The sequence below is a fragment of the Pseudomonas sp. LAM2023 genome (assembly GCF_016620375.1).
GTDB lineage: Bacteria > Pseudomonadota > Gammaproteobacteria > Pseudomonadales > Pseudomonadaceae > Aquipseudomonas > Aquipseudomonas anuradhapurensis.
Genome location: NZ_JAENHV010000036.1, coordinates 1 through 57,671, shown reverse-complemented (window position 1 = coordinate 57,671; position 57,671 = coordinate 1). Strand labels below are relative to the sequence as shown.

Here is a 57,671-nt window from a genome sequence, read left to right as displayed (position 1 = left end):
CGTTGCAAGCAACGAGCAAGGGCAATAGCAAACCACCGAGCCAGGTACGCTTTCGGCGCAAACTCATCCCGATCCCCTCGTTACATCAGAGACAGGTGTCATTTAGAGGTTTTAGCCGCGCGACGGTTGAATTTACGGATGTCCCGATACTCCACCAGGCGCACGCGCATCTCCCGGTAACGCTGGCTGTTGATGATCAGCAGAGCCAGCAAACCGAACACCAGGACGGAAATATACCCCCCCATGTGCGGGCGATAACCGTAGCTGGGCAATGCGGCGAGCAAGGCAACCACGAGGATGCCGATCACACCGCGCACGCCCCAGGCAAAGCCACGCACCATGGCGATATGCGAGGCGGCGCTCACTACACCGGCTGCCGCCAGCACCATCACCGAGTGTTCAGGGTCTGAACTGCGCATATAGGTGGAGAACACCAGCGAGACGGTGCCGCCCAGCGCCATGCAGGAAAAGAAAAACTCGGCAATGAACACGCCGAAATAACGGGAAAGGAATGCTTGCAGTTCCTGGCCATGGGTCATTCGTCAATTTCCTCGTAAAGCCCCACGGCAACCGACTGCACGAAGCTACTGCTAGCAAAACCCGACAAGCCGCCAATCGAGTCCTTGATCAAGGTACGCGTGGCGTGCTGGATTTGGGTAGGGGTGAAACGTTTGATCGCGGTACCCGCCGCCTGCTTCAGCTTCAGCTGCTTGGCGGTGAGCGACGGGTGCTTGATCTGCAGAAGTTCCTCGGCCAGGGCCTTGCGCTGCTGCCGCGACAGGCTTTGGAACAGCTCTCTCCAGCCCTTGCCGGTCGCCGCTTTGCGTGCCTGCAGGAAACGCACGGTGTTCAGGCTCGATGCGCCCACACCGGCCAGCGCTACGCCGTCGAGTATGCTCATTACCGTCTGGACCGTGTCATTACTGTCGAGCCAGTCGTTCTGCCCAGGGTCGAACACTTCGTTGAACACCCGGTACCCGCCCATCATGCACTGCCCGGTCCCTGCCGCTGCGGCGGCATAACCGACCGCCGTCAACACCATGCTGGCGCCGCCAGTGAAAGGTACGGCAATGGTGCCGCTGAACATGACGACCCAACCCAGATAGGCCGACAGGCAACTCAAACTGGCGTTCACGGCCTCTGCCATCACCTTGCGCTCACGAGCGCCGGTCTGCAGCTGGGTCATGAACTGTTCAGGTGACTTGTAAGGTGGCGCCTCCTGCAAAATCACGCGCTTGGGCGCGATGCTGCAGATCGGCTTGAATTCGCGCAGGACGATCACGTTGTACTGGGCATCGATGTAGACAACACCCGCGCCAACGATACCCGGGTCGGAATCGATGGCCCTGAACAACTTCTGCTGGTCGACGGTCAACAGCAGCCGCTGGCGGGCCATTTGCTGCTGGTAGCCGCCGAGCACGCCGGACATCAGGTCGGTCACGACAACTCTCCTTGATTCGAAAAGCCGCTGCGCCGGCCCACGCACGCCCCGTGCAGGTCAGGCGACCTGCCTGGGGCGGCACGTGCACCGGCGCAAGCGCAACGGAGCGTGGGTTACACGTTCGGGCAAGGCACCGGCGCCCAGTCACCCATGTCGGGGCTGCGGCACATCTTGTTGACCTGGTCGACGCCAGCATTGGCCACCTGCTGGGCCTCGGCTTTCTTGGTCGTGGCCTTCTGCAGGGTCTTCTCGGTGGCGACCGCCTCTTGCGGCACGTTCTTGTTCACCTTCACGGCCTGGGTCTTCTTCTTGCCAGTGGTGGTCTTCGGCGGTTCAGCCACGGTCGCTACGTCGGTACGGGCCACACCCACCTGCTTGAGGTCCTGCTCGTAGGCCTGGGTATAGTTGTCGAGGTTTTCCGCGACGCGGCCGTTGACGGTGGCCAGCAGCTTGTTCGACTCCTGCAGGCCGGAGACGATCTCGGCCAGGCGCTTGCGCCCTTCGGTGTCGTTGATGCGGTTGGCCTTGCGGCCTTCGATCAGGCTGGTGAATTCACGCTGGTAGCAGCTCTGCGAAGCCTTGGCATAGGCCGTGGTGCGGTCCAGGTCGGCAGCGCTCTTGTCGATGTCGGTGGCGTACGAGGCAATGCGCTGCTTGTCGTCGCTGATCTGCTTCTGGCGCTCGGTGTAGTAACCGGCCGCGCCGCCCACCAGGGCACCGCCCGCCGCACCGATGGCAGCGTTGCGGCCGCGGTTGTCGCCGTCGACCAAGGCACCGGTCAGGGCACCGCCGAGGGCACCGATGACCGCGCCGGTCGCTACCGAGCGGGTCATGTCGCCGTCGGTGGCGCGCAGGTGCTGCACCGGCTCGTAGCAGCTCGGGTAGTACTCGACCTTGGTCGTGGCACCCACCTTGGACACGGGTGAGCTGGAGCAGCCCGCCATCAGGACAGTGCTGAAACCTGCGGCGAGCAGCAGGGCGGAACGGGCATGGGAAGCCGTGAAGATGGTCTTGAACATGTCACTCTCTCACGTGGGTGGTTAAAACGGGGGGCCTCATGCCACCCCGCGCTTGCGTCAGGCAGAAGCCACTACGAAGGCCGCGCGGCGGCCGATGCCAGGAGCTCCTTGAGGATCGTCGCCGGGTCGGCCCGCCGGTTCTGGCGGTACTCCCCAACGTGGCGAACGAACAGGGTCGCGCGGCTCACCAGGCTCTGGCCCAGGACCGGCTTGCGATTGAGTTCTTCCTTGACCCGCTGGAACTGCGCCTGGATCACCGCATCGGTGTAGCGCGTGCCGCTGGCCAGGTTGTCGATGTAGATCGCCACCGCGCCATCGAGCGCAGCGCGGCCGTTGCTGATGGCCGCGGCATACATGCGCACGCTGGTCTGGTCGCCACGCGCCTGGGCCTCGGCCTGGGTGTTGCGCAGGTTGGTCAGGCGGATGTTGTAGTTGTTGATGGTCTCGGCCACCAGGGCGGCGGACTGGATCAGGTTGCCGGCCGCCTCTTCGCGCTGGCGGCCGATCAGCGACACGCTGCGCTTGAGCTCTTCGTTGACCAGCCCCAGCTCGGCCTGCTGGCGCGGGTCGGTGGTGGCGGCGATGAGGCTGTCCAGGCGCTTGGTCGGGTCCTCGGCGGCATCGATGTCGTCGGTCAGGCTGGCCAGGCGCCCTTGCTTCTGCCACTGCTCGAACAGTTCCTGGTAACGCGAACGGGGCGCCGACAGGGCCCCGATGGCCACCCGGAAGCCGGTGGTCTCGTTGCGCTGCTCGGTACCGTCAGCACCAAACAGCGGGTACTCGCGGCGCATGCCGGTGAACAGCGTGCCCTCGCCTTCCAGGTAGTTGCCGCCCTTGACCACGAAGCCGCCATAGGCGCCCTGCAGGCGCCCAGCGTGCACCAGCTGGAACGACTCCTGGACCATTTCCGCAGCATTGCCGATCACATCGAACAGCCCCAGCGGGTTCGGCAGCCGGGTGCCGATGGGCATCAGCCGTGCCGCCTGGCCGCTGCCGCCAGCCACCTGGTTGTACACCGCCCAGTCGCTGAGCGGCCCGTCGCTGTCACTGCCCTGGACCTTGCGCGGGAACAGCCGCCCTTCGAGTTCCTGGCGGCTTACCGCAGAACCGCCACGGGCAGCGAACTCCCACTCCACTTCAGTGGGCAGGCGCACGAAACCGATCCCGCCGTCCTCGGCCTTGCTGCCCCGGCCACTGACCGGCAGCAGGTCGCGGTGATACTTGAGCAGCCAGGCACTGTAGACCGCGACAAAGCGTTCGGCCTCGAAGCGCGACAGCTTGACCTTGGGCAGGCGCCCGGCCGCCGAGGTCTCGGGCTGGCAGGCCGGCGCCGCCTCGCCGCTGGCCAGCGACTGGGCCTGGGCCATTACCTGGGCATACTGGCGGGCGCTGACCTCGTACTTGCCAATGAAATACATCATTGGCTTGAGCGGGCCGGCCTGGTCGAGCTTGGGCAGGCTGGGGGCGACCGCCTTCTGCCACTCGGGCGACAGGTCCTGGAGGCTGAACTGGCCATTGATGAAGTCACGCCGGTAACCGGAAATGAACGACTGCTGGTAGCCGGCCTCGCCTTCGCTGAACGGGTAGCCAAGGTTGACCTCGCGGTCGTCCAGGCTGCCCTGGGCCAGTACGTAGACGCTGCGCAGCACCAGCTCGCCGCCGCACGGCAGCGGCAGGCTGACGTCACCGGGCAAGGGCTTGGGGTTGTCCAGCTTGCTGGTATCCACCGCCGCTGCCGGGGCGCTGGCCGCAGCGCTGTCGACTGGCTTGGCCGGCTTGGCCGGCAGCTCCTCGGCGCCCGGCGAACAAGCCGCCAGGCCCAGCGTGGTCAGAAGCAGGGCCGCAGCCCCGAGGCGAAGTTCAGACATCACGGATTCCTTGGCTGGCATCGATGCGTGTCACCCGCCAGCCGCCCACGGCAGCAGCGGCGGCGCTGGCCAGCAGCACCGCAGACAACGCAACGAAGTAATGCATCGGCAACAGGTGGCTGGCGTACTCGCCGGGCACCTGGGTGAAGATCCGGTTGAGGCCCTGCTCGGCCAGCAGGTACAGGCCGCCGGCAACGGCCGCCGCCAGCACGCCGCTGTACAGCGCCTGTAGCACCACGAACAGCAGCAGCGCGGCCGTACCGAACCCCAGCAGGCGCAGCACCGCCAGCTCGCGCTGCTTGCGCTGCACTGCCGCCACTGCGCCAGCGGCGATGGCAGCCACGGCGCCGGCCACGGCCAGGCTGGTGATGACCCAGAACACCAGGTCGAGGTTGCGGCTCAGGGCCTGCACCTGGGCGATCTGCGCCGCCTGGGTCGATACCAGCCATTTGCGTTCGGCAAAATAGGCGCGCAGCGGCTCGACATCGGCCAGCCCCCGGGCATACAGACGAAACGCCGGGTAGATCCGCCCGGCATCGCTGCCTGCGGCCTCGCCCGGCCAGCCCAGCGCCGGCACAGCGCGCCCGTCGCGGTAATCCTCGACCGCTTCGAGCAGGGCCAGCGAAGCGAACAGGCCATCGCGTTCGAACGCCGCCAGCGGCAGCACCGCGGCCACCTGCAAGCGCGTCTGGCGCCACTGCAGCTGGCCGGCCTGCTGGCGGCTGAAGCTGGCCTGCAACTCATCACCGGCAGCGGCACCGAGCTTCTCGGCAGCGGTAAAGCTCAATACCACCTGTTGCAGGCCCTGCGGTGGCGGCACCTGTTGCAACAACGGGTCACCGGCAGCGGTCGGCAGCATCTCGACGGTCACCGCGCGCCCTTGGGCCGGCAGCAACAGCTCGGCGGTGGCAGCGATCTGCCGGGTGCGCGCAATGGCGAAGGCAACGTCCGGTCGCTGGGCCAGGGCCTGGATGAAATCGGCATGGAAACGGCCACCGCCCAGGGGAATGATTTCGCGCACGCTCGGGTCGCGTTGCAGCCGCTCGGTCAGGCTGCCGACCAGGCCGAACTTGAGCCCGAACAGCACCAGCAAGGGTGCGATCACCGCAACCAGCGCCAGCACGCTGCACGCCGACAGCCGCGCATCGTTGCGGTAGTCCTGCCAGGCCAGGCCGGCGATCAGCCACGGGCGCATCAGACGGCCTGCACCAGGCTGGCGGTGACGCCGCCGTCGGCATCGCGCCGGCAGGCCATGCGCAGCACGTCCAGCCCGGCCCGGCGCGCCAGCGCTTCGTCATGGGTGGCGAGCACGCAGGTTACCTGGCGCGCCTGGGCCTCGCGCAGCAGCAACTGCATGACCCGCTCGGCGTTCACCGGGTCCAGCGCCGCGGTAGGCTCGTCGGCCAGCAGCAACGCCGGCGCATGCGCCAAGGCCCGGGCGCAGCTGACCCGCTGGCGTTGCCCCAGCGACAACGCGGCAGGCTTCTTGGCCAGCTGGTCATGCACATCCAGCGCCTCGGCCAGGCGTTCGACGCTGCCGTCCTCGCCCAGCCCCAACAGCTGCCGCGGCAGGCGGATATTGCCCCGCACATCGAGGAAGCCGAGCAAGCCGCCGGCCTGCAGCACATAGCCCAGCTGGCGGCTGCGCAGCGCCGCCAGCTGGTCGAGACGGCGCTGGCGCCACAGGCCAGCCACATCGGCGCCAGCAAAGACGAAACCCTCGGCGGCATCCGGCGCCAGCACCAGCGCCAGCAGGTCGAGCAAGGTACTCTTGCCACAGCCGCTGGGGCCGACCAGCGCCACCCGTGCCCCAGCCGCCAGCTGCAGCCGGTCGATCTGCAGGCTGTAGCGCTGGGCACCCTGCCCGCGCGTCTTGCGCACCCCGTGCAGGCTGATCATCACGGCAGCGTCGACAGTGGTACACGGTACAGGGCGTCGCCCGGCTCGGCCTTGCCGAAGCGCACCCAGTTGGCCATGTCGTTGTGGAAGGTTTCGTACAGGCGGATCTTCGAGTCCAGTTCGTCGATGAAGTCCTCTTGTTCGGCCACCGACAGCGACAACCACAGGTCCTCGGTCATGCTCAGCGACTTGCTGCGGTATGGCAGGCCTTCGAGGTATTCGCCCAGCACCCCGCCCTGGGCCAGGTTGGCGCCTTTGCGCAAGGCCCCCGGATCGCGGCTCATGTAGGCACTGGCGCTGGCGATCTCGTTGAAGAAATCACCGGGCGAACTGCGGGTCTTGCGTGCGGCGTCGACGATCAGCTTCAGCGACTGCTGCAGGTCATTGAGCTGCAACTTGGTCAGCATCACGCACACCTGCAGGCTCGGCAGTGCCGGGTTGGTCAGGTCGCGGTCGGCGGCCCAGGCGCTGACCAGCTGCGGCGCCTGGCTGGCAGCGTGCCGGCCGAGGAAGTCCATGTGCATGGCGTAACCGATCGCCTGCGACTTGGCCGCCAGGCTCGCGCCCGTGGCCAACTGCGGTACTGGCTGTGGCTGTTGTTCACGCACCTGGTGCGCCAGCTCGGCGAAGGTCGAGCCGATCTCGCGCACGCGCTCGCCAAAGGCGCCCACATCGCCGCCCGGCACGCCCACGTACAGGTCGCCGATCTGCGGGTTGCTGTCGGCGGTGAGCACGCGGTACTGGCTTTCGGCCGAGCCATGGTTGTTCACCCCGGCGGGGGTGCGCAGGTGCAGGGCGTAGATCTTGATCTGCTTGCTCAGCGCGGCCTGGCGAACCTCGGCCTCGTTCATCTGGGTGCTGCTGTACGGGTCGTTCTTGCGCAGGGCGCCAGCATCGCTGACCAGCAGGACGATGCGCCCGCCATAGCCCGACCAGTCCATGCCTTCCACGGCCTGCATCACCCCGGCAAAGGCATCCTCATTGAACGAGTGGCTGGAAACGCTGGTGGCCTTGACCTGCGCCGCGGCCTTGAGGAAGCGCGCCGGGTCGCGGCCCTCCTCCAGGCTGACCAGGGTCTTGCTCAGGTAGTCCAGGCCCGGTGTGCGCTTGACGCTGTTGCGAAAGCCCACCAAGCCGAAGCTGACGTTGTCCAGTTCGCCGCGTGCGGCCAGTTGCGCCTGCAGTTCGCTGACCACCTGGCGCACGCGGTCGATGTAGGGTTGCATCGATACCGAAGTGTCGACCACCAGGACGATGCCGGTACGGAAGCGGTTGTCCGTCGCCACCGCCGCGCCGGCAGCCGTGGCCGCCTGGCTGCGGGAGCTGCTGCCGGGGTCGATGGAGGCGACGTTGAGCAACTGCACCGGCTGGCCGTCGGCGCCGAAGCTTTCACGGTAGTCGAAGATCGGCATCAGGTAGAACTGGTTCTGCGGCACCGCGCTGGCGGCCGGCTCCAGGGCCAGCACCTGGGGTACCTGGTCGGGCTGGTTCTGCGCCTTGAGCAAGTCGGCGCGGGCCTTGCCGGTGTCGTCGAGCAGTTGCTGCAGGTCTTCGGCCTGGCGCATGAACATCACTGGCGAACGGCCGGAACGCTCGGTGAATTTCAGCACCAGGCTTTGCTTCCAGTCGCTGGTTTGTGCCGCCGGCAACCAGCCGTCGCGCTGGCCGCTGCTGGAGGCACCCACTTCCAGCCAGGGCTGGCCGTCGATGTCCTTGCGCTGGTACACGTACAGCACCGAGAACGCCGGCAGCGGCTCACCCGCGCCGTCGCCGGGCTGGGCCAGCAATTGCGCTTCGGGCTTGCTCAGCACGCGTTGGAACAGGGTTTTCTTGCCTGGCATCAACAACGGCCGGCCGTCTTCGCTGGCAGCTGGTGGCGGCGCGGTCGGCGCCAGCGGGTCACTCGCGGTTTGTGCCAGCGGTGGTTGCGCAACCGGCTGCTCATTGCCAGAGCGCAACCAGAAGAAGGTCGCGCCCAGGCCCAGCGCTGCGGCAATGGCCACGGCCAGTATGGCCTTGGCCGGCTTGCCCGAGGCGGGTTGCGGCGGCGCAGCGGGCCGGGTCGGCTGCGGCTTTGGCGCAGGTGCAGGTGCGGCGACCGGCTTGGCCGTGGCCTGCGGGATATCGATGGACACCGGTGTCAGCCCACCCAGCTCGGCCTTGCCCGGCAGCGCGACCGGCAATGGGCGGATCACCGTGCTGTCCGCGCTGTCGGCTGGCAGGCGGTCGAGTGCAGCCAGCAACGCCGCGGCATCGGCGAAGCGTTGCTCAGGGTCCTTGGCCAGCAGCCCGCGCAGGATATCCTGATAGCGCCCATGCTCGATGGGCAGTTCCGGCAGCGGCTCGGTCAGGTGGGCCAGCGCAGTCGACAAGGCATCGGTGCCCCGGTAGGGCAGCTCGCCGACGAGGATCTCGTACAGCACCACCCCGAGCGCATAGAGGTCGGCGCGGCCATCGATGTCCATGCCCCGCGCCTGCTCCGGGCTCATGTAGCTGGGGGTGCCGACGGCGAAGCCGGCCTGGGTGAACTGGGTGCGGTCATCCAGCGACTTGGCGATGCCGAAGTCGGAGAGCACCGCCGTGCCGTCGGCACGGAACAGGATGTTGGCCGGTTTCACGTCGCGGTGCACCAGCCCCTGGGCGTGGGCATAGCCCAGCGCCTGGGCGATCTGCCGCACGTACAGCAAGCCCTGCTCAGGGGTAAGCCCGGCAGCGATGCGCTCCTTGAGGGTCCCGCTGGGCAGGTACTCCATGGCCATGTAGTACAGCTCGCCGACATTACCGATGTCGTGGATGGTGGCAATGTGCGGATGCGCCAACCGCGCCAGGGTGCGCCCTTCGCGCAGGAAGCGCTCGCAGAAGGTAGGGTCGGCGGCAAGGCTCGCGGCCATCACCTTCAGCGCCACCTTGCGCTGCAGCGAGCGCTGGGTCGCCAGGTAGACACTGGCCATGGCGCCTTGGCCAATCTCGCTGTCGATGTCGAATCCGGGGATCTGCATGTTCAGGGTGCTCTTCAATTCGCCTTCACCACCACGGCGGTAATGTTGTCGGGGGCGCCACGGGTCAGCCCCAGGTGCACCAGGCTGCGGACCACCTGGTAGGGGTCGGCGTGGCCGAGCACGTCGGCGATCTCGTGGTCTTCGGCAGTCTTGTTCAAGCCGTCGCTGCACAGCAGGTAGGTATCGCCGGGCTGTACCTGCACGTTCACCGCCTGCAGTTCGAGCTGGTCCTCCACGCCGATGGCGCGGGTGACGATGTTGCCGCGCGGGTGCACCCGCGCTTCGGCCTCGTTGAGCAGGCCGCTGTCCTGCAGTTCCTGGACATAGCTGTGGTCATGCGACAGGCGTTCGATGCGGCCATCGCGCAGGCGATACAGGCGGCTGTCACCGGCCCACAAGCCCACGGCCCGGTCGCCGCGTGCGGCCAGCAGCACCACCGTGCTGCCCATCATCGCCACGCCCCGGCGCAGGGTTTCCTCACGCACCACGCGGTTGACCCGGGCCAGGGTGTCGCGCAAGGCCTGGGCGAAATCCTCCAGCCCATCGATGAGCGGCAACTGGCGCAGGCTGTCCACCGCCAGGCTGCTCACGTAGTCACCGGCGGCGTGCCCGCCCATGCCATCGGCAACGGCCCACAGGCCATCCCAGGTCAACTCCAGGCAGGCGTCTTCGTTGATCTTGCGGACCATGCCCACATGGCTGTAGCTGGCCGCGCTGTAGTGCACACGGTTCATGCGGGTTGCGCCTCGCTGCCGAGCAGGAACGCGGCGAACTGGTCGCTGCGCGGCAGGCCCTGGCTACGCAGCAGGCCAGGGGCGATTCGCTCGCTGCCCTGCCCCCACCACAGGCTCATGCCTTGGCAGGCGCATTCGGCCAGGGCCAGTGCCCGGCCCTGCGGGGTAACGCCGTCCAGCCGCTGCAACCCGCCCACGGTCACCCGGGGCCCCTGCAACAGCGGCCTGGCCTGGCTGAACGGCTGCAAGGCCGCCTCGAAACGCTCGAACGACGCATCCGCGTCAAGCGTGCCCAGCAACGCCGCCTCGACCGCTTCGAACCAGTCATCGGCACCGCCGACGATGCCTGCGAGCGCCACGCCGGGTTCCAGTACCTGCGCCACACTCAGCGGAAAATACCGCCCGACCCGGTCGATGCTCGGCATCAGTACGCCGACCACCGCCTCCGGGCCACACACCCCGGGTGCCAGGGCAAAGCGCCACAACGGGCTGACCAGGTAGGCCTGTAGCCAACCCTCGCCAAGCGCCTGCTGGCTGGCCTGGATACCGGCGGCCAGCCACTGGTCCCAGGGCTGGATGAAGGTCTGCGGCAAGCCGCGGCTGACGAAGTCGCCGCGGCAGGCCAGTTTTCCGTAGAAACCGACGTCGTTCACAGATGCTCCGGCAGGCTGAAACCGCTGACCACTCGGCTGCGGAACGGGTTGAAGGCACTGCTGGCGCGCAGCTCGTAGGACACGCTGGCGCCATCCACGCGCAAGCGCAGGTTGAAGCGCTCTGGCGAGCTGCCGGCCACCAGGTCGGACTGGTCGAGCAGGCGGAACCACGCCCATGGGCCTTCCACCGTCAGCCCCGAACGGCCGCTGGCCGCGGGCGGCGCGATCGACAGGCGGACCACGCCGATGCTGTTGGGGTTGGGCCACTGCAGCGCCACCGGGCGGCTCGGGCCGTGGTCGTAACTGACTTGCTGGCCGTCGAGGTCGAGCAGGAACTGGGTGATGCTCGCGTCCATCGCCACCGGCTTGAGTTCGAACCGCACGCTTGGCTGCAGGCCGTTGCCACTGCGGAAGAACGCATCGCGGATGGTCGCCGCGCGCTGGAAGGTGTACAGCACGTTGCTGCCGATGCCCAGCTTCTGCGCCGCGCCCGGCTGCCAGCTCCACGGTGTGCTGGAGGTATTGACGTAGGGTTGCAGGTACTTGCGGAAGTAGTTGTCCATCACCCCGCCGACGCCGAAGAACTGGCCGAAGTCTTCCAGCGTGGCGTCACGCGCACTGCCGGCCACCATCGGGTAGCGGCCACTGAGCGACTGGCGGTAGACATTCAGCACTTCGCTGGCCCAGGCGGCATTGAGCTGGTTGCGCACCCCGCCCATGACGATACCGTGGGTCGAGCCAAGTACCGAGCTGACCAGGTTCTGTACCACCTTGGGCTGGCGTGCCGCGCCCAGGGCCACCCGTTGCGCCGCGGCCTGGGCCTGGTTCTTGGCCTCGCCGAGCAAGGCGTCGCCACTGGCCCCGACCATGGCGCTAACCTGCACGTAGAGCGCATTGAGGTCGGTGAGCAAGCCGTCGATGGCGGCGGGCTGGCCTTCGCCGCTGCCGACCAGCGTGGCCAGCTCGGCGAAGTGCGCGGTCACCGGGTCCTGCGTGCGTGCAGCGGGGCTGTCGACCGGCAGCGGCGCGTCGCCGAGCAGCCCGCCAAGGCGCTGGCGCAGCTGGTCGACACCGGCCTGCTGGGCCTTGTCCTGGGCCTTGTCGAGGGTGGTCGGCTGCGCCAGGTTGGTTTCACGGGCGGCCGCCTGCAGCAACTGCTTCATCGGCGAGGTCGGCCCGGACAACACGCGCAACACGTCAGCGGCCTGGCCGACACTGGTGATCGGCACGAAGTCCAGGTCGTCGAGCAGGGCATCCCAATGACGGATGTAATCCTGGTAGTAGAGCTGCTGCACATCGTCGGCCAGGCGCCGGGCATCGCCCGCATCGCCCGGCGCGCGGCCCAGTACCCAGCGTTCCTCGGCCAGGGTGGTGCTCTGCGCCAGGCTGGCGGCGAGGAATACCTGGCGGTAGCCCTGCACGGTGAACAGCCCCGGCAGCGGCTCGCTCAGCGGCTTGCCGCTCTTGAAGCGAAACACCAGGGCGGCATCGCGCCCGGCAGCGTCGCTGACGCGGAAGTCGTCGACCCCGCTGGGCAGCTTCTGGCGCTTGACCCGGTCGTACACCCGCTGGGCTACCGGCAGTTGCTGCAACTGGCGACGGGTATCGTCGATCAGGCGCTGGTCCAGGCGTGCATTCGGCGGGCGTTTCTCGAACAGCGCCGCCAGGTGCTGCTCCAGGGCCTGACGCAGGTCAGGCGCCAGGTCGCGAGGCAACTGGCGCTCCCAGTCGAGGGTGATCCAGGCCTTGATGAAGTCCGGGTCGTAGTGCTCGGCATCGGCCAGCATCAGGTAGGCCTTGAGGCCTTCGTAAAGGTAATCGGATGGCCCGCCGGCATACAGCTGCTCCTCGATGCGGGTGACCAGGCGCGGGGCGAAGATGGCGATCAGCAGCTTGCGGTACAGGCTCTGCGATTCGCTATCGAGCATGTCGCCCTGGTACAGGCCCAGGCCCTCGGCCCAGCTGGGTGGGTCGTCGGCCAGGTGGCGCACGGCGTTGAGCAGCGGCAGCACGTCGACCACGTTGCGCTGCGCGGGGCTCAGGCCTTGCACGCTTTTGCCCAGCGGCTGCAGGCGGCTGTCGACCTCGGCGATGTATTGCTGGTTGGCGCGGTAACTGAGGGTCCACAAGGTGCCGACCAACAGCACCAGAGCCACGCTCAGGGCCAGCGCGCCCCGGGCGATCCAGCGGCGCCGCTGCTCCACCTTGGGGTTGCTGCCAACCAGGCCGCGCTCGGCGAAGGCCACCGCGGTGAACAGCCGCTCGATGAAATAGCTGCGCCCGCTACCGCTCTGGCGTGCCAGGTGCGCACGGTCCAGGCCCATGCTCTGGGCCATGCTGCCGATCAGCCGGTCGATCGGGCTGCCTTCCTGGGTGCCGCTGGTGAAGTACACACCGCGCAGCAACGCCCGCGCCTCGAAGGCGTTGGGCTTGAAGATGCCGTCGAGGAACAGCTTGAGGTTGCCACGCAGGGCGGCGAACTGCTGCACGAAGCCGTAGATCAGGTCGCGCCGGGCCGGGTCGCGTTCCTGTTGCAGGCGCTCGACCAGGCGCTCGCCGAGGCGCTGTTCGAGCAACCCGAACTCGTTGTCGAACTGTGCCAACGGGCCGTCACCGCCCTGTTCGAGGGTATCCAGCGGGAACGTCATGCCCCACACCTGGGCACGCTCGTCCTTGCCCAGGTTGTCGAAGAACTCCATGAAGCCCGGCACCAGGTCGAGCTTGGTCAGCATCAGGTACACGGGGAAGCGCACACCCAGCTGGCTGTACAGTTCCTGGATGCGCGCACGGATCGCCGCGGCATGCGCGGCGCGCTCGGCATCGCTGCCCAGCAGCAGGTCGGACAGGCTGATGGCGATGAACGCGCCGTCGATCGGGCGGCGCGAGCGCTGGGTCTTGAGCAGGTCGAGAAAGCCCAGCCAGGCCGCCTTGTCGACCTGGGCGTGGCTATCCTGGGTGGTGTAGCGGCCGGCGGTGTCGAGCAGCACGGCCTGGTCGGTGAACCACCAGTCGCAGTTGCGCGTGCCGCCGACACCACGGATGGCACCCTCGCCCAGTTGCGCGGCCAGCGGGAAGTGCAGGCCCGAATTGACCAGCGCGGTGGTCTTGCCCGAGCCGGGCGGGCCGATTATCACGTACCACGGCAGCTCGTACAGGTTGCGCCGTTCGTCACCGCCCAGGCGGGCTTTCTTCAGCAGGGCCAGGGCTTCGTCCATGCGCTGGCGCAGCGCCGCCAGCTCTTCGCTGGTGGCCACGCTGGCAGGGTCCGGGGCGGTCTCTGCGGCCAGGCTCTGCATGACCTTGGCCGCCTGTCGGCGTGCCTGCACGATGCGCCAGGCGCGGTAGCCGCCCCACAGGGCGAACAGCAGGATGATCAGCAACCAGCGTGGCGTCGGCGGCGCCAGCATTTCCAGCAACGGCCCGACGAACCAGATGATCAGGCTGAGGGCGATCAGGCCCAGCAGCGGGATTACCCAGCGAATGACAAAACTGAAAAACGCCTTCACTCGACGCCCTCCGCCAGAACGGTGATTTCAACCCGGCGATTCTTCGCCCGGCCCTGCGCGGTGTCGTTCGACGCCAGCGGCTCGGTGTCGCTCAACCCTTGGGCACTGAAGCGCTCGGGTTGCCCGGTGCGCGCGGCGAGGATGCCCTTGACCTCTTCGGCGCGCGCCTGCGACAACGCCCAGTTGGACGGGAAGCGCAGCGTGGCGATGCGCTGGTTGTCGCTGTGCCCGGTGACCCGGACGTTGCCCTTGACCTTGGCCAGCGCCTCGGCAACGCGCAGCATCAGCGGCTGGAAATCGCCCTTGATGCTGGCGCTGGCGCTGGCGAACAGTTCGTCGCCGCGAATGGTCACCACCGAGCGGTCGACCGCGTCTTCGACGGCGACCCGGCCGGCCTTGATGTCCTCGGCGAGGAACCCGGCCAGGCGCGGGCGCTCCACCGGCTTGGGCTGCAGCACCGGGCGGTCCATGGCCTGCACCGGGATTTCACCCAGCGCGTGGATACCGCGGAACACCGGCTCGGCATCGGCGGCCAGCTTCAGGCGCAGGCCGAACAACAACAGCAACAGCAGCGCCACGGCCACCGCCAGGCCCACCCAGGGCGGCACGAACTGGGCCAGGCGGTCACGGCTGACCGCCACCCCGCGCCAGTGTGGCGAGAGTTCACGCTCACGCTCGCCACGGGCGCTGCGGATCGCCGCCGCGGTGCGCTCGCGCAGCGCTTCGAGCTGGGCACGGCCATCTTTCATGACCCGGTAGCGGCCCTCGAAGCCGAGGCTGGTGCACAGGTACAACAGCTCCAGCAGGTTGAGGCGTTCGCGCGGGCTTTGCAGGCAGTGCTCCATCAGCTGGAACACCTTCTCACCGCCCCAGGCCTCGTTGTGCACGGTGATCAGCAAGCTCTGCCGACTCCAGTCGCTGGCACTGCCCCACGGTGTGCTGAGCACCGCCTCGTCCAGCGCGGTACACAGCGCATAGCGCGCCAGCAGCACCTCGTTGCGCACCACCCCGGCAGCTTCGGCGCGGGTTTCGAACTGGCGCAGATAGGCCAGCAACTGCGCGCGCAGGCTGGCCGGCGCCGAGTGGGCGATGGTGTTGCGCAGGCGGGTAAGCAAGGCCAGCAACGGCCCGGCCGCCTGCTCCAGCGGGTTGAGGCCGACGCCCTGGCCTGGCGCCAGGGGCTCGGCCGGCACCTGCAAGGGCGGCTGCTGCGGGGCCGCCGCGGCAGGCTGCGGGGCCGCGCGGCCACCGGGGCGCGGCATGAACTGGGTACGGTCGTTGGCCTGCGGATCGTCCGGGTGCATCGCGGGTTATCCTCGAATGGCCCAGAAGGCCAGGCTCAGGCCGGGGAACTCACCGGCGACGTAAAAGGCAAAGCCACCCGAGTGCTGCAACTGCTTCCAGTGCTCGCTGCCCCGGTCGAGCTCGAAGTAGGTGGAACCGGCATGGAACGGAATCTGCCGTGGCGCCACCGGCAACGGCAGCAGGCCGATGCCCGGCAGCTGCAGGTTGACCAGGTCGCGGATGTGCTCCACCGAACCGATCTTGCTCTGTTGGCCGAAGCGGCTGCGCAGGGTCTCGCTGGGGACGTCGGCGCGCACCACCAGGATGAAGCTGGCGCTATCGAGCAGGCTGCGGTCGGCGAGCATGCCGACGTGGATGCCGTAGGCCTTCTCGACGATGGGAATAGCCACCGCCTTGCTGTCGATCAGGGTCGACAAGGCTTCGCGCAAGGCGGCCATCACCGGCGCGAAGGTCGCCGCCAGGTCGTCGTGCTGATAGACCGGAAAGCTGTGCGGGCGCCGGCCATCGCGGGTGAAGGTGGCGAACTCGCCGGCCAGCGCCACCAGCTCGCTGTACAGCCGCTCGGGGTGCAACGGGCTCAGCTGGTTGAGGTGCTCGACCAGCGGCTGGGCGCGGTTGACCAGTTGCAGCAGCATGAAGTCGGCAATCTCCGACGCGCCGCCATTGGCCGAGGCAACCACCCTGCCAGCCAGTGCTTCGCCACGCTGGTGCAACAGGCCCAGCAACTCGCCGCAGAAACCGGACAGCTGCTGGCTGGCCGCCACGTCGAGTACCGGCGGGATGTAGCTGTCATCCACCACCAGCGCGCGGTCGGCGCGTTTTTCGCGGATGCGCAGCATGCCGAGGGCGGCGTAGTCGCTCAGGCCGTCCTCGCTGCGCAACAGGCGCAGGGCGCGGCTGCCGAGCGCCAGCGGGGCACGGTTCTCGAACGGCGCGTTGTCGTCACGCACTTCGCTGACCCGGCTGATGTAGCGGGCGCCAGCCACGGCCTCGCCTTCGTCGACGGTGTCGCGGGCCCCGGCCCGCTTGAGCGGCAGCCCCAGGTAAAGCACGCCGTCGCGCAGCTCGTCGGGCACTTCCAGCGGTGCCGGCGGCAGGTCGTCACGGGGGATGTCGAACGGCGTGCCGTCGGGCAGCAAACCGCGGGCGCTGAGAATCGCCACCTTGCCCTGGGCCAGCAGGCCCTGGTCGAGCAGCAGCTCGGAAAAGCCCCAGGCGGCTACGTTCAACGGGCGGCTGCGGGTATCGACCAAGTGTTCGAGGTAGCGATCATGCTGTTGGAAGTGCTGGGTCGTGATGAACATGCCTTCCGACCAGACCACGCGATTGTTCCAGGACATGGGGACTCCGATTGCCTAGCGGGCAGGTTCAGGTTGGGGGGTGGCCACGGCGCTGCGCACGGCGCGCACATCGAGGCTGATCTGATAGTCGCGCGGCGGCACTGGCAGCACGCTGCGCCACTGGGCCTGGTCGATCTCGCGATAGCCGACCACCAGGCCGACCTGGCGAGTGGCGGGATCGAGCGGGCGTTCGAGGCGCAATTGCCCGCCCGGCTGCAACAGCACTTCGTCCTGGTCGATCAGGTCGGCGCCGAGGGTGGCCTGGGCGCGCTCGGCCAATGCGAAGTAATCGGCACGGGCGAAGGCCGCGCTGTTCTTCAGCTCGTACAGGCGCACCCGTACCGGCGCAGGCGCGCCGCCAGGGCCCGGGTTGAGCCCGGCGGCGGCACTGAAATACAGGGTCACGGCCGGGCTGGCCGGGGCCTTGTCGGCGACGGGGGCAACGGCCTCGTCCTTGCTGCAGGCACCGAGCAGCACCAGGCTCAGGGCCGCGACCAGTCGTATTGCTTTCATCCTTGTCCTCATGACGTACCGTGGTCTTCCCGGGCGTGCTCAGCTACGTTGCGAACGGCTGCTGTGGGCCTCGTAGGCGCGGGCGAATTCGCGGCCGAACAGCTCCTGGAAATCATCTTCGGCTTCGCGGGAGATTTGCCCGTAAAGCTCGGTGAACTGCTGCCAGCAGTGCGCCTGGCGCGAACCGCCGAACAGCTTGGCCAGCCCGGCCGCAGGTGCCAGGCGCTGCTCCAGGCGCGCCGGCTGGAAACAGCCGAGCAGGTGCTTGATCGCCGCCTGCACGCCCGCCATCACCGCCAGCTGGTGGGCGCGCAGGTCATCGAAGCTCTCGCGCACGGCCTGGTCCGGCGCCAGGAACGCTTGGTTGCCGTGACGCAGCAACAGCAGCAAGGCCTCGTCGGCATTGGGGGCGAATTTCAACGGGTTGTTCTGCACCGGGGCGATGGTCGTCTGCTGCATGCGAAACTCGCCCTTCAGGCTGCTGCGCGCACGCAGTACGTCGATCAGGCCTTCGACCATCAAGCGGTAGCTGCGGCCGATGGCCTCCATTTGGGCGGCGGCATCGGCGGCGTCGATACGCAGGTGCTCGATACCAGCGCCACGCAGGAATGCCTGCAGCAATGCGTCGCTGGTCGCGGCCGCTACAGGTGCAACAGGCGCTGGCGCGACTGCTGCGCTCGCCGCCGGCTGTGCAGGAACTGCCGGAGCAGCTGGTACAGGTGGCGCTGTCGGTATCGGTGGCAGTGTCGGCGCTGGCGTTGGCACTGGCTCAGGTGCCACGGCTGGCGCGGGTGCCGGGGTCGAGCCAAGCAGGTCCCAGTCTTCCGGGATCATCCCTGGCGCTGCGGCGGCGGCCGGCGCAGCCGGGATCACCGGGGTTGGCGGGATCACCGGGGTTGGCGGGATCACCGGGGTTGGCGGGATCACCGGGGTTGGCGGACGAAAGTCGTGCTGCTGGGCCGGTACATGGTCGGGCTGGCTGACTGGCGGCACGCTCGCGGGGCCGAGGAAGTCGAACAGGTCAGGCAGCGTGTCGTGGTTCGACGCGCCTTGCAGGAATGCTGCCGGCGCACCGGATATCGCCGGGGCGGGGACGGCCGGAGCCGCTACCTGGTTGGCCATCAGCGCTTCGAAACTGTGCGCCTGGGGCTGGCCATCGAGGCTGCCGGGCAAGCTCGCGTCGATGCGCGCCTGGATCTCGTATTCACCAATGCGGATAACTTCGCCATCCATCAGCGGCTCACTGTTACCGCGACGCAGGCGAATACCGGCGCGAACTAATTCCACACCGTTCGTACTGTCATCGGTTAAATAATACCGCCCATCCTTGAACTGGATCATGCAATGCCTGGCCGATACCAACCGCTCCGGGTCGGGAAGTACCCAGTCGTTGTCCGCCGAACGGCCAAGCGTGATGGCACCGGTTTCCAGCCGCATCTCCGGGCATTGCCCCGGGGTAATCTTGTGGTAACTGGTGATAGTTAGGCAAAGTGCCATCATGCCTCCTTGCATCCGTTTTAAACGTCGATCCATCCATTCGAGTTATTTACCGCAGCCACTCAAATATTGCTGCACCCCTTGATTACCGGGGGTCTCGCGCAAAGCACCGACTATACGACGGGTATGCAACGCCACTGCCGAGGCCAGCCGAAGGGAACCGGACGAGTGGTGCTCGGTTACTGCCAACGAAGTCACAAGTGACACTCGGGGGCGCGTAGCTTACCTTGACACTCGCGAATAAATAAACCATAAATGCGCAACTTCGAAGTGCCAAAACAATATCATTGTGATATCACGCCGGCACTCTTTGGAAAGTTTGTGCGCCAGTTCACACTTGCAACTTCGCACAACAACACGCCCTCACCAAGGGCCGATAGGGAGATCGAATTCTGGTGAACGCATCGCCGTTGCTCGCCGCTGTTTCCGCTGACTTCCCCTGCGGCGATGACCTCGAATATGACGCCGAGTTTCTGCAACTGGAGCGTGACGCCCAGGGCCGCCCCGAGCGCGTCATGGGCGATGCCATCCAGCCTGCCGAACCGCCGCAGTGGCGCGATATCGAGCAAGCCAGCACGACCTTGCTGCAACGCAGCAAGGACCTGCGCATCACCCATTTCCTGCTGCAGGCCAACCTGGCCCTGCACGGCCTCCCGGGGCTGGCCGCCAGCCTGGAGCTGATCCGCGACCTGCTCGGCGAGTATTGGCTGCACCTGCACCCGCAACTGGACGCCGCTGACGACAACGACCCCACGGTACGCGTCAATGCCCTGGCCGGCCTCACCTGCGACACCAACATCGCGCTGCTGCGCGATGCCGTGCTGGTGCGTTCGCGCGCCTTCGGCCCGGTCACCCTGCGCGCGGCCCTGCACGCCGCAGGCGTACAGCATTTCGCCAGCGAACAGCTCAGCGCCGAGGAACTGGCCGCCGCCCTGCGTGACGCCGACGCCGACCAGTTGCACCAGTGCCAGGAGGCGCTGCGGCTGGCCCGCGAGGCGGTGGACGCCATCGAAAGCCGGGTCAACGACCAGGTCGGGTCGGAGCGTGGCATCGACCTGTCGGCCCTGCGCCAGCCGCTGCGCCAGGTGCAGCAGGTGCTGGCTGACTACTGCCCCGACGGTGCCGGCACGGCCGCGCAAGCCGTTGACGCGCCACTCGCCGAGCACGATGACCCGCAGCCGCTGATCGCCAGTGTCACCCCTACCGCACGGCCCGCTGCCCGCCCAGGCGAAGTCAACAGCCGCGAAGACGTGCAGCAGAGCCTTGACCGCCTGCTGCAGTACTACGCCCGCCACGAGCCATCGAGCCCGCTGCCGGTGCTGCTGCACCGGGCGAAGAAACTGGTCAATGCCGATTTCGCAACCATTGTTCGCGACCTGATCCCCGATGGCTGGTCGCAATTCGAGAACCTGCGCGGCCCCGAGGACAACTGACGTCCTCGGCCCGCATCAACACCGACGCCCGCAACGAACAGCGCCGCCACACCGGCGACCAGGAGGAACAACGTGGCGAAAGACAGCTCCCAGAAATTCATCGCGCGCAACCGTGCGCCACGGGTGCAGATCGAATATGACGTCGAACTCTACGGCGCCGAGAAGAAAGTCCAGTTGCCGTTCGTCATGGGCGTGCTTTCGGACCTGGCCGGCAAGCCGGCCGAGCCGCTGCCAGCAGTGGCCGAGCGCAAGTTCCTGGAAATCGACGTCGACAACTTCGACTCGCGCCTGAAGGCGATGAAGCCCCGCGTGGCCTTCAACGTGCCCAACGAACTGACCGGCGAAGGCAACCTGAGCCTGGACATCACCTTCGAGAGCATGGACGACTTCAGCCCGGCCGCCGTGGCACGCAAGGTCGATGCCCTGAACCAGCTGCTGGAAGCCCGCACCCAGCTGGCCAACCTGCTGACCTACATGGACGGCAAGACCGGTGCCGAGGACATCATCCTCAAAGCGATCAAGGACCCGGCCCTGCTGCAGGCCCTGGCCAGCGCGCCGAAACCCGTCGACAACGAGCCCAAGGCCTGAGGAGACAGCCCATGACCGATCCACTGCGCGACGCCCAGGCCCAGCCGGCCGCAGCCACCCAGGACCCGAGCGAGTTCGCCAACCTGCTGCTGCAGGAATTCAAACCCAAGACCGAACGAGCCAAGGAAGCGGTCGAAAGCGCCGTGCGTACCCTGGCCGAGCAGGCCCTGGCGCAGACCAACCTGGTGTCCAACGATGCCATTGGCTCGATCGAGCAGATCATTGCCGCCATCGACGCCAAGCTGACTGCCCAGGTCAACCAGATCATCCATCACAACGACTTCCAGCAGCTGGAAAGTGCCTGGCGCGGCCTGCACTACCTGGTCAACAACACCGAGAGCGACGAGCAGCTGAAGATCCGTGTGCTCAACGTCTCGAAGACCGACCTGCACAAAACCTTGAAGAAATTCAAGGGTACCGCCTGGGACCAGAGCCCGATCTTCAAGAAGCTGTACGAGGAAGAATACGGCCAGTTCGGCGGCGAACCCTACGGCTGCCTGGTCGGCGACTACTACTTCGACCAGTCGCCACCCGACGTCGAGCTGCTGGGCGAAATGTCGAAGATCTGCGCCTCGATGCACGCGCCGTTCATTGCCGCCGCCTCGCCGACCGTGATGGGCATGGGCTCGTGGCAGGAACTGAGCAACCCGCGCGACCTGACCAAGATCTTCACCACCCCGGAATACGCTGGCTGGCGCTCGCTGCGTGAGTCCGAAGACTCGCGCTACATCGGCCTGACCATGCCGCGCTTCCTGGCACGCCTGCCGTACGGCGCCAAGACCGACCCGGTCGAGGCGTTCGCCTTCGAAGAAGACACCGATGGCGCCGACAGCAGCAAGTACACCTGGGCCAACGCCGCCTATGCCATGGCGGTGAACATCAACCGCTCGTTCAAGTACTACGGCTGGTGCTCGCGCATTCGTGGCGTGGAGTCGGGTGGCGAGGTGCAGGGCTTGCCGGCGCACACCTTCCCCACCGACGACGGTGGTGTGGACATGAAGTGCCCGACCGAAATCGCCATTTCCGACCGCCGCGAAGCGGAGCTGGCCAAGAATGGCTTCATGCCGCTGCTGCACAAGAAGAATACCGACTTCGCCGCCTTCATCGGCGCCCAGTCGCTGCAGAAGCCGGCCGAGTACGACGACCCGGACGCCACCGCCAACGCCAACCTGGCCGCGCGCCTGCCGTACCTGTTCGCCACCTGCCGCTTCGCGCATTACCTGAAGTGCATCGTTCGCGACAAGATCGGCTCGTTCAAGGAAAAGGACGAGATGCAGCGTTGGCTGCAGGACTGGATCCTCAACTATGTCGACGGCGACCCGGCGCACTCCACCGAGACCACCAAGGCCCAGCACCCGCTGGCAGCGGCCGAGGTCGTGGTCGAGGACGTCGAAGGCAACCCGGGTTACTACAACTCGCGCTTCTACCTGCGCCCGCACTACCAGCTCGAAGGGCTGACCGTGTCGCTGCGCCTGGTATCGAAGCTGCCTTCGGCCAAAGGGGCGTAACCGCCCCAGGGGCTGCCTGACAGCCCCAACTGCACCCAACCGCCAACCTGACACGTAATACCGAGGACATCATGGCTGTAGATATTTTCATCAAGATCGGCGACATCAAGGGCGAGTCCCACGACAAGGGCCACAAGGACGAAATCGACGTGCTCAACTGGAGCTGGGGCATGTCCCAGTCCGGCAACATGCACATGGGTAGCGGTGGCGGTTCGGGCAAGGTCAACATCCAGGACCTGTCGATCACCAAGTACATCGACAAGTCGACCCCCAACCTGATGGCCCACTGCTCCAGCGGCAAGCACATCGACAAGGTCAAGCTGACCGTGCGCAAGGCCGGCGGCGAGAGCCAGGTCGAGTACCTGATCATCAACCTCGAAGAGGTCATCATCAGCTCGCTGAGCACCGGTGGCTCGGGCAGCGACGACCGCCTGACCGAGAACGTGACCCTGAACTTTGCCAAGGTCACCGTCGATTATCAGCCGCAGAAAGCCGACGGCACCAAGGAAGGCGGCCCGATCAAGTACGGCTGGAACATCCGTTCCAACGTCAAGATCTGACCGACCGCGCCTGCGCCGCCTTGGCTGGCGCAGGCGCCTTCCCCTACCCTCACCCGCTCACGGTGAAACCCATGGCCAAGCCTTCTTTCATCAACCTCTGGAATGCCTACCCAACCGACTCCTCGCCTTGCGACGGCGGCTGGGACAACCAGTGCGCCATCCGCATGAGCATCGCGCTCAATGGCGAACATACCATCAAGGTGAATGCCGGCACCTACAGCGAACCCCGCTGTGCCCATGGCCATGCCCGGGGTGCCGAGTCGCTGGCCAACTGGCTGTGGAAGCACCATCTCGGTGCCCCGCTGCAACTGAGTGGCAGCGCAAGCGACCGCCTCAAGCTCAGCGACAAGCGCGGCATCATCTTCTTCAAGGACTGCTTTGCCCGTGCCGGGCAGGCCTTCGACAACCGTACCGGCGATCACATCGACCTGTGGGACAGAGGCCGGGTCACGGGCTATTTCGCCGACCAGGCGCATCGTTCCAAGGCCGTCTGGTTCTGGGAGCTGAAATGAACCGTGTGTGCAAAGCCCTGCCGGCCCTGCTGGTCGCGTTCGCCCTGAATGCCTGTGCGCAGGCCCCTGCTCCGTCGTCGAGCGCGGCGCCTGAAGTCACCCTTGGCGGCAAACAGCTGGCGCTGGTAAACCACCAGGGCCGCTGCGCGCTGCGCCAGGCCGATGCTTCGCTGCTGCAGCTGGACATGCCCTGGCCCTGCCAGCTCAGCCCCGAGCGCGCGGGCGGCAAGCCTCGCGTGGAGCAGTTCAATGGTGCGCAGATCATCATTGTCAGCCATGTGCAGCCAGACCCGTCGCAGCCCGGCCGTTGCGCTAGCCAGTACCAGGCCGTGCGCCAGCTGGGCGAGCGCCTGGAGCCATCCATCGTGGCCCATGGCGGCAGCTGTGCGAACGGCCCTGTAGACCAGAAGAACTTCGTGGGGCTGTTCGAGTGGTAGCCGATATTGCCGCCCGCGACCGTCTGCAGCCCTCGCTGCTGGACCGTCTGACCGACGACGACCCGGGCAACCCGCAGGAAGCGCCGGACAAGCGCGTACTCAGCCTGCACCAGCTCAAGGCCTCGGTATTGCGCGACCTTGCCTGGTTGCTCAACACCACCTCGCTGCTGGACAGCGCCGCCACCTTGGGCACCCCGGCCGGTGCGTCGGTGATCAACTACGGCCTGCCGGCCCTGGCCGGCAACAGCGCCTCGAACATCGACCTGGCCGCCCTGGAGCGCATCATCCACCAGGCCATCGCCACCTACGAGCCACGTATTCTCGCCCATACCCTCAAGGTGCGTGCCCAGGCCGCCCCCGGCGAGATGAATGCCAACGCCCTGAGTTTCGAGATCGAAGGCGACCTGTGGGCCCAGCCGGCGGCCTTGCCGTTGCTGCTGCAGACCGAGGTGGACCTGGAGTCCGGCCACGTACGCGTGGCCCCGGCCGAACGCCGGAGGCGTGCATGAACCCGCGCCTGCTTGAGCTGTACAACCAGGAATTGAAGCACATCCGCGAGAGTGCCGCGGAGTTCGCCAGGGAATACCCGAAGATCGCCGGGCGCCTGACGCTGTCCGGGATCGAGTGTGCCGACCCTTATGTCGAGCGCCTGCTCGAAGGCTTCGCCTACCTCACCGCACGGGTGCAGCTGAAGCTGGACGCCGAATACCCGACCTTCACCCACAACCTGCTGGAAATCGCCTACCCGCACTACCTGGCGCCGACCCCGTCGATGACCGTGGTGCAACTGCAGACCGACCCCGACGAGGGCTCCCTGGCCGCCGGTTTCCGCCTGCCGCGGGACAGCGTGCTGCGTGCCAACCTAGGACGCAACTCGCAAACCCCGTGCGAGTTCCGCAGCACCCAGGACGTTACCCTGTGGCCCTTGCAGGTGGCCCGCGCCGAGTACTTCGGCAACCCCGGCGCGGTGCTCGGGCGCCTGGCCGGCAGCGTGCCCCAGGCCCGCGCCGGCCTGCGCCTGACCCTGCGCAGTGGCGCCGAGGTGCCGTTCTGCAGCTTGCCGCTCAGCCATTTGCCGCTGTACCTCAACGGCGCCGACGAGACGCCGTTCCGCCTCTACGAGCAACTGCTGGGCAGCGCCTGCGCGGTGTTCGTGCGCCAACCTGGCGCCGACTGGGTAGAGCGGATTCCAGTCGAACAGGCGCTGCGCCCGTGTGGCTTCGACGACCGCGAAGCAGCGTTGCCGGTGGTGCCCCAGGCCTTCCAGGGCTACCGCCTGCTGCAGGAATACTTCGCCCTGCCGCAGCGTTTTCTGTTCGTCGATTTCGCCGGGTTGGAGCGAGCGGTCCAGCGCTGCACCGGGCAGACCCTGGAAGTGCTGGTGTTGTTCGAGCGTTTCGAGCAGAGCCTGGAGAGCAGCGTCGGTGCCGACCAGTTCGTGCCGTTCTGCACCCCGGCGATCAACCTGTTCCCGCGGCGGGTCGACCGCCTGCACCTGACCGACCGGGTGCACGAACACCACGTGATCGCCGACCGTACCCGGCCCACCGATTTCGAGATCCATTCGCTGCAACGCGTTACCGGCCACGGCACCGGCCCGGACCAGGAATTCCTGCCGTTCTACGCCGTGCGCGACCCGTCGCGCTATGGCCGCGACCAGGCCTACTACATCGTGCGCCGCGAGCCGCGCGTGTTGTCCAGCGCCCAGCGCCGCAACGGTACGCGCTCCAGCTACATGGGCAGCGAGACGTTCATCAGCCTGGTCGACGGCCAGCAGGCGCCCTACCGCCACGACCTGCGCCAGCTGGGTATCAGCGCCCTGTGCAGCAACCGCGACCTGCCCCTGTTCATGAACGTTGGCGACGGGCGCAGCGACTTCAGCCTGGCCGACAGCGCACCGGTCGCCGGTGTGCGTTGCCTGGCCGGCCCCAGCCGGCCCAAGGCCAGCCATGCCCATGACAACCGTGCCTGGCGCCTGATCAGCCAGCTGTCGCTGAACTACCTGTCGCTGGCCGAGCACGGCCAGGGCGCCGCCGCCCTGCGCGAATTGCTGCGCCTGTATGGCGACCCGCAGGACAGCGCGCTGAACCTGCAGATCGACGGCCTGCGCGAGGTCAGCAGCAAACCCTGCACGCGACGCCTGCCGATGCCCGGGCCGATCGTTTTCGGGCGGGGCCTGGAGATCACCCTGACCTTCGACGAAAACGCCTTCCGCGGCACCGGCGTGTTCCTGCTCGGCGCGGTGTTCGAACGGTTCCTGACCCGCTATGTGTCGATCAACAGCTTCACCGAAACGGTACTGCGCACCAGTGAACGTGGCGAGATCATGCGCTGGGCGGCCAAACCGGGGCGCAGGCCGACCTTATGAATACCTTGCAGGCCATGCAGGACGAGCCCTGGGCGTACGACTTCTTCCAGGCGCTGCGCCGCCTCGAGGCGCAGTACCCCGAGCTGCCACGCTTCGGCCATTCGTTGCGCCTGGCCGACGAGCCGGTGCGCCTGGGCCAGCGCCTGGACTGCGGGTTCGCCCCGGCGACCCTGGCCTCGGTCAGCGCCGACGGCGAGCAGCCGGCGCGCCTGGAGCAGTTCTTCTTCGGCCTCGGTGGCCCCAACGGGCCGTTGCCGCTGCACCTCACCGAATACATGCGCGAGCGCCAGCGCAACCATGCCGACGCCACCAGCAAGGCGTTCCTCGATGTTTTCCATCACCGCCTGCTGAGCCTGTTCTACCGCGCCTGGGCCGAAGCGCGCCCGACGGTCAGCCACGATCGCCCGGGCGACGACTACTGGGCCGCGCGCCTGGCCGCGCTCAGTGGCCGTGGCCAGCCGGAACTGCAGGGCCAGGGCGCGCTGGCCGACACCGCCAAACTGCACTGGTCCGGCCACCTGAGCGCGCAAACCCGCTACCCGGACGGCCTGTGCAGCATCCTCGCCGGGTATTTCGGCGTGCCGGTGCGCCTGGAAGAATACGTCGGCCAGTGGCTTGAACTGCCCGAACGCAGCCAGCTCGGCGTGCGCGCCAACCGCCTGGGCGTGGACCTGTGCCTGGGCCGCTACGTCTGGGACCGCCAGCACAAGTTCCGGCTGTGCCTCGGCCCGCTCAGCCTCGACCAGTACCACGCCCTGCTGCCTGGCGGGCAGGCCTTCGTCGAGCTGGCGGCATGGGTCGCCGAATACCTGGGCCAGGAACTGGACTGGGATCTCAACCTGATCCTCGCGCAGGACCAGGTACCTGCGCTGCAACTCAATGCCGGCCAACGCCTGGGTTTCGATACCTGGCTCGGCCACCCTCCGCACGATGCACGCGACCTGAAGCTGGCCCGCTACTATGCCGACCAGCCGGCCGCCGCCCACCACACAAGGAACCAGGACCATGGGTGAAATCAGCCGCGCCGCGCTGTTCGGCAAACTCAACAGCATTGCCTACAAGGCCATCGAGGCCGCCACGGTGTTCTGCAAGCTGCGGGGCAACCCCTATGTCGAACTGGTGCACTGGTTGCACCAGTTGCTGCAATTGCAGGACAGCGACCTGCACCGCATCGTGCGCCAGTTCGATGTCGAGCCGGCGCGCCTGGCGCGCGACCTGACCGACGCCCTGGACCGGCTGCCGCGCGGTTCGACCTCGATCACCGACCTGTCCTCGCAGGTTGAAGAGGCGGTCGAACGCGGCTGGGTATACGGCAGCCTGATGTTCGGTGAAAGCCAGGTGCGCAGCGGCTACCTGCTGGTCGGCATCCTCAAGACTCCGAGCCTGCGCCATGCCTTGCTGGGGCTGTCGAGCGAGTTCGCCAAGCTCAAGGTCGAGGCGTTGAGCGAACGCTTCAGCGAATACGTCGGCGACTCGCCGGAAAACCATCTGGGCGCCACCGACGGCTTCAGTGCTGCACAGCCTGGCGAAGCCAGCGGCGCCGTGGCGCCGGCAGCGATGGGCAAGCAGGAAGCGCTCAAGCGCTTTACCGTCGACCTGACCGAACAGGCCCGCAGCGGCAAGCTCGACCCGATCGTCGGCCGTGACGAGGAGATCCGCCAGCTGGTCGATATCCTCATGCGCCGCCGGCAGAACAACCCGATCCTCACCGGTGAGGCCGGTGTCGGCAAGACCGCCGTGGTCGAAGGCTTCGCCTTGCGCATCGTCGCCGGCGACGTGCCGCCGGCGCTCAAGGATGTCGAGCTGCGCAGCCTGGACGTCGGCCTGCTGCAGGCCGGCGCCAGCATGAAAGGCGAGTTCGAACAGCGCCTGCGCCAGGTGATCGAGGATGTGCAGGCCTCGCCCAAGCCGATCATCCTGTTCATCGATGAAGCCCATACCCTGGTCGGTGCCGGTGGCGCCGCCGGCACCGGCGATGCGGCCAACCTGCTCAAGCCGGCACTCGCCCGTGGCAGCCTGCGCACGGTGGCGGCAACCACCTGGGCCGAGTACAAGAAGCACATCGAGAAAGACCCGGCCCTGACCCGCCGCTTCCAGGTGGTGCAGGTGGACGAGCCGAGCGAAGCCAAGGCCCTGCTGATGATGCGTGGGGTGGCCTCGACCATGGAGCAGCACCATCAGGTGCAGATCCTCGACGAAGCCCTCGAGGCCGCGGTCAAGCTGTCGCACCGTTACATCCCGGCGCGCCAGCTGCCGGACAAATCGGTGAGCCTGCTCGATACCGCCTGCGCACGCGTGGCCATCAGCCTGCACGCGGTGCCGGCCGAGGTCGACGACAGCCGCCGCCGCATCGAGGCGCTGGAGGTCGAGCAGGCGATCATCGCCCGTGAAGCCGCCATTGGCGTGCCCACCGGGCAGCGCCAGGCCCAGGCCGACAGCCTGCTGGCCGAGGAGCGCCAACGCCTGGCCGCCCTGGAAAGCCGCTGGGCCGAGGAAAAGGCCCTGGTCGACCAACTGCTGGCCACCCGCGCCCAACTGCGCGAGCAAGCCGGGGTGGTCGACCAGGACGCTGCGCTGCCAGGTAACCCTGAGCTGCGCGAAACGCTGGCCGACCTGCAGCAGCGCCTGGGCGCCCTGCAAGGCGAGAGCCCGTTGATCCTGCCGACCGTGGACTACCAGGCCGTCGCCTCGGTGGTGGCCGACTGGACCGGGATTCCGGTGGGGCGCATGGCGCGCAACGAGATCGAGACCGTGCTCAACCTCGACAGCCTGCTGGCCAAGCGCATCATCGGCCAGGACCATGCGCTGAGCATGATCGCCAAGCGCATCCAGACCTCCCGTGCCGGCCTCGACAACCCGAACAAACCGATTGGCGTGTTCATGCTCGCCGGTACCTCCGGGGTGGGCAAGACCGAAACCGCGCTGGCCCTGGCCGAGGCGTTGTACGGCGGTGAGCAGAACCTGATCACCATCAACATGAGCGAGTTCCAGGAGGCGCACACCGTCTCGACCCTCAAGGGCGCCCCGCCCGGCTACGTCGGTTACGGCGAAGGCGGCGTGCTGACCGAGGCCGTGCGCCGCCGGCCATACAGCGTGGTGCTGCTGGACGAGGTGGAAAAGGCCCACCCGGACGTGCACGAGATCTTCTTCCAGGTGTTCGACAAGGGTGTGATGGAGGATGGCGAAGGCCGTCAGATCGACTTCCGCAATACCCTGATCCTGCTCACCACCAACGCCGGCACCGAGCTGATCGCGCGCACCTGCAGCGACCCGCAGGCCCTGCCCGACCCGGAGGCGGTGGCCAGCCAGCTGCGCAAGCCGCTGCTGGACATCTTCCCGCCGGCGCTGCTCGGGCGCCTGGTGACCATCCCCTACTACCCGCTCAGCGACGCCATGCTCAAGGCCATCACCCGCCTGCAGCTGGAGCGCATCCGCAAGCGCGTGGAAGGCACGCACAAGGTCGGCTTTGCCTACGACGACGAGGTGGTGGAGCTGATCGTCTCGCGCTGTACCGAAACCGAAAGCGGTGGCCGCATGATCGACGCTATCCTCACCAACGGCCTGCTGCCGGACATGAGCCGCGAGTTCCTCACCCGCATGCTCGAAGGCAAGCCGCTGGCCAGTGTGCGCATCAGCCGCCGCGACAATGACTTGCACTATGACTTCGGCGCAGCCGACTGACAGGACCGACCATGCTGTTCACGCAGTTCACGCGCCTGGCGCAGATCAACAGCCCGTTGGGGCCGGACAAGCTGATCCTGGCCGAAATGGGCGGCAGCGACGAGCTCGGCCGCCTGTTCGACTATGAGCTGCAGCTGACCAGCGACGACCCGGCCATCGACCTCAATGCCCTGCTGGGCAAGCCGATGAGCCTGAGCGTGCAACTGAGCCTCGGCACCTCACGCTACTTCCACGGCATCGTCGCCCGCTGCAGCCAGTCGGTGGACCAGGGCCAGTTCGCCAGCTACCGGGTCACCCTGCGGCCGTGGCTGTGGCTGCTGACCCGCACCAGCGACTGCCGCATCTTCCAGCACCTGAGCGCGCCGCAGATCATCAAGCAGGTGTTCCGCGACCTGGGCTTTTCCGACTTCGAGGATGCCCTCAGCCGTAGCTACCGCGAACGCGAATACTGCGTGCAGTACCGCGAGACCAGCTTCGACTTCGTCAGCCGGCTGATGGAAGAGGAAGGCATCTACTACTTCTTCCGCCATGAAGCGCAGCGCCACGTGCTGGTGCTGGCCGATGCCTACGGCGCGCACCCGCAGATGCCTGGCTACGAAAGCGTGCCCTACTACCCGCCGGACGGGCAGCACCGCGAGCGTGACCACATCAATGACTGGCACCTGGCCCAGGAAGTGCAGCCAGGGTCGCTGGAGCTCAACGACTACGATTTCCAGCGCCCCAGCGCGCGCATCGACGTGCGCTCGGCCATGCCGCGCCCGCACCAGGCCGGTGATTACCCGTTGTACGACTACCCCGGCGCCTACCAGCAAAGCCAGGACGGCGAGCACTACGCGCGCACGCGCCTGGAGTCGCTGCAGAGCCTGCACGAGCGGGTCGAGCTGCGCGGCAATGCCCGCGGCCTGGGCAGCGGCCACCTGTTCAGCCTCAGCGGTTTCACCCGCCAGGACCAGAACCGCGAATACCTGATCGTCGGCGCACGCTACTACGTGCACCAGGAGCGCCTGGAAAGCGGCACCGGCAGCGGCGCCGCGCAGTTCGAGAGCAACCTCAGCTGCATCGACGCCCAGCAGAGTTTCCGCCCGCAGGGCAGCACCGTGCGGCCGATCGTCAAGGGCCCGCAGACCGCCGTGGTGGTCGGCCCCGCTGGCGAGGAGATCTGGACCGACCAGTATGGCCGGGTGAAGGTGCACTTCCACTGGGACCGCCACGACCAGTCCAACGAGAACAGCTCGTGCTGGATCCGCGTATCGCAGGCCTGGGCGGGCAAGAACTGGGGCTCGATGCAGATCCCGCGGATTGGCCAGGAGGTGATCGTCAGCTTCCTCGAAGGCGACCCCGACCGGCCGATCATCACTGGCCGCGTGTACAACGCCGAACAGAGCGTGCCCTATGACCTGCCCGCCAATGCCACGCAAAGCGGCATGAAGAGCCGTTCGAGCAAGGGCGGCAGCCCGGCCAACTTCAATGAAATCCGCATGGAAGACAAGAAAGGCGCCGAGCAGTTGTACATCCATGCCGAGCGCAACCTGGACACCGTGGTCGAGCAGTGCGAGACGCTGGCGGTCGGCATCAACCGCACCCAGACGGTGGGCATGCTGGAAACCATCACCATCGGCCAGGACCGCATCCGTGCCGTGCGCCGCGACGACATGTTGCTGGTCGGCGCCAGCAAGACCGACAGCGTCAGCACCAGCTACCTGATCGAGGTCGGGGAAAACCTGCGGCTGGTCTGTGGCAAGAGCGTGATCGAGCTCAACGCCAGCGGCCAGATCAACATCAGCTGCGAGCAGTTCAGCTTCCATGCCAAGCAGAACGGCGAGATCAATACCGACGGCACCCTCGACCTGAACGTCGGCAGCGGTGCGCAGACCGCACCCGACAACCAGGGTGTGAAAAAGACCATCGACGACTCGGTGAAGGCGATCTTCTCCGGCTCCGACCAGTAACGAGACCTGTCATGAGTTATCGCGTCAACGAATTCCGCCTGGCCCTGCCCGATGCCGCCGTGCAGGACAGCAGCATCAACATCCTGCGCTTCGAGGCCCTGGCCACCTCGCTGATCGTCAGCCGCAGCCTGCTGGCCGAGGGCGAGACCCTGCAGAGCAATTTCGACGGCCAGTTGCAGCGCCTGCAGCAACAGGTCAAGGACCTGCGCATGCAGCCCGCCCAGGCCGTGCAGGTGGGTGCCGACCAGGCGATCGCCGCCATCGAGCTGAGCAGCCAGTTCAGCAAGGGCCAGGAAAAGGTCCACCAGTACCAGCTGGCCCTGGTGCTGCCCGGCACGCGCAAGATGTTTGCCCTGAGCTACGTCAAGGCCAGCCCGCTGGGCGCGGCCGAAGCAGCGCACTGGGCAGCCATCAAGCAGTCGCTCGACTTCGACAACCTGGGCTGAGCCTGAGCCATGTCCGACGCTTTGTGGGCCGCCCGCGAAGGCGACGCGCTGATGCACACCTCGATATTGGCCGACATTGTCGGGGGGGTGCTAGAAATCGCCGCCACCGTGGCCATCGGTGCCCTGGCCACCGCCGCCGTGGCTGCGGCATTCGGCCTGACCGTGGCCACCGGCGGCCTGGGCTGCTTCGTGCTGGGCGCGGTGGTCGGCCTGGTGGTCGGCGTGGTCATGGCCAAGACCGGTGCCGATACGGGCTTGAGCCGATTATGCGAGGGCATCGGCAACTTCCTGTTCCCGCCATCGGTGCAGGCCACCATCATCAGTGGCTCGTCGGACACCCGCACCAACGGCAAGCGCGCGGCGCGCGCTGCCGGCGTCGTCACTGGCCCGCCGGCAGCGCTGGAGCAAGCCGGCGCGGAAGGCGCCGAGGCCCAGGAGGAAAGCTTCCTGGACATGGCCAAGGGCTTCTTCTCGCAGATGTGGCGGCCGACCGTGGCCACGCCCGCCGCCAATACCTTGCCGGTACCGGACGACAAGATCCTGTGCAGCAAGCACCCGCCGATGCCGCCGCAGTACCTGGCCGAGGGTTCCAGCAAGGTGCTGATCAACGGCCACCCGGCCTGCCGCAGCGGTGACCGCAGCACCTGCGAAGCGGTGATCGTCGATGGCGGCCTGGTGTCGAACAACGTGCGCATCGGCGGCGAACCGATCGTGGTGCGCGAGATTCGCAGCGGCAAGACGCCCGGCATCGGCCTGGCGGTGACCGCATTGATGCTGCTGCGCGGGCGTGGCGGCAAGTTCTACAGCAAGTTCGGCTGCATGTTGGTGGGCGGCGTGAGCAGCGTGGTTACCGGCCAGGTGACCAGCGCCCTCACCCAGGCCATGGCCGGTTCGCCCAACCCGGTACATGCAGCTACCGGCGGCAAGGTCCTGTGTGGCGAGGAAGACCTCGACTTCACCGTGCAAGCCACCCTGCCGATTGCCTGGCAACGCTTCTACAACAGCCACGACGAACGTGTCGATGGCCTGTTCGGCGCGGGTTGGAGCCTGCCCTATGAAGTTTCGGTGCAGGTCGATGCAGACGACCGCCTGGTGTTGGTCGACGAGCAGGCGCGCCGGGTCGATATGGGCATCATTACCCTGGGCGATGCGGTGTTCAGCGTCGGCGAAGGGCTGAGCGTACGCCGAGCGCACAACGGCGAACTGCTGACCGAAAGCCGCGAAGGCGAGTATCGGCTGTTCCAGCCAACCCCGGGGCGGCCTGATCGATTGCGCCTGAGCCAGATCGGCGATCGCAATGACAACCGGATCTATCTGGATTACGACCAGCAGGGCCGCCTCTGCCAGTTGCGCGACACCTTCGACCAGGTGCGTGTCCAGCTCGGCTACAGCGAGCAATGGCCACAGCGTGTGAGCCACATCGACTTCCACGCGGCGAGCGGCGAATCGCAACGCCTGGCCAGCTATGGCTACGACGCCAACGGTGACCTCGCTCAGGTACAGGATGGCGCAGGCCAGCCGCTGCGCAGCTTCGCCTACGACCCCGCCCGACGCATGATCGAACACCGTACCGGCGGCGGCCTGTGTTGCTACTACGAATGGGCGCAGCATGAGGACGGTTGGCGGGTGGTGCGGCACTGGACCAGCGGCGGCGACAGCTACGCCTTCGAATACGACGTCGCCGCCGGCATCACCCGGGTGACCGACAGCCTTGGCCGCGTTGCCGTGCGCCACTGGAACCAGCAGTACCAGATCACCCGTTATACCGATGCCCTTGAGCGCACCTGGCGCTTCGAATGGAATGACGAGCGCCAGCTGCTCGCGGCCAGCGACCCCATGGATGGCCGCTGGCAGTTCTTCTACGATGAGTCGGGCAACCTTGCCGAGACCGTCGACCCGCTGGGGCGTAGCGAGTCGACCGAATGGCTCGAACACTGGTCGCTGCCGCGCAGCCAGACGGACCAGGCAGGGCAGCGCTGGACCTTCGCCTATGACCAACGGGGCAACTGCACGCGCCAGACCGACCCGTTGGGCCAGCACACCCGCTATCGCCATGACAGCCAGGGCAACCCTGTCGAAATCATCGATGCCAACGGTTCCAGCCGCCACCTGCGCTGGAACGAACGGGGCCTGCTGGTCGAACAGCGGGACTGCTCCGGCTACCTGACCCGCCTCACCTACGACCCCTTGGGCCATCTGCAATCGATTACCGACGCCCAGGGCGAGCGCACCGACTACCGGCATGACGACAAAGGCCGCTTGCGCAGCGTGACCTTGCCCGATGGCCGCAGCGAAACATTCGCCCTCGATGCCAGCGGCCTGTTGGCCCAGCACATCGACACGGCAGGTCACGTTACCCAATACCGGCGTAACCGCCGGGGCCAGTTGCAGCTGCGCATCGATGCGCTCGGGCGACAAGTCCGCTACCACCATGACGACTATGGGCGCCTGCTCGCGCTGTACAACGAAAATGGCGAGGCCTATGGTTTCGAATGGGATGCCGGCGACCGGCTGATCGCCGAGCGCGATCTGGACGGTGGCCTGCGGCGCTACCAGTACGACCCGCTGGACAATCTTGTCCAGGTCACCTTCCTGCCTGCGCCGGGCAGCGACGAGGCGCCCATCATTCACCGCATGGCCTATGACGCAGGCGGCCGCCTGCTGACCCGCCATACCGATGAGGGACGCACCGACTACTGCAACGACCCACTGGACAACGTGGTTGCGATCCGTCGTACCACTGTGGATGGCCAGGTCGAGGAACTGGGCTTCGCCTTCGATGCGCTGGGCCAGTTGCTCGAGGAACACAGCGCGCAGGGCAGCGTGCAGTACCAGTATGACCCGCTCGGCAATCTCACCCGCACGCGAGTACCCGACGGCCGCTGGATCAACCGCCTGTACTACGGCAGCGGGCACCTGCACCAGATCAACCTCGATGGCCAGGCGGTGTGCGATTTCGAGCGTGACCGCGTCCACCGGGAGACGCTGCGCCTGCAGGGCAACCTGGCGATTCAACGCCAGTACGACCGTGGCGGACGCTTGCGCACCCTGCTCCGTCGCCCGGCAGCCCAGCCCAGCCGGCTGCCGGCGCCAGACCAGCAGCGGTACCAGTTCGACGCCGCCGACCAATTGGCCGTACGCGAGGTGCAGCACCCCGGCAACGGGTATCTGCAGGTCTATCAGCATGATGGCTGCGGCCATGTCCTGGGCCGTCAGGACAGCCCCGCCGGCCAGCGCGAAGCGTTCCGCTACGACCCGGCCGGGAACCTGCTTGACCCGCAGGCGGCAGGCGCCGGGCTGGTCCGACACAACCGCGTGCTCACTTTCGAGGACAAGCGCTATCGCTACGATGGCTTCGGTCGCCTGGTGGAAAAACGCAGCCGCCGACGCGGTACCCAGCATTTTCGCTACGACGCCGAGCACCGGCTGGTCCAGGTGCGCAACCTGCAACCTGGGCGGGAACGCATCATCGACATGCGCTACGACCCGATGGGCCGGCGCACCGAGAAGATCGAATCGACGCTCGACGGCCAAGTGGTTGGCCGCACCCGCTTCAGCTGGAGTGGCCTGCGCCTGCTCGGCGAGCAGCACAATGGCCGGCAGGCGTTGTACCTGTACGAAGACGATGGCCATGAACCGCTGGCCCGGGTGGATGGCCAGGGTGCTCATCAGCAGGTGCTGCATTACCACAATGACATCAATGGCCTGCCGGAACAGTTGACCGATGACACCGGCGAGGCCGTGTGGTCGGCGCGCTACCTGAGCTGGGGTGCAAGCTGGGATGAACAGCGGGCCAGCCGTCTGCCGGAAGATCAGAACCTGCGCTTCCAGGGCCAGTACCTGGACCGCGAAACCGGCCTGCACTACAACCTGTTCCGCTTCTACGACCCGGAGATAGGCCGCTTTACCCAGCCAGACCCAATCGGTTTGGCCGGTGGTTTGAACCTTTACGAGTATGCACCGAACCCATTCACGTGGATTGACCCATGGGGGCTGCTCAAGGAAGGCGAAACCGCAGGATTCGGCACCGATGCTCATAAAAAAGACGGCCACGATGCCCATGAAATCATGCGTCACAAGTTCATGCAGGAAAAAGGTATCGCCACGACTAACCGGGTAAAAGGCAACCCGGCGATGGCGCTCAAGCGTAGCCACCACAATATGGTTCACGACGAGGAGCGCCGTTTGCGAGCACTACGAGGGCTGGGGCCAAACCAGATGCTCAAGCGCGGCAAACTGGAAATCCGACTGATGTCCTCAGCTATCTACAACACATTGGTGTCCCGTAATATCGTGACCCTGGACCAACTCCGCACCGCCAGGCGGCTCGCCCGGTCGTATGCAAAAAGCAAGGGATGTTATTGACATGCATTCAATGAAAATCGTGTTTACCGACGAAGACAAAGGCTTCGGTCAGGTGGGTGGCAGCGTCCGCATGGACGACCCAGGCTTGTGGCCTCTGGCGCCCGACACCAAGGAGCCGATGACGCCTTTGTGTACGGTCACGGAAAACTTCCTGCCGGCTAAAATCTTTCCGCCCGGCATGGCTGCCACGGTATTCATCACCGCTCGAAAGCAGCGCGCCGGCGGCTTCAAGCAGTCTGTTGTCAGCCGCTACTCACTTCATGAGCAAGCGGAGCTACCCGGTATCCACAATGGTTATGCACGGTTCATTCTCCACCGGCTGTGTAAGGAGGAGTTAACCGCCCCGCCTGGAACGCTCTTGCTGGAGCGCCGTTATATCGACTTCGAGCCGATGACCGAAGAGGAATTCTCCGAAGAGCACGCTGACGAAGACTCCGGTCTGGGCATTAGCAAGCAACTCGGTCGAGCAGCCTGGATGCAAGATCCCATCTATGTTCCAGACCGGTACTTGCTCCTTTTGCAACTGACCGACTATGAAATCAGCCGCTGGGCTCCCGAGCAGGAAGGGATCTTCCTGGATGGCATCGGTTACATCTATCTGGACAAGCAAGCCCGGCGGAAAAACCAAGGCGACGAAGCCGGGTTCTTTTTCGTTCAGTACGCCTGAATGCCCCGTCAAAGCTCAAAGGGCTTGCCATGAACAGGATCGTGCTATCCCAACAAGATCGCGGCTTCGGCCAGATCGGTGGTGCGCCTTTGCTCAAGGACCTTTCCTTGTGGCCGGTCAACCCGCAAACCGGCGGACTGATGACGCCCATCCTGACCCTGACCGAACAGTTCCAACCGGCCCGGTTCGTCCCGCCAGGCATAGCTATCACGGTTTTTCTCGCCGTCGAGCAACAGCAGGACGGTGGCTTCAGCCGCCCGCTCCAGCGTCGCTATACAGTCAATCTGCAGTCTGAACTGGAGAACGTCATCAACGCCGGCTGTGCCCGGGTCATCCTGCATGAGCTCGCCAGCCAGCCACTGGAGCCCAGCAATCCCCCCTTGCTGCTGGAACGAGCGTTCATCGACTTTGAAGAAATGACTGACGAGGAGCATGACGAGGAGCATGAGGACGAGGACAGCGGGATCGGCCTGAGCAAACCCAGCGGCCGCCCCTGCTGGCTGCAGGACCCGATCTACGAACCACCGCGCTACATGTTCATGATGCAACTGGTGGACGCCGACGTGGCCGAAGCCAGCCCGCAGCATGCTGGGCTGTTCGGCGAAGGCATCGGTTATCTGTTCGTGGACATGCAGGCGCGCCGTGGCAAGGAAGGCGACGACGCCGGTTTCTTCTTCATTCAGTTCACCTGAATGGGCTGCCGACTCCAGACGACCGTCCATAAGCAGCAAGGGCCGAGAAGATTCACGTGAACATCTACCATTTCGACAACTCGCCGTCTCCTTGGGGAGACTGGGGCGCGGTACTGCTCCAGGGCATGATCGCCTGGGATGAACATACCGATGTGGACAGCATCAGGCGCGCTGGGCCGTACACGCCGCCTGCGTATATCCGCTCGGGTTCGCTGGTGCTCACCCAGCCGGTCAAGGAAGGCCTGGAACGAAGCGGCCTGAAAGGCATCAGTCGGTATGAGCACCTGGAAAAAACCCACATCGTGCAGCTTGACTGGCTGCACTGGGATACCTGCAAGCCCATCACCGATTACCTCGAGCTGGAAGGTGGGCCGACCTCGATCATCAACTGCCTGCCGCATGACCCTGCGCTTGCCGCAAGCATGCCGGCGTATTGGCAGGCATTCGTCGTAGGCAAGCTCAACCTGCTCAAGGACCCACGGCACGAACCTGCCGACCTCGGCCAGTATCTCCAGGTGCTCAAGGCCGACGAAAAAGCCGATTTCTTCAAAGGGGATGTCTATCGCGGGTACTTCCTCAGTGAAAGAGCCAAAGCGTGGCTGGAACAGCAATGTCCTGGTTGCTTTACATTCACCCTGCTGCACTACGCGGAGCGTTGACAGCCCCGCTGCCGCTTGCTAATAATCGCCCACAGTTGTACGACAACACATAACAAAAACAACAATCCGTGGACGAACCCATGTCGGCACTCACCCCGCTGCATCCCCGCCTGTTGCACCCTCCTCTTTCCCCAGCCAGCGGGCTTACGCCGCTGAGCAGCTAGCGCCCGGTTACCGCATATCCACCCAGGCCCTCACCGGCCCTTCACCTACCCGCCCCGCCGCAGGCCGCCTGCGCGTGCCCGGTGGTCGGGTTGCCACACCCTTAGGGAGTACAACAATAATGAAAATCTGCCAAACCCTGCCCTTCGCCCTGCTGGGTGCCGGGGCCATCGCCAGCCTGCCGGGCACCAGCTTCGCCGCCGGTTTTGTCGACGATGCCAAGGCCACGCTGGGGCTGCGCAACTTCTACATCAACCGCAACTTCACCAACCCTGGCAACCCACAGGGCAAAGCCGAGGAATGGACGCAGAGCTTCATCCTCGATGCCCGCTCGGGGTTCACCGAAGGGCCGGTCGGGTTCGGTGTGGATGTGCTGGGGCTGTGGTCGGTCAAGCTCGACGGCGGCGGTGGCACCTACGGTACGGCGCTGCTGCCGCGCCATGATGATGGCAAGCCGGCGGATGACTATGGCCGCCTGGCGGTGGCGGGCAAGCTGCGGATCTCGAAGACCGAACTGAAGGTAGGCGAATGGATGCCGGTGCTGCCGATACTGCGCTCGGATGACGGGCGCTCGTTGCCGCAGACCTTCCGTGGCGGGCAGGTGACCTCCAACGAGATCGCCGGGCTGACCCTGTACGGCGGGCAATTTCGCGGCAACAGCCCACGCAACGACGCCAGCATGGACGACATGAGCTACGGCGGTGGTGTGTCGGACCGCTTCAACTTTGCCGGCGGCGAGTACAAGTTCAACCAGGACCGTACCCTGGTGGGGTTGTGGAACGCGGTACTCAAGGACGTCTACCAGCAGCAGTACCTGCAACTGAGCCATAGCCAGCCGCTTGGCGCCTGGACCCTGGGCGCCAACCTGGGCTACTTCCATGGCGACGAGGACGGTTCCGAACGCGCGGGCGAACTGGACAACAAGACCTGGTCCGGCATGTTCTCGGCCAAGTACGCCGGCAACACCTTCTGGGTCGGGCTGCAGAAGGTCGACGGCGATGCCTGGATGCGTGTCAACGGCACCAGTGGCGGGACCCTGGCCAACGACAGCTACAACTCCAGCTTCGACAATGCCAACGAGCGTTCATGGCAGGTACGCCATGATTTCAACTTCGTCACCGTGGGGGTGCCGGGGTTGACCTTGATGAACCGCTATATCAGCGGGCGCGATGTTCACAGCGGGGGCGTGACCGACGGCAAGGAGTGGGTGCGCGAGACCGAGCTGGCGTATGTGATCCAGAGCGGGCCGTTCAAGGATTTGAGCGTGAAATGGCGGAACTCGTCGATTCGCCGGGATTACAGCAACAACGAGTTCGATGAGAACCGCTTGATCTTCAACTACCCGTTGTCGCTGCTGTGATGTGATTGACAACCATCACAAGCAACCACAATAATCGGCACAGTCATACGACAACTTACAACAATCACAAAAAGAGCCGGCCATGACCACCACTCCCCTCAATCGCCTGCTGCTCACCGGAGCGGCAGGCGGCCTGGGCAAGGTCCTTCGCGAACGCCTGCAAGGCTACGCAGAGGTCCTGCGCCTTTCCGATATCAAGCCCATGGCACCTGCTGCGGGCCCGCATGAAGAGGTCATCGTCTGTGACCTGGCCGACAAAGCGGCAGTGCATGCCCTGGTCGAGGGCGTGGATGCCATCCTGCACTTTGGCGGCGTTTCCACCGAGCATGCGTTCGAAGACATCCTCGGCCCGAACATCTGCGGTGTGTTCCACGTGTACGAGGCAGCGCGCAAGCACGGCGTCAGGCGCATCATCTTCGCCAGCTCCAACCACACCATCGGTTTCTACCGCCAGGACCAGCGCATCGACGCCCATTCGCCGCGCCGTCCCGACAGCTACTACGGGCTGTCCAAGTGCTACGGCGAAGACCTGGCCAGTTTCTATTACGACCGCTACGGTATCGAGACAGTCAGCATCCGCATCGGCTCCTCGTTCCCGCAGCCACAGAACCCGCGCATGCTCTGCACCTGGCTGAGCTATGACGACCTGGTGCAACTGATCGAGCGCGGGCTGTTCACGCCCGATGTCGGCCACACCATCGTCTATGGCGCATCCGACAACCGCACCGTGTGGTGGGACAACCGCCATGCCGCGCACCTGGGCTACCGGCCCAAGGACAGTTCCGAAACCTTCCGCAGCGTCGTGGAAGCCCAGCCGGCACCTGCCGCCGATGACCCGAGCATGGTCTATCAGGGCGGTGCCTTCACCGCGGCAGGCCCGTTCGACTGACCCTACGCATGCCTGGAGGCAAGGCCATGAACTGCGAACTGATCGTCGACGCCCGCAATGGCACCGGCGAAAGCCCCGTGTGGCACCCTGACGAACAAGCCCTGTACTGGGTCGATATTCCTGCGCGCCAGCTGCACCGCTGGCAGGCGGCTGATGGCGCGCACCAGGTCTGGCAAGGCGATGAGATGCTCGCCTGTATCGCCCGTAGCGGCGACGGCTGGGTGGCCGGCATGGAAAGCGGCATCTTTGCGCTGCGGGCGAAGGCTGACGGCAGCCTGGACAAGCGCCTGCTCGGCGGCGTGCAGCACGCCCAGGCCGGGATGCGCTTCAATGACGGCCGCTGTGACCGCCAAGGCCGCTTCTGGGCCGGCACCATGCTGCTCGACATGCCGCAAGGCGCCCATGTCGGCGCCTTGTACCGGCTTGACGGCGAAGGCCGGCTACAACTGCAGCAGGACGGCATGATCGTGCCCAATGGCTTGGCGTTCAGCCCTGACGGCCGGCGCATGTACCTGTCCGACTCGCACCCCAACGTGCAGAAGATCTGGGTGTTCGATTACGACATCGACAGCGGCACGCCACATGGCAAACGGCTGTTCGTCGACATGCGCGGCTACCCTGGCCGCCCTGATGGTGCCGCGATCGACCAGGACGGTTGCTATTGGATTTGCGGCAATGACGCCGGCCAGATCCACCGTTTCACCCCCGACGGCCGCCTCGACCGCTCGCTCGACGTACCGGTGAAAAAGCCGTCGATGTGCGCCTTTGGCGGTGCCAACCTGGACACCCTGTACGTCACCTCGATCCGCCCCACCGGCATCGACCTCAGCGACCAGCCCCTGGCTGGCGGGGTGTTTGCCCTGAGCCCTGGCACCAAGGGCCTGGAGGAGCCTGCCTACCGGGGTTGAGCCCCACGCCGCAGCCACACTTGCACGCCCGAAACCGGATAATAAAAACCACGGAGTTTCATCATGACGTTCAAACGCAAACTGCTCCTCGCGGTACTCCCTCTCGCCATCAGCCTGCCCCTGCCCGCCTCGGCCCTGGACATCAAGTTCGCCGAGATCCACCCGGCCGGCTACCCGACCGTGGTCGCCGAGCAGAACATGGGCAACAAGCTTGAGCAGGCCAGCAATGGCGAGATCACCTTCAAGATGTTCCCCGGTGGCGTACTGGGTTCGGAAAAGGAGGTCATCGAACAGGCGCAGATCGGCGCCGTGCAGATGACCCGCGTCAGCCTGGGGATCGTCGGCCCGGTGGTGCCGGACGTGAACGTGTTCAACATGCCGTTCGTGTTCCGTGACCATGAGCACATGCGCAAGGTCATCGACGGCGAGATCGGCCAGGAAATCCTCGACAAGATCACCAACTCCGATTTCAACCTGGTAGCCCTGGCCTGGATGGACGGTGGCTCGCGCAGCCTCTACACGAAGAAGCCGGTGCGCAGCCTGGAAGACCTCAAGGGCATGAAGATTCGCGTACAGGGCAACCCGTTGTTCATCGACATGATGAACGCCATGGGCGGCAACGGCATCGCCATGGACACCGGCGAGATCTTCAGTGCCCTGCAGACCGGCGTGATCGACGGTGCCGAGAACAACCCGCCGACCCTGCTCGAGCACAACCACTACCAGAACGCCAAGTACTACACCCTGACCGGCCACCTGATCCTGCCCGAGCCAGTGGTCATGTCCAAGACCACCTGGAACAAGCTCACCCCGGAGCAGCAGGCATTGGTGAAGAAGGTGGCCCGCGAGGCGCAGATGGAAGAGCGCGTGCTGTGGGACGCCAAAACCGCGGCCAGCGAAGAGAAACTCAAGGCCGCCGGTGTCGAGTTCATCAGCGTGGACAAGAAGCCGTTCTACGACGCCACCGCTTCGGTGCGCGAAAAGTACGGTGCACAGTACGCCGACCTGATGAAACGTATCGACGCGGTCCAGTAACCACGGCCCTTTCCCCGAACGACTTCGGCAGTGCGGCCGCCGCCCTGCCGCTTTGGTGATGCCCATGAAAGACCTTGCCCTGCGTGTGAACGACACGCTGTACCGCGGCTGCATCTGGATCGCCGGCCTGTCGATCCTGGCCATGTCGCTGATCATCCCCTGGGGCATCTTCGCCCGTTACGTGCTCGGGGCCGGCTCCAGCTGGCCGGAACCGGTAGCGATCCTGCTGATGGTGGTATTCACCTTCATCGGCGCCGCTGCCAGCTATCGCGCCGGGGCGCACATGGCGGTGGCGATGCTCACCGACCGCCTGCCTGCACAACAGCGCCAGTGGCTGGCCTTGCTGGTACAGGTGTTGATGGTGCTGATCTGCGTGTTCATGACGGTCTACGGCGCCAAGCTGTGCGTCACCACCTGGAACCAGTACCTGGCATCCCTGCCAGGTGTGCGGGTGGGCATGGCCTATGCGCCGATCCCGGTTGGTGGGGTGCTGACCCTGGTGTTCGTGGTGGAAAAACTTCTGTTGGGCGATCAGAGCCAGCGCAAGGTGGTGCGTATCGAGCAGCTTGAAGAAAACGAAGGAGCGGCATAGATGGATGCGTTGATTCTGTTGGGCAGTTTCGTAGCGCTCATCCTGCTCGGCATGCCGGTGGCCTACGCCCTGGGCCTGTCGGCGCTGATCGGCGCCTGGTGGATCGACATCCCGTTGCAGGCGATGATGATCCAGGTGGCCAGCGGGGTGAACAAATTCTCGCTGCTGGCCATTCCGTTCTTCGTGCTGGCCGGTGCGATCATGGCCGAGGGCGGCATGTCGCGACGGCTGGTAGCCTTCGCCGGGGTGCTGGTGGGCTTCGTGCGTGGTGGGCTGTCATTGGTCAACATCATGGCCTCGACCTTCTTCGGGGCGATTTCCGGCTCGTCGGTGGCGGACACGGCGTCGGTGGGCTCGGTGCTGATTCCAGAAATGGAGCGCAAGGGCTACCCGCGCGAATTCTCCACGGCGGTCACCGTCAGCGGCTCGGTGCAGGCGCTGCTGACACCGCCCAGCCACAACTCGGTACTGTACTCGCTGGCCGCCGGCGGCTCGGTGTCGATCGCCTCGCTGTTCATGGCCGGGGTGATGCCAGGGCTGCTGCTGAGCGCGGTGATGATGGGCCTGTGCCTGTTGTTCGCGAAAAAACGCAACTACCCCAAGGGCGAAGTCATACCGCTGCGCCAGGCACTGAAGATTGCCGGTGAGGCGCTGTGGGGGCTGATGGCCATGGTGATCATCCTCGGCGGTATTCTGTCGGGGGTGTTCACCGCGACCGAGTCGGCGGCCGTGGCGGTGGTGTGGTCGTTCTTCGTGACCATGTTCATCTACCGCGACTACAAGTGGCGCGACCTGCCCAAGCTGATGCACCGCACGGTGCGGACCATTTCCATCGTGATGATCCTGATCGGCTTCGCCGCCAGCTTCGGCTACGTGATGACGCTGATGCAGATCCCGTCGAAGATCACCACGGCATTCCTGACCCTGTCGGACAACCGCTACGTGATCCTCATGTGCATCAATTTCATGCTGTTGCTGCTGGGCACGGTAATGGACATGGCACCGCTGATCCTGATCCTTACGCCGATCCTGCTGCCGGTGGTCACCGGTATCGGTGTGGACCCGGTGCACTTCGGCATGATCATGCTGGTCAACCTGGGCATCGGCTTGATCACGCCGCCGGTAGGGGCGGTGCTGTTCGTTGGTTCGGCCATCGGCAAGGTGAGCATCGAGTCGACGGTGAAGGCGCTGCTGCCGTTCTACCTGGCGCTGTTCCTGGTACTGCTGGCCGTGACCTACATCCCGGCCATTTCGCTGTGGCTGCCAGGCCTGCTGCTGTGACCTGGAAGCAGCCGAGGCGCCTGGCATGGTCGTGACCGAACTGCATCTGCACGACCGCCTGACCCGCCTGAGCCTGGCCCCGGAGCTGGGCGCCAGCCTGGTCAACTGGCAGGTGAAGGCGACCGGGCAGGCGTTGCTGCGCCATTCCGGCGCCGACGCGCTGGCCAGCGGTTCGCCACGCCGCCTGGCCTGCTACCCACTGGCGCCTTGGTCCAACCGCATTGCCGAGGGTGGCTTTGCCCGCCCCGGGGGCTGGCAGGCATTGCTACCGAACACCACGCATGATCCGTACCCGATCCATGGCAGTGCCTGGCAGCAGGCCTGGCAGGTCGCCTGGCACAGCGAAGGGCATGCGCGGCTGACGCTGGTCAGCGAAGTCCCCTTCGCCTACCAGGCAACGCTCGATATTCACCTGCATGAAGGTGCACTGGTACTGGGCCTGCAGGTTACCCACCGCGATGCGCGGGCGACCTGGTATGGATTGGGGCTGCACCCGTACTTCCCTCGATACCCCGACACCAGGCTGTATGCGCCAGCGAACAAGGTGTGGCTGGCGGACATGGGGCGGTTGCCTTCGTACCAGGCGCCGGTGCCGCAGCCATGGTGTTTCAATACGATGGGGGTGTTGCCGGAGGCGCTGGTTGACCACGCCTTCAGTGGCTGGCCGGGCGAATGCGTGATCGAACAGCCCAGCGCCGGCTACCGACTGGCATGCCGTGCCAGCGGCGCGGAGCACTTCTTGTTGTTCTGCCCGCAAGGGCAAGGCTTTTTCTGCTTCGAGCCGGTCAGCCATCCGGTCAATGCGCACCACCTGCCGGGGCGCCCGGGGTTGCGCTTGTTACAGCAGGGGGACGCGCTGAACCTGACGTTCACGATGCAGTACCAGGCGCTCTAAGGGTACCGGGGTATCAATCCAGCTGCTGAGCCCTCAGCGCCTGCGCCAGCATGTCGATGAACGCCCGGACCTTGGCCGAACCGTACTTGCTCTCCCGGTGCAGCACATGGATCGGCCAGGGCGCCTCCTCGTACTCGGCCAGCAGCACCTGCAACTGCCCACTGGCCAGTTCATCCGCGACCTGGTACGACAGCAGGCGGGCAATGCCCAACCCGCCACTGGCGGCGGCGATTGCCCCGTCATTGCTGGTGACCGTCAAGCGCGGTTTGACGCGCACCAGGGTCGGTTCCTCGGCCACCCCGAAACGCCAGCCGGCGCGTGGCGACAGGTTGGTGGTGCCGATCACCGCATGCCCGGCCAGGTCGGACGGGTGCTTCGGCACGCCATGGCGCGCCAGGTATTCGGGAGAGGCACACAGCATGCGCCGGACCCTGCCCACGCGCAGTGCTTTCAGCCCGGAGTCCGGCAAGGGTCCGATGCGAACGGCCACGTCCATGCCCTCTTCGACCATGTTGACGATGCGGTCGAGGAAGTAGGCGGAAACGTCAACTTCAGGGTACTGCTGCAGGTAGCGGACGATACACGGCATGACGAACTTCTTGCCGAACAGGATGGGCGCAGTGACGGCCAGGTCGCCCTTGGGCGTCGAGTTGATGCCGGCGGCGGCTTCGTTGGCCTCGTGGATACTGGCGAGGATATGCCGGCTATCTTCCAGGTAGCGGTTACCGGCTTCGGTCAGGCGGACGCTGCGGGTGGTGCGCAGCAGCAACTTGACCCCGAGCTGTTCTTCCAGGGCGCTGACGGCACGGGTAACCGCCGCAGGAGAGATGTCCAGGCGCCGAGCAGCGGCGGCGAAGCTTTCCAGTTCGCCGGTGGCGACGAACACCTTCATCAGGTGGATCTGGTCCATGCGGGCTCCTGGTGGGCATGAGGTGCCGGGATTATCTTTCATCTGGGCGTTTTGTGCTGCTGTTGCGTCCGCGGGCCGCTCCTGCAACAGCCCGCGGAAGAGGCAGGCGAATCACGCATCCAGTACCAACGCTTGCCCGCCTTCTGCCACCTTGGCCGGCACGGCACAACAGATCAGCACCGAACCGGCCTCCGGCAGTTCGGCCGGTGGGTTCGGGTAATGCACCTGGCCACTCACCAGCCGGGTCTTGCAGGTACCGCACGATCCCCCTCGGCAACTGAATTCCGGGGCCAATCCGCGTGCCTCGGCCAGCTCCAGCAACGTGCCGCTACCGGGCGCCCAGCGCGCCTCCTTGGCCGAAGCGGCAAAGTACACGGGCACCGCCTCGCTGGCAGCCGGCGGCTGCTGCAGGCTGGGCTGGCCCGCGTCGGTGTGCCGCCGAAGCGTCGAAGGGCCGAAGGCTTCGGCGTGGATCCGCGCATCCGGTACATGCACCCCGCGCAGCCCCTCATACAACTGCTGGGTAAAACTGCCCGGGCCGCACAGGTAGAAATCGTAGTCACCCAGCGCCAGCGTTGCCTTGACCTGCTCGATCCCCAACCGACCAGCGAATTGGTAATCACGCCCCAGCAACGCCTGCTCTTCCGGCTGGCTCAGGGCACGGTGCACCTGCAGCAGGCCGCCGGCCCGTTGCTGCAAGCCTGCCAGCTCGTCACGAAACGGCAGGTCGGCCAGGCTGCGTGCCCCATGGAACAGGTGGACAGGCCGTGCCTGCTGCGTATTCAACTGTTCGCGCAGCATGGCCAGCAACGGCGTGATACCCACCCCTGCGCCAATCAGCACCAGCGGCCGGGTGCTGTGCGGGTCCAGCACGAAGCTCCCCATGGGCGCACGCACATTCAGCACATCGCCCGCGCTTATGCGCTCATGCAAGTGCCGCGACGCCGGGCCCTGAGCCTTGACGCTGATGCGCAGGTAGCGGTCGGAAGGCGCGCTGGACAAACTGTAGGTGCGGATCAGCGCCGCCTCGCCAGCGCGCTGCACCTGCACCGGTACATGCTGCCCCGCGGCAAAGGTCACCTTGCTGCCGGCAGGCGGTTCAAGGTAGAACGAGCGGATATCGTGGCTTTCCTGTTCTACCCGCAGCACACGCCACGGCTGCCATTGGCGCTGCTGCTGACGTCGCTGCAGGCGCGCTTCGGCTTCTTCCCAGGTGCCGGTCGCCAGGCTGGTGGGCGCATATTCCTTGAACGCCCAGCGCAGGGACACGGCCGCCGGGCGCCACACCACCTGCTCGACGTCCAGCGTCCACAAGCGCTCGGCACCGTCGAAGGCCTGGCTGGCCGGGTTATCCAGCAGAATTTCGCTACGCCCGTAGAGCTGCAGCACATTGCCCGTGGCGAAGTCGATGAACAGCAACCCTGCGCGTGGGTTCACCAACAGGTTGCCCAAGGTGTTGAAGTGCAGGTTGCCGGCATAGTCGGGGATGGTCAGGCGATTGCCTTCGACCTTGATGAAGCCGGGCCGGCCGCCACGGTGGGAGACATCCACCGAGCGCTGGCCAGCGCCATGCTCGATATAGCTGGCGACAAAAAAAGTGTCGGCTGCGCGGATCATGTCGACAGCCGTTGCATCCAGCGTCACCGCATCGACACGCCCCTGGGCGGGTTCGATGACGCGCGTGTATTCGCGCAACTGGATGTACTGCGGGCAGTTGCCGAACGATTGCTCGACCGTGACCTGCAGTTGGCCGTTGACGCCCTGGTGGATCTGCCCGTTGAGGCGGTTGCGCCGACGCGTGTGCAGTTCGATACCCAGCAGGCCGACCGCCTGCCCGGCGCTCAGCCCGGCGGTGGCGGGGTCGTCTGCCGGCAGCTGGGTGTCGATCGTCAGCTGGCGAGGGTCCGGCGAGCTGACAAAGCCTTCCGGCCCTTCCAGTACGGTCGCCCAAGGGCGGCCCAGGGCATCCACGCTGGCGGCGATCATGAACGGCAGCTGATGATAGAAGGTACGGTGCTGCTCGGGCATGTAGTCGCGAATCACCTTCCGCCCGAACGCCTCCATGCGCTCCGCGACACCGACCTTTTCCTGCAGGGTTTTCTCGCCCGCATGCCAGGGCGAGGGGCGGTGGTCCGGGTTCTGTTGCATGGCGGCGTTCCTCGTGCTGAAGAAGTGTCAGGCGCTGGTCTGCAAGCCGATCACGGTGCGCGGCATCGGCACGAAGCCCGGCAGCGCCTCGATCCTGGCCAGCCAGTTGCGTACGTTGGCGTAGGGCTCCAGCGACACGTTGCCTTCTGGTGCATGGGCGATGTACGAGTAGTTGGCGATGTCGGCAATGGTCGGGGTATCACCCGCCAGGAAGGGTGCCTTGGCCAGTTCGGCGTCGATCACCTTGAGCAAGGTGTGGGCACGGGCAATCACTTCATCGGTATTGAACGAAGCACCGAATACCGTCACCAAGCGCGCGGCGGCAGGGCCGAATGCCAGTGGGCCGGCTGCGACCGACAGCCAGCGTTGCACGCGGGCTGCAGCGGCAGGTTCCTCGGGCAGCCAGGTGCCGTTGTCATACTTTTTCGCCAGGTAGACGAGGATGGCGTTGGAATCGGCAATCACCGTGCCGTTGTCATCAATCACCGGCACCTGGCCGAACGGGTTCAGCGCCAGGAAGTCGGGTTGCTTGTGCGCACCTTTGGCCAGGTCGACGAAGACCAGCTCGGTGGGCAGCTTCAGCAGCGCAAGCATCAGCTCGATGCGGTGGGCGTGGCCGGACTTGGGGAAGTTGTAAAGCTTGATCGGGTTCGACATGGGCTTGGCTCCTGGTCAGCTCCGGGGTGGGCTGATGGAGCACATGCTGCACGGGTTCGCCTGGCAACAGAATCAGTGCGCCGGGGAAACCATAATTTCGCCTGGCGCAATAATGCTGACGCAGGTGCCGGCCAGAGCCCCCGCGAGCATCCGCCGCAGGGGCACCCGCAGGATTCAGTGCAGCTTGAAGTAGCGGAATAGCCCGCGTGCTGCCTCGATCACCTGAGGTACGCAAGCCTGGATGTCCTCTTCGCTCATCTGGTCCAGCAGCTCGAAGTTATCCTCCAGCCCATGCAGCGAAATGGCCTTGAGCAACTGATCCTGCTGCGCAGGCAGCGGCTCCCAGCCAGCGACCTGAGTCCCGCGCATGTAGCCAAAGCACCACTCCTCCATGACGATCACCGTGCCCTGCTCGCCTTCGCTTTCCTCGAACAGCGGCTCGAACTGGTCGATGTCATCATTCAGTTCTTCCGCCACCTGGTTGGCATAGCGCAGCATCAACGCCGTATAGGCCTCTTCATGCGCCGGCTTCTTGAATTTCGGCACCTTGCCGCCCGCCACCACGGGCAGCCATTGCTCCGGAGCGACGCTGACCGGCGAGCTGGCCAGCGCCGTGAAAAAACCATTGAGCTCGGCCAGGTTCAGCACCGAGTAATCGTTGCCGTAGGTGATCAGCAGGTCTTCGAGGCGGTCGAGTTCTTTTTCGCTGAGGGCGGGTAGCATGGGGTGGGCATCCTGAGAAGCAAAAGTGTGTGCACCCTAGCACAGAACCGCCCAAGGGCTGCCCGCGGTTGTCGACCCGCGGGCAGTTTGCTCAGCCTGGCAACAGGCTTTGCAGCAGGTGCTGCCTGCCGCTGCCGATCAACAACCACAACAGAATGCGACACTTGCGCGGGCAAAGCTGCCCGGCCATGTGTACACCTTTGCCTTGCAGGTCGATCTCGGCTCCGGCAAACCCATAGGTGGCGCGGGCTGTAGGGCCGCTGCCTGTGCGGGTGGCGACGATTACCGGCAAGGCGGGCACCAGCGTATCCAGCACCTGGGCCCAACAAGCGGAAACATGCCCCGCGCCAAATCCGGCAATGACCAGCCCCTGGTAACCGAGCGTGGCAACGGCCTGCAACATTGCTGTATCCGCGTCAAGGCAGGCTTCCAGCAGTGCAACGCGATGTTCGCTGCGTTGCGGTAGCGGCAGCACCTCCCGCCGTGTAGCCGGTTGGCGATAGACCACCACGCCCTCGACGACATCGCCCAGCGCGCCACCACCGGGCGACTCGAATGCAGCCATCGCCAGGCTGGCGCTCTTGCGCACCCTTGCTGCGCTGTGGACCTGATCATTCATCAGCACCAATACGCCGCGCCCACGGCTGCCCGGCGCCAGCGCAACGTGCGCCGCACCCAGCAGGTTGGCCGGGCCGTCGCAGCCCGGCTGGCTGGCCGCGCGCATGGCACCGGTCATCACGATTGGCGCATCGAACGGCCACAGCAGATCGAGGAAATACGCCGTTTCTTCAAGGCTGTCGGTCCCTTGGGTGAGGATTACCGCCTGCGCTCCACGCTCCACCTCTGCGCGCGCCCAGGCCAACACGTCGAGCAGCGTCGCAAAGCCCAGCGAGGCGCTGGGGAGCAGGCCCAGCGTGGCCATTTCAAGCTGGGCCATCTCGCGCAGTTGCGGCACGCTTGCCAGCAAGGCGTCGCAACCAAGCCTGGGCACCACCGCGCATCCATTGGCGCTTGCCTGCATGCTCACCGTGCCGCCCAGGCTGCCGATCGACAGTTTCGGCAGGTGTGTTTGCGCGCTCATGCAACACCTCCTGCCAGCAGGCCAACCAGCGGCACGATCCCTAGCGTACTGACGGCCATCGACAGCACATTTCCCAGGTAGCCGTGCATATAGGCCGGCAAGCGCTGGGTAATGGCCACTGCCAGCGGGGGCGCCACCAGCGCGCCGAGCACGGCACTGCCCACCACGACTTGCCAGCTACCACCATGGGCAAGCACAGCGGCCGGGACGATCGAGACGATGGGGATGTAGGTGGGGTACCACCCTCGCGCCTGCCATTGACGACGCCAGAACAACACCCCGACCAGTGAAGCCAACGCCTGCCCGGCGACCATCGGCAACAGCAGCAGCGAACCGTAGGCCGGCGCTGCTGGGGCCAGCATGTAAGCCAGGACCACGCCCAGCAGCAGCCCGAGGCTGGCTAACTCATTGCCGAAGAACGGCGCTTCGCTGAAATCGGCCAGGACGCGTCGCAAGGTCCAGACAACGCCGTAATCGGGTTGCGCAGCAACGGGTTCGCGTACCGCGGGTTTGTGGCTGGGCCGCACCCATGACGGAAAGCGCCGGCACAGCATGAACGCCACCAGGCTTGCCAACGCCATGCCGCTGACGTTGCCGACCACCACCGGCAACTGCAGCGGATAACACAGGTAGTTGACCATCAACAGACTGGCCGGGGTGACCAGCACCGCCCCCAGCAGTGCGCCACTGAGCGTGACCCGCCAACCCGCGCCATACAGCAGCACCATGGCTGCCGGCAACGATACGAAGGCGACGAAGGTCGGCTGCCAGGTGCCACTGGCCAAGGTCCAGCCCCAGAACGCGTGGCTGAGCAGCAGGCCCAGCAGCGAGCTGGTGAATACCCATGGCCATAGCCCGCTGCCATAGCAGATGGCAAAACCCTGCCAGCGATACCCGTGCACCTGGGCCAGGTGCGCCAGGCAAGCCCCCAGCAGCAAGCCCAGGGCGGGCAGTTCGTGCTTGTAGAACGCCACCTCACTGATATCCCCGACGATCCAGCGCAACCGGCTCAGTGGCTGGTCGAGTGTCGCCGCCAGTTGCGTGTAGTCCGGCCAGTGGCCGTGGGCGAGGCTGGCAGCCAGCGCCGCCAGCAGGCTGACGAACAGCACCAGGGACAAATGCTTCCGATCCAGAGCATGCAAGGTTTTCATGTGCGACCTCCTCAACGCGGCATCGCGGCATGCAGGCGATAACCCAGGGTCGCGTCATAGAGATCGGTACGGCGGTCCCGTGGCAGGTCGTTGAGGCTGTTCCAGATCGGTGCCGAGCGGGCACTGCTGAGGTCGACATCGGCAAAGACAATGCTCTCCTCTTCGGCACTGGCCACCTCGCCGATGGGCCAGCCATTGGTGCCGGCAATCAACGAACAACCCAGGAAGCGCCCGCCCCGCTCATGGCCTATGCGGTTGGCTGCGGCTATGTAGAGGTTGTTGACGTGTGCCGCGGTCATGGTCAGATAGGAAGCCATGCAGCGCCCCGTGTCATCGAACAACGGTGGTGGGGTCCACACCCAGTTGTTCAGGCTGCAGATAATGTCGGCGCCTTGTGCTGCCATCAGCCGTGGCACTTCAGGGAACCAGATGTCCCAGCAGATCAGCAGGCCGATACGCCCGATCGGTGTCTCGAATACCGGAAAACCCAGGTTGCCGGGGGTGAACCAGAGCTTCTCCTGATTCCACAGGTGGGCCTTGCGATAATGCCCCAGCAGGCCTTCAGGGCCGAACAGTACGGCACTGTCGTAGAGCTTCAGCCCGTCGCGTTCGGCAAAACCTGCAGCCAGGTAGACCTGATATTCCCTGGCGAAATCCGCCCAGGCTTTCAGGCTGACGCCTGCTTCCAGGGTTTCGGCGTGGGCATAGGCCTCGGCGCGGGTGCGGAAGGTGTAGCCGGTGTTGGCCAGCTCTGGTAGCACGATCAGGTTGGCGCCTTCACGCACGGCGCGACGGGCCAATGCCAGGCCTTTGCTGAGGTTGCCGTCGCAATGCTCGAGCCCGACCTGCGGGTCGTACTGGATGACGGCGATGCGTACTGGACTGACGGCGGGACAATGTGCAGACATGGCAGCTTCCTTCTTGTGGTTGTTTTGGAAGGGCGCCAGTAAAGCGGGGTTGGGCTGGGGAGTGACAGTCAGGACACTCCCACCAGCTCGAAGGAAAGAGAAAAGAGATATTGTAGGAATGGCCCTACGATCAACACGCTAACAGCCTTGGATCCTGACTTGATAGTGCGGGTAATGGTCCAGGCTGAAACCACCGTGAAACTGCGCTGATGTTCTATCACAAAGGTTGATCACCACATCCACAGCCGTTCGTAAACACGGCTCGGTCCAGCCGGCGTCAACAGAGAAGGACTCTCCAGCCAGATACAGGCCTGACTGGGCGCTGAAGTCGCGGTTGTATTTCATCAGGTTTACCGCATCGTAATAAGTGCCTGCGCGGTACAGCTTTGCACATCCCAGGGCGTTCTTATCTGTCATCCATCGTTGTATGCGGATGTTGCGAGTGTCAATGTAGGGTGATATGGCCTCGCCTATGTTGCTGCATCGCAGCAGAATTCGATCAAGCTCGCTCACGCATTTCTGCCCCAACTCCTCGTCGGAAAATGCGGCCAGCTTCGTTGCATCGTCCTCCCAGGTATAACTCAGCAGGATGCAGTCTTCTGGATAACTATCGTTGTACCGATAGGCATACACGTCATGGACAAAACTGTCGGTTACCAGAATCTGGGGCACCGCTGACTTACGGTCCAGGAAGCGCTTGTTCAGCGGAGCATAGACCTTGCAGCTCGTCTCCCAGTGGGCATGCTTCCAGGCATCCATGATCGCCTGCGGCAGTATCTGGCGGTTGAAACCGTCAAGACGGATGTTGGTTTCGATCAACCAGGATGGGGTAGTCAAGATCACACTGTCGAAGTCTTGGTATTGCAGGCTCTCTTCAAGCGGATCACTGCAGTGCCAACGATAACCGACCCGCAATTGGCCATTCTCCAGTTTCTGTAGCGAACAGACCGAGGTGTCGGTGAGTAGCCCATGCTCTCGTTGCAACAGGTGCTCGTACAGCGAGGACCCGCCCAGGCCGACGTTCAGAAACAGCAGACTTTCGTCCATCGCCGCGAGCCCGATGTACGCTGGCCCCTGGAACATCAACCCTTTACTGTCAGGCACACGGCTGTCTTCGAGGTGCGGTGCAGCATAGGGCAGCCCCTCTTGATCAACACGCCCATGCACCAACTGCAAGTGGCTACTGAAGCCAAAGATCGCTGTACGTAGCGGATACAGGCAGCAGACGTCATAGAACGCTCCCCAACTGCCATCGCCAATGCCGATCGCATAGAAGATTGCCGATTCGTCGCTGCTCATGCCTAATCCGCCAAAGTCACCAGGGTTTGCAGGATCCCAAGCCGCCAGGGTGGGTAAATGCACGAGTTCTCGGAACGATAATCGGTGATAGCGTTCAACGATGGCCGACCACATCGACTCCCACCCATAAGTGCCATAAACCGTAGCGATACGCTCGGCAAAGCGCGTCGCAAAATGGTGCCACTTGTCATAGACCTGTTGAAGTATCGGGGTGGGCGGAGGTGTCTTGCCTTCCGGGTTACGCCAGATCAGCAGCGCAGGATCGCCACCACCCTCCAACTGGCCATCACGAAGATATATTCCCGTGGCATTGACCCAAGGTGTACCCGGATTCGGAAAATCGGAAATGCGCAGGTCGAACAGCTTGGCGTAGTAGGCCATGAGCGAGCGCCCGTCTTTAGGGGGTTCACCGGTTCTGTTGAAAAACGGCATGCGCATGGCCCCCATCTCGAAAGGAGTTGTCGGCTGCTTGTGAGTTCCAGTGCTATTCACCAAGGTCAGGTGACGCCCGCCAACACGCTGCGACTGCTCGATCAAGGAGATCCGGGTGAAGCCGCAACGCAATAGTTCTCGAGCCGCAGTCAGCCCGGTAATACCGGCACCCACGATGCAAATCCGGTGGTCTGGCTGAGTGGCTCGTGCAACGCCTTTTTCCTGTTCGATCAGACGGCGGTAGTCAAAGCAGAGATCAGGAGGGTTGGGGTAACGCGCGGCCCACGGTTGCATGGGCTGGGAGGGCTCGATGGCGAGGTCTGCAGGATGGTTGTGGGTTGAACCGATGGTCATGTTGTCGTGCTCTTCATGGGTTGAAGAACCGAGCGTGAACATTTCCCAAAGGGGTGAAGGGGTTGTTAATTAGCACCCGCCGGCAGCCACAGGATCGGCAGATACCTGTGGCTGACGGATAGGCGGCAACTGGGCTGTTACGTTTTACACCGCCAGCGCGCGCTCACGCAGCTCGCTGTTGAGGATGCGGTCGTTCTCGCTGTAGTCGACCGGGCAGTCGATCACGTGCACACCTGGGGTCTTGATGCAGTGCTCGAGCAGCGGCAGCAGGCCGTCGGCGCTTTCCACGCGGTGGCCGTTGGCACCGTAGGCTTCGGCATACTTGACGAAGTCCGGGTTGCCGTAGTCCAGGCCGAAATCGGTGAAGCCCATGTTGGCCTGCTTCCAGCGGATCATGCCGTAGCCGTCGTCACGCAGGATCACCACGGTGATGTGCATCCCTAAGCGTACTGCCGTTTCCAGCTCTTGGCTGTTCATCATGAAGCCGCCGTCGCCGCACACCGAGATCACTGGGCGGTCCGGATGCACCAGGTGCGCTGCCATCGCCGATGGCAGGCCGGCGCCCATGGTCGCCAGGGCGTTGTCCAGCAGCACGGTGTTGGGCTTGTGCGCCTTGTAGTTGCGGGCGAACCAGATCTTGTAGATGCCGTTGTCCAGGGCGACGATGCCTTCGGACGGCAGTACGCGACGGATGTCGGCCACCAGGCGCTGCGGGTAGACCGGGAAGCGGTTGTCGTCGGCGCCTTCGGCAATCTGCGCTTCGTTGGCTTCACGGATGGCCATCAGGCGGGTGAAGTCCCAGTGCGAGGTGTCGCTCAGCGCTTCGCCGATCTGCCAGACGGCGTTGGCGATGTCACCGATCACTTCCACCTGCGGGAAGTACACGGCATCCACTTCAGCGGAGCGGAAGTTGATGTGGATGACCTCGGTGCCGCCACGGACCATGAAGAATGGCGGCTTCTCGATCACGTCGTGGCCGATGTTGACGATCAGGTCGGCGGCTTCGACGGCGCGGTGCACGAAGTCACCCGAAGAAAGCGCAGCGTTACCGAGGAAACGCGGATGGCGCTCGTCGACTACACCTTTACCCATCTGCGTGGTGATGAACGGGATGCCAGTCTTGTCGATCAGCTGCTTGAGGACCTTGGCGGTCATCTTGCGGTTGGCGCCGGCACCAATCACCAGGATCGGGTTGCGCGCATTCTGCAGTTTCTCCACCGCAGCTTCGATGGCCTTGTGCTCGGCCAGCGGGCGGCGGTGCAGGCTTGGCGGAATCGGCAGGCTGTCGGTCTGCTCGGCGGCGATGTCTTCTGGCAGTTCCAGGTGGACCGCACCCGGTTTTTCTTCTTCAGCCAGGCGGAAGGCTTCGCGCATGCGGGCCGGGATGTTGTCGGCCGAGGCGAACTGGTGGGTGTACTTGGTGATGGGGTCCATCATGCCGCACACGTCGATGATCTGGAAACGGCCCTGCTTGGACTTCTTGATCGGCTTCTGGCCGGTGATCATCATCATCGGCATGCCGCCCAGGTAGGCATAGGCGCTGGCGGTAACCAGGTTGGTGGCGCCGGGGCCGAGGGTGGACAGACTGACGCCGGTCTTGCCGGTCAGGCGACCGTAGGTGGCAGCCATGAAACCTGCGGACTGCTCGTGACGGGTGAGTACCAGTTTGATCTTCGACTTGCGCAGGGATTCCAGCAGGTCGAGGTTTTCTTCACCGGGAATACCGAATACATACTCGACACCTTCGTTTTCCAGGCATTGCACAACGACATCGGCGGCCTTGGCCATCTTGCTTGCTACCTCAAGTGATGGGACGGTGGAAGTCCGGAAATGCGCAGCACGGTACGCTGGCATCGCTTGGCTCAGGGCCAGAAGTGCCCCGAATCAAAGTCTTGACGAAAGGTCGGTACGGAAAAGTCACGCTGATTTGGCGGAATGTTGCCCAGCGCTGTAGGAGCGGCCTTGCGTCGCGATCGGTGTAGGAGCGGCTTTAGCCGCGAAACAGGCGACGCGGTTTGCCAGGTAGATCGGGGTTGCAGGGTGGCGGCCGCTGTGCGGCCGATCGCGACGCAAGGCCGCTCCTACAGGGATCGCGCTTGTTTTGCCGGCGCAAAGACAAAACCCCTACCTGCATGCGCAGATAGGGGTTTTGCGAAATGAATCTTGACGATGACCTACTCTCACATGGGGAAGCCCCACACTACCATCGGCGATGCATCGTTTCACTACTGAGTTCGGGATGGGATC

47 protein-coding genes and 1 rRNA gene (1 of these 48 running past the window's edge) are annotated in these 57,671 nt (G+C 65.3%); 23 read left to right on the top strand and 25 right to left on the bottom strand.

Translation table 11 applies throughout. From position 1 onward, the window contains the following. From JKP78_RS20075 to tagH, 15 genes are all read right to left on the bottom strand, one after another. Positions 1-67 carry the 5' portion of a hypothetical protein gene (locus JKP78_RS20075; protein WP_186688036.1) on the bottom strand. 395 nt of this gene lie to the left of the window's left edge, so 67 of the gene's 462 nt are visible here — the first part of the coding sequence; the start codon lies at positions 65-67; its stop codon lies off the left edge, out of view. 31 nt (positions 68-98) lie between these two features. Continuing rightward, the gene (locus JKP78_RS20070; RefSeq protein WP_200627384.1) at positions 99-539 is read right to left on the bottom strand and encodes a hypothetical protein; all 441 of its coding nucleotides are present in this window, start codon (positions 537-539) and stop codon (positions 99-101) included. Continuing rightward, positions 536-1,429, bottom strand: a complete 894-nt coding sequence (locus JKP78_RS20065) for an NAD synthetase (protein ID WP_170034259.1) — start codon at positions 1,427-1,429, stop codon at positions 536-538. Before JKP78_RS20065 ends, JKP78_RS20070 begins: the two co-directional genes overlap by 4 nt. 125 nt (positions 1,430-1,554) lie before the next feature. Beyond that, the gene (gene tagQ, locus JKP78_RS20060; protein WP_186688038.1) at positions 1,555-2,460 is read right to left on the bottom strand and encodes a type VI secretion system-associated lipoprotein TagQ; all 906 of its coding nucleotides are present in this window, start codon (positions 2,458-2,460) and stop codon (positions 1,555-1,557) included. A gap of 71 nt (positions 2,461-2,531) precedes the next feature. Beyond that, positions 2,532-4,328, bottom strand: a complete 1,797-nt coding sequence (locus tag JKP78_RS20055) for a formylglycine-generating enzyme family protein (RefSeq protein ID WP_186688049.1) — start codon at positions 4,326-4,328, stop codon at positions 2,532-2,534. Continuing rightward, complete coding sequence (locus JKP78_RS20050; RefSeq protein ID WP_186688052.1) at positions 4,321-5,523, bottom strand: ABC transporter permease; 1,203 nt, start codon at positions 5,521-5,523, stop codon at positions 4,321-4,323. Before JKP78_RS20050 ends, JKP78_RS20055 begins: the two co-directional genes overlap by 8 nt. After that, complete coding sequence (locus JKP78_RS20045) at positions 5,523-6,227, bottom strand: ATP-binding cassette domain-containing protein (RefSeq protein WP_170031656.1); 705 nt, start codon at positions 6,225-6,227, stop codon at positions 5,523-5,525. Before JKP78_RS20045 ends, JKP78_RS20050 begins: the two co-directional genes overlap by 1 nt. Further along, a complete protein-coding gene (locus tag JKP78_RS20040; protein ID WP_200627927.1) occupies positions 6,227-9,232 on the bottom strand; it encodes a serine/threonine-protein kinase in 3,006 nt (1,001 codons plus the stop codon). The genes JKP78_RS20045 and JKP78_RS20040 overlap by 1 nt, the downstream gene beginning before the upstream one ends. 8 nt (positions 9,233-9,240) lie before the next feature. Further along, entirely contained in the window at positions 9,241-9,960 is a 720-nt protein-coding gene (locus JKP78_RS20035; RefSeq protein ID WP_170031659.1) for a PP2C family protein-serine/threonine phosphatase, read from the bottom strand. Next, positions 9,957-10,613, bottom strand: a complete 657-nt coding sequence (gene tagF / locus JKP78_RS20030; protein WP_170031662.1) for a type VI secretion system-associated protein TagF — start codon at positions 10,611-10,613, stop codon at positions 9,957-9,959. Before tagF ends, JKP78_RS20035 begins: the two co-directional genes overlap by 4 nt. Then, positions 10,610-14,119 (bottom strand): type VI secretion system membrane subunit TssM, encoded by a 3,510-nt coding sequence (tssM, locus tag JKP78_RS20025; protein ID WP_200627382.1) that lies wholly within the window; start codon positions 14,117-14,119, stop codon positions 10,610-10,612. The genes tagF and tssM overlap by 4 nt, the downstream gene beginning before the upstream one ends. Beyond that, complete coding sequence (locus JKP78_RS20020; RefSeq protein WP_200627380.1) at positions 14,116-15,423, bottom strand: DotU family type VI secretion system protein; 1,308 nt, start codon at positions 15,421-15,423, stop codon at positions 14,116-14,118. The genes tssM and JKP78_RS20020 overlap by 4 nt, the downstream gene beginning before the upstream one ends. Before the next feature lie 6 nt (positions 15,424-15,429). After that, positions 15,430-16,764, bottom strand: coding sequence for a type VI secretion system baseplate subunit TssK (gene tssK / locus JKP78_RS20015; RefSeq protein ID WP_186688066.1), 1,335 nt, complete (start codon positions 16,762-16,764; stop codon positions 15,430-15,432). 15 nt (positions 16,765-16,779) lie between these two features. Then, on the bottom strand, positions 16,780-17,277 hold the full coding sequence (tssJ, locus tag JKP78_RS20010) for a type VI secretion system lipoprotein TssJ (RefSeq protein ID WP_170031675.1): 498 nt from the start codon (positions 17,275-17,277) through the stop codon (positions 16,780-16,782). A 39-nt stretch (positions 17,278-17,316) separates the two neighbouring features. Next, positions 17,317-18,774, bottom strand: coding sequence for a type VI secretion system-associated FHA domain protein TagH (gene tagH, locus JKP78_RS20005; RefSeq protein WP_200627378.1), 1,458 nt, complete (start codon positions 18,772-18,774; stop codon positions 17,317-17,319). Positions 18,775-19,169: 395 nt separating this feature from the next. Between tagH and tssA the strand changes: the two genes are divergently transcribed. The 23 genes from tssA (at position 19,170) to JKP78_RS19890 (ending at position 45,761) form a co-directional block, all read left to right on the top strand. Continuing rightward, the gene (gene tssA, locus JKP78_RS20000) at positions 19,170-20,207 is read left to right on the top strand and encodes a type VI secretion system protein TssA (protein ID WP_186688075.1); all 1,038 of its coding nucleotides are present in this window, start codon (positions 19,170-19,172) and stop codon (positions 20,205-20,207) included. A gap of 72 nt (positions 20,208-20,279) precedes the next feature. Further along, positions 20,280-20,795: a type VI secretion system contractile sheath small subunit gene (gene tssB, locus JKP78_RS19995; protein WP_025340314.1), complete on the top strand. Its 516-nt coding sequence runs from the start codon at positions 20,280-20,282 to the stop codon at positions 20,793-20,795. A gap of 11 nt (positions 20,796-20,806) precedes the next feature. After that, entirely contained in the window at positions 20,807-22,303 is a 1,497-nt protein-coding gene (gene tssC / locus JKP78_RS19990; RefSeq protein ID WP_186688079.1) for a type VI secretion system contractile sheath large subunit, read from the top strand. Between the two features lie 71 nt (positions 22,304-22,374). Then, on the top strand, positions 22,375-22,863 hold the full coding sequence (locus tag JKP78_RS19985) for an Hcp family type VI secretion system effector (RefSeq protein WP_200627376.1): 489 nt from the start codon (positions 22,375-22,377) through the stop codon (positions 22,861-22,863). A 71-nt stretch (positions 22,864-22,934) separates the two neighbouring features. Continuing rightward, entirely contained in the window at positions 22,935-23,375 is a 441-nt protein-coding gene (locus tag JKP78_RS19980; protein ID WP_170031693.1) for a type VI secretion system amidase effector protein Tae4, read from the top strand. Next, on the top strand, positions 23,372-23,812 hold the full coding sequence (locus tag JKP78_RS19975; RefSeq protein WP_186688081.1) for a hypothetical protein: 441 nt from the start codon (positions 23,372-23,374) through the stop codon (positions 23,810-23,812). Before JKP78_RS19980 ends, JKP78_RS19975 begins: the two co-directional genes overlap by 4 nt. After that, the gene (gene tssE / locus JKP78_RS19970; RefSeq protein WP_170031699.1) at positions 23,806-24,321 is read left to right on the top strand and encodes a type VI secretion system baseplate subunit TssE; all 516 of its coding nucleotides are present in this window, start codon (positions 23,806-23,808) and stop codon (positions 24,319-24,321) included. Before JKP78_RS19975 ends, tssE begins: the two co-directional genes overlap by 7 nt. Then, a complete protein-coding gene (tssF, locus tag JKP78_RS19965; RefSeq protein WP_200627373.1) occupies positions 24,318-26,180 on the top strand; it encodes a type VI secretion system baseplate subunit TssF in 1,863 nt (620 codons plus the stop codon). Before tssE ends, tssF begins: the two co-directional genes overlap by 4 nt. Next, positions 26,177-27,193, top strand: coding sequence for a type VI secretion system baseplate subunit TssG (gene tssG, locus JKP78_RS19960; protein WP_200627371.1), 1,017 nt, complete (start codon positions 26,177-26,179; stop codon positions 27,191-27,193). Before tssF ends, tssG begins: the two co-directional genes overlap by 4 nt. Beyond that, positions 27,186-29,861 carry a type VI secretion system ATPase TssH gene (gene tssH / locus JKP78_RS19955; protein ID WP_186688093.1) on the top strand — a complete coding sequence of 892 codons (2,676 nt, stop codon included), beginning with the start codon at positions 27,186-27,188 and terminating at the stop codon, positions 29,859-29,861. Before tssG ends, tssH begins: the two co-directional genes overlap by 8 nt. Before the next feature lie 11 nt (positions 29,862-29,872). Then, a complete protein-coding gene (locus tag JKP78_RS19950) occupies positions 29,873-31,810 on the top strand; it encodes a type VI secretion system Vgr family protein (RefSeq protein ID WP_170031711.1) in 1,938 nt (645 codons plus the stop codon). Between the two features lie 11 nt (positions 31,811-31,821). Continuing rightward, positions 31,822-32,256: a DcrB-related protein gene (locus tag JKP78_RS19945; protein WP_200627369.1), complete on the top strand. Its 435-nt coding sequence runs from the start codon at positions 31,822-31,824 to the stop codon at positions 32,254-32,256. 9 nt (positions 32,257-32,265) lie between these two features. Next, entirely contained in the window at positions 32,266-36,621 is a 4,356-nt protein-coding gene (locus JKP78_RS19940) for an RHS repeat-associated core domain-containing protein (protein WP_200627367.1), read from the top strand. A gap of 1 nt (position 36,622) precedes the next feature. Further along, the gene (locus tag JKP78_RS19935; protein WP_186688102.1) at positions 36,623-37,288 is read left to right on the top strand and encodes a hypothetical protein; all 666 of its coding nucleotides are present in this window, start codon (positions 36,623-36,625) and stop codon (positions 37,286-37,288) included. Between the two features lie 41 nt (positions 37,289-37,329). After that, entirely contained in the window at positions 37,330-37,980 is a 651-nt protein-coding gene (locus JKP78_RS19930) for a hypothetical protein (RefSeq protein WP_325166821.1), read from the top strand. A 56-nt stretch (positions 37,981-38,036) separates the two neighbouring features. Beyond that, positions 38,037-38,639 (top strand): hypothetical protein, encoded by a 603-nt coding sequence (locus tag JKP78_RS19925; RefSeq protein WP_200627363.1) that lies wholly within the window; start codon positions 38,037-38,039, stop codon positions 38,637-38,639. A gap of 283 nt (positions 38,640-38,922) precedes the next feature. Next, positions 38,923-40,161, top strand: coding sequence for an OprD family porin (locus JKP78_RS19920; RefSeq protein WP_200627361.1), 1,239 nt, complete (start codon positions 38,923-38,925; stop codon positions 40,159-40,161). An 82-nt stretch (positions 40,162-40,243) separates the two neighbouring features. After that, positions 40,244-41,050 (top strand): NAD-dependent epimerase/dehydratase family protein, encoded by an 807-nt coding sequence (locus JKP78_RS19915; protein WP_170031729.1) that lies wholly within the window; start codon positions 40,244-40,246, stop codon positions 41,048-41,050. A gap of 26 nt (positions 41,051-41,076) precedes the next feature. After that, positions 41,077-41,958, top strand: coding sequence for a glucurono-1,5-lactonase (locus JKP78_RS19910; protein WP_186688114.1), 882 nt, complete (start codon positions 41,077-41,079; stop codon positions 41,956-41,958). Positions 41,959-42,021: 63 nt separating this feature from the next. Beyond that, on the top strand, positions 42,022-42,993 hold the full coding sequence (locus JKP78_RS19905) for a TRAP transporter substrate-binding protein (protein ID WP_186688115.1): 972 nt from the start codon (positions 42,022-42,024) through the stop codon (positions 42,991-42,993). Between the two features lie 64 nt (positions 42,994-43,057). Further along, positions 43,058-43,585: a TRAP transporter small permease gene (locus tag JKP78_RS19900; RefSeq protein WP_170031738.1), complete on the top strand. Its 528-nt coding sequence runs from the start codon at positions 43,058-43,060 to the stop codon at positions 43,583-43,585. Next, positions 43,586-44,866 (top strand): TRAP transporter large permease, encoded by a 1,281-nt coding sequence (locus JKP78_RS19895; protein ID WP_170031742.1) that lies wholly within the window; start codon positions 43,586-43,588, stop codon positions 44,864-44,866. 25 nt (positions 44,867-44,891) lie between these two features. Beyond that, on the top strand, positions 44,892-45,761 hold the full coding sequence (locus JKP78_RS19890) for an aldose 1-epimerase (RefSeq protein WP_200627359.1): 870 nt from the start codon (positions 44,892-44,894) through the stop codon (positions 45,759-45,761). A 13-nt stretch (positions 45,762-45,774) separates the two neighbouring features. Here JKP78_RS19890 and JKP78_RS19885 read toward each other — a convergent pair whose 3' ends face one another. The 10 genes from JKP78_RS19885 to rrf form a co-directional block, all read right to left on the bottom strand. After that, on the bottom strand, positions 45,775-46,671 hold the full coding sequence (locus tag JKP78_RS19885; protein WP_170031748.1) for a LysR family transcriptional regulator: 897 nt from the start codon (positions 46,669-46,671) through the stop codon (positions 45,775-45,777). Between the two features lie 111 nt (positions 46,672-46,782). Next, positions 46,783-48,819, bottom strand: coding sequence for a pyridoxamine 5'-phosphate oxidase family protein (locus JKP78_RS19880; protein WP_200627357.1), 2,037 nt, complete (start codon positions 48,817-48,819; stop codon positions 46,783-46,785). A 27-nt stretch (positions 48,820-48,846) separates the two neighbouring features. Continuing rightward, entirely contained in the window at positions 48,847-49,476 is a 630-nt protein-coding gene (locus JKP78_RS19875; protein WP_170031754.1) for a glutathione S-transferase family protein, read from the bottom strand. Between the two features lie 174 nt (positions 49,477-49,650). After that, complete coding sequence (locus tag JKP78_RS19870) at positions 49,651-50,199, bottom strand: UPF0149 family protein (RefSeq protein WP_200627355.1); 549 nt, start codon at positions 50,197-50,199, stop codon at positions 49,651-49,653. Positions 50,200-50,290: 91 nt separating this feature from the next. Continuing rightward, positions 50,291-51,280 carry an asparaginase gene (locus JKP78_RS19865; protein WP_186688125.1) on the bottom strand — a complete coding sequence of 330 codons (990 nt, stop codon included), beginning with the start codon at positions 51,278-51,280 and terminating at the stop codon, positions 50,291-50,293. Then, entirely contained in the window at positions 51,277-52,431 is a 1,155-nt protein-coding gene (locus JKP78_RS19860) for a hypothetical protein (protein ID WP_200627353.1), read from the bottom strand. Before JKP78_RS19860 ends, JKP78_RS19865 begins: the two co-directional genes overlap by 4 nt. 11 nt (positions 52,432-52,442) lie before the next feature. Continuing rightward, positions 52,443-53,339 carry a nitrilase family protein gene (locus JKP78_RS19855; protein WP_186688130.1) on the bottom strand — a complete coding sequence of 299 codons (897 nt, stop codon included), beginning with the start codon at positions 53,337-53,339 and terminating at the stop codon, positions 52,443-52,445. A gap of 138 nt (positions 53,340-53,477) precedes the next feature. Then, positions 53,478-55,424, bottom strand: coding sequence for an FAD-dependent oxidoreductase (locus JKP78_RS19850; protein ID WP_200627351.1), 1,947 nt, complete (start codon positions 55,422-55,424; stop codon positions 53,478-53,480). Between the two features lie 144 nt (positions 55,425-55,568). Beyond that, positions 55,569-57,212 carry an acetolactate synthase large subunit gene (locus JKP78_RS19845; RefSeq protein WP_200627349.1) on the bottom strand — a complete coding sequence of 548 codons (1,644 nt, stop codon included), beginning with the start codon at positions 57,210-57,212 and terminating at the stop codon, positions 55,569-55,571. Positions 57,213-57,585: 373 nt separating this feature from the next. Beyond that, positions 57,586-57,671 (bottom strand): 5S ribosomal RNA (rrf, locus tag JKP78_RS19840); the annotation flags it as partial.

What these genes read in the sequence shown, in the direction of transcription:
- JKP78_RS20070 (WP_200627384.1), bottom strand. Translation starts at nt 539, where the DNA reads ATGACCCATGGCCAGGAACTGCAAGCATTCCTTTCCCGTTATTTCGGC.
- JKP78_RS20065 (WP_170034259.1), bottom strand. Translation starts at nt 1,429, where the DNA reads ATGTCCGGCGTGCTCGGCGGCTACCAGCAGCAAATGGCCCGCCAGCGG.
- tagQ (WP_186688038.1), bottom strand. Translation starts at nt 2,460, where the DNA reads ATGTTCAAGACCATCTTCACGGCTTCCCATGCCCGTTCCGCCCTGCTG.
- JKP78_RS20055 (WP_186688049.1), bottom strand. Translation starts at nt 4,328, where the DNA reads ATGTCTGAACTTCGCCTCGGGGCTGCGGCCCTGCTTCTGACCACGCTG.
- JKP78_RS20050 (WP_186688052.1), bottom strand. Translation starts at nt 5,523, where the DNA reads ATGCGCCCGTGGCTGATCGCCGGCCTGGCCTGGCAGGACTACCGCAAC.
- JKP78_RS20045 (WP_170031656.1), bottom strand. Translation starts at nt 6,227, where the DNA reads ATGATCAGCCTGCACGGGGTGCGCAAGACGCGCGGGCAGGGTGCCCAG.
- JKP78_RS20035 (WP_170031659.1), bottom strand. Translation starts at nt 9,960, where the DNA reads ATGAACCGTGTGCACTACAGCGCGGCCAGCTACAGCCATGTGGGCATG.
- JKP78_RS20020 (WP_200627380.1), bottom strand. Translation starts at nt 15,423, where the DNA reads ATGCACCCGGACGATCCGCAGGCCAACGACCGTACCCAGTTCATGCCG.
- tssK (WP_186688066.1), bottom strand. Translation starts at nt 16,764, where the DNA reads ATGTCCTGGAACAATCGCGTGGTCTGGTCGGAAGGCATGTTCATCACG.
- tssJ (WP_170031675.1), bottom strand. Translation starts at nt 17,277, where the DNA reads ATGAAAGCAATACGACTGGTCGCGGCCCTGAGCCTGGTGCTGCTCGGT.
- tagH (WP_200627378.1), bottom strand. Translation starts at nt 18,774, where the DNA reads ATGGCACTTTGCCTAACTATCACCAGTTACCACAAGATTACCCCGGGG.
- tssC (WP_186688079.1), top strand. Translation starts at nt 20,807, where the DNA reads ATGACCGATCCACTGCGCGACGCCCAGGCCCAGCCGGCCGCAGCCACC.
- JKP78_RS19985 (WP_200627376.1), top strand. Translation starts at nt 22,375, where the DNA reads ATGGCTGTAGATATTTTCATCAAGATCGGCGACATCAAGGGCGAGTCC.
- JKP78_RS19980 (WP_170031693.1), top strand. Translation starts at nt 22,935, where the DNA reads ATGGCCAAGCCTTCTTTCATCAACCTCTGGAATGCCTACCCAACCGAC.
- JKP78_RS19975 (WP_186688081.1), top strand. Translation starts at nt 23,372, where the DNA reads ATGAACCGTGTGTGCAAAGCCCTGCCGGCCCTGCTGGTCGCGTTCGCC.
- tssF (WP_200627373.1), top strand. Translation starts at nt 24,318, where the DNA reads ATGAACCCGCGCCTGCTTGAGCTGTACAACCAGGAATTGAAGCACATC.
- tssG (WP_200627371.1), top strand. Translation starts at nt 26,177, where the DNA reads ATGAATACCTTGCAGGCCATGCAGGACGAGCCCTGGGCGTACGACTTC.
- tssH (WP_186688093.1), top strand. Translation starts at nt 27,186, where the DNA reads ATGGGTGAAATCAGCCGCGCCGCGCTGTTCGGCAAACTCAACAGCATT.
- JKP78_RS19950 (WP_170031711.1), top strand. Translation starts at nt 29,873, where the DNA reads ATGCTGTTCACGCAGTTCACGCGCCTGGCGCAGATCAACAGCCCGTTG.
- JKP78_RS19945 (WP_200627369.1), top strand. Translation starts at nt 31,822, where the DNA reads ATGAGTTATCGCGTCAACGAATTCCGCCTGGCCCTGCCCGATGCCGCC.
- JKP78_RS19940 (WP_200627367.1), top strand. Translation starts at nt 32,266, where the DNA reads ATGTCCGACGCTTTGTGGGCCGCCCGCGAAGGCGACGCGCTGATGCAC.
- JKP78_RS19935 (WP_186688102.1), top strand. Translation starts at nt 36,623, where the DNA reads ATGCATTCAATGAAAATCGTGTTTACCGACGAAGACAAAGGCTTCGGT.
- JKP78_RS19920 (WP_200627361.1), top strand. Translation starts at nt 38,923, where the DNA reads ATGAAAATCTGCCAAACCCTGCCCTTCGCCCTGCTGGGTGCCGGGGCC.
- JKP78_RS19915 (WP_170031729.1), top strand. Translation starts at nt 40,244, where the DNA reads ATGACCACCACTCCCCTCAATCGCCTGCTGCTCACCGGAGCGGCAGGC.
- JKP78_RS19910 (WP_186688114.1), top strand. Translation starts at nt 41,077, where the DNA reads ATGAACTGCGAACTGATCGTCGACGCCCGCAATGGCACCGGCGAAAGC.
- JKP78_RS19905 (WP_186688115.1), top strand. Translation starts at nt 42,022, where the DNA reads ATGACGTTCAAACGCAAACTGCTCCTCGCGGTACTCCCTCTCGCCATC.
- JKP78_RS19900 (WP_170031738.1), top strand. Translation starts at nt 43,058, where the DNA reads ATGAAAGACCTTGCCCTGCGTGTGAACGACACGCTGTACCGCGGCTGC.
- JKP78_RS19895 (WP_170031742.1), top strand. Translation starts at nt 43,586, where the DNA reads ATGGATGCGTTGATTCTGTTGGGCAGTTTCGTAGCGCTCATCCTGCTC.
- JKP78_RS19890 (WP_200627359.1), top strand. Translation starts at nt 44,892, where the DNA reads ATGGTCGTGACCGAACTGCATCTGCACGACCGCCTGACCCGCCTGAGC.
- JKP78_RS19885 (WP_170031748.1), bottom strand. Translation starts at nt 46,671, where the DNA reads ATGGACCAGATCCACCTGATGAAGGTGTTCGTCGCCACCGGCGAACTG.
- JKP78_RS19880 (WP_200627357.1), bottom strand. Translation starts at nt 48,819, where the DNA reads ATGCAACAGAACCCGGACCACCGCCCCTCGCCCTGGCATGCGGGCGAG.
- JKP78_RS19875 (WP_170031754.1), bottom strand. Translation starts at nt 49,476, where the DNA reads ATGTCGAACCCGATCAAGCTTTACAACTTCCCCAAGTCCGGCCACGCC.
- JKP78_RS19870 (WP_200627355.1), bottom strand. Translation starts at nt 50,199, where the DNA reads ATGCTACCCGCCCTCAGCGAAAAAGAACTCGACCGCCTCGAAGACCTG.
- JKP78_RS19865 (WP_186688125.1), bottom strand. Translation starts at nt 51,280, where the DNA reads ATGAGCGCGCAAACACACCTGCCGAAACTGTCGATCGGCAGCCTGGGC.
- JKP78_RS19860 (WP_200627353.1), bottom strand. Translation starts at nt 52,431, where the DNA reads ATGAAAACCTTGCATGCTCTGGATCGGAAGCATTTGTCCCTGGTGCTG.
- JKP78_RS19855 (WP_186688130.1), bottom strand. Translation starts at nt 53,339, where the DNA reads ATGTCTGCACATTGTCCCGCCGTCAGTCCAGTACGCATCGCCGTCATC.
- JKP78_RS19850 (WP_200627351.1), bottom strand. Translation starts at nt 55,424, where the DNA reads ATGACCATCGGTTCAACCCACAACCATCCTGCAGACCTCGCCATCGAG.
- JKP78_RS19845 (WP_200627349.1), bottom strand. Translation starts at nt 57,212, where the DNA reads ATGGCCAAGGCCGCCGATGTCGTTGTGCAATGCCTGGAAAACGAAGGT.